Annotated in this window: 55 protein-coding genes, 2 tRNA genes and 1 pseudogene (2 of these 58 cut by a window edge); 38 read left to right on the forward strand and 20 right to left on the reverse strand. The window is 68.4% G+C overall.

Going from position 1 to position 54,825, the window contains the following annotated elements; genetic code table 11:
- From FHS55_RS17710 to hemB, 3 genes are all read right to left on the reverse strand, one after another.
- Positions 1-462 carry the 5' end (the start) of a threonine ammonia-lyase gene (locus tag FHS55_RS17710; RefSeq protein ID WP_183191112.1) on the reverse strand. Its footprint begins 765 nt before the window's first position, so only the first 462 of its 1,227 coding nucleotides appear in the window; the start codon lies at positions 460-462; the stop codon falls past the left edge of the window.
- A gap of 8 nt (positions 463-470) precedes the next feature.
- Entirely contained in the window at positions 471-1,766 is a 1,296-nt protein-coding gene (locus FHS55_RS17715) for a branched-chain amino acid ABC transporter permease (RefSeq protein WP_246340237.1), read from the reverse strand.
- Between the two features lie 68 nt (positions 1,767-1,834).
- A complete protein-coding gene (gene hemB, locus FHS55_RS17720; RefSeq protein ID WP_183191113.1) occupies positions 1,835-2,896 on the reverse strand; it encodes a porphobilinogen synthase in 1,062 nt (353 codons plus the stop codon).
- 222 nt (positions 2,897-3,118) lie between these two features.
- Here hemB and FHS55_RS17725 point away from each other — a divergent pair, with 222 nt between their 5' ends.
- The 3 genes from FHS55_RS17725 (at position 3,119) to ldtR (ending at position 5,363) form a co-directional block, all read left to right on the forward strand.
- A complete protein-coding gene (locus FHS55_RS17725; RefSeq protein ID WP_183191114.1) occupies positions 3,119-4,180 on the forward strand; it encodes a 3-hydroxyisobutyryl-CoA hydrolase in 1,062 nt (353 codons plus the stop codon).
- Positions 4,181-4,205: 25 nt separating this feature from the next.
- Positions 4,206-4,637, forward strand: coding sequence for a DUF6163 family protein (locus tag FHS55_RS17730; protein WP_183191115.1), 432 nt, complete (start codon positions 4,206-4,208; stop codon positions 4,635-4,637).
- A 132-nt stretch (positions 4,638-4,769) separates the two neighbouring features.
- Entirely contained in the window at positions 4,770-5,363 is a 594-nt protein-coding gene (gene ldtR / locus FHS55_RS17735; RefSeq protein WP_183191116.1) for a transcriptional regulator LdtR, read from the forward strand.
- Between the two features lie 50 nt (positions 5,364-5,413).
- On the opposite strand, the gene FHS55_RS17740 is transcribed toward ldtR, so the two are convergent.
- Positions 5,414-6,442, reverse strand: coding sequence for a histone deacetylase family protein (locus FHS55_RS17740; protein ID WP_183191117.1), 1,029 nt, complete (start codon positions 6,440-6,442; stop codon positions 5,414-5,416).
- 245 nt (positions 6,443-6,687) lie between these two features.
- On the opposite strand from FHS55_RS17740, the gene glyA reads away from it, so the two are divergent.
- The 9 genes from glyA (at position 6,688) to FHS55_RS17785 (ending at position 14,568) form a co-directional block, all read left to right on the forward strand.
- Positions 6,688-7,995: a serine hydroxymethyltransferase gene (glyA, locus tag FHS55_RS17745; RefSeq protein ID WP_183191118.1), complete on the forward strand. Its 1,308-nt coding sequence runs from the start codon at positions 6,688-6,690 to the stop codon at positions 7,993-7,995.
- Between the two features lie 24 nt (positions 7,996-8,019).
- The gene (gene nrdR, locus FHS55_RS17750; RefSeq protein WP_183191119.1) at positions 8,020-8,541 is read left to right on the forward strand and encodes a transcriptional regulator NrdR; all 522 of its coding nucleotides are present in this window, start codon (positions 8,020-8,022) and stop codon (positions 8,539-8,541) included.
- Positions 8,542-8,591: 50 nt separating this feature from the next.
- Complete coding sequence (ribD, locus tag FHS55_RS17755) at positions 8,592-9,692, forward strand: bifunctional diaminohydroxyphosphoribosylaminopyrimidine deaminase/5-amino-6-(5-phosphoribosylamino)uracil reductase RibD (protein ID WP_246340238.1); 1,101 nt, start codon at positions 8,592-8,594, stop codon at positions 9,690-9,692.
- Positions 9,693-10,283: a riboflavin synthase gene (locus tag FHS55_RS17760; protein ID WP_183191120.1), complete on the forward strand. Its 591-nt coding sequence runs from the start codon at positions 9,693-9,695 to the stop codon at positions 10,281-10,283.
- A gap of 44 nt (positions 10,284-10,327) precedes the next feature.
- On the forward strand, positions 10,328-10,825 hold the full coding sequence (gene ribH, locus FHS55_RS17765) for a 6,7-dimethyl-8-ribityllumazine synthase (protein WP_183191121.1): 498 nt from the start codon (positions 10,328-10,330) through the stop codon (positions 10,823-10,825).
- A gap of 7 nt (positions 10,826-10,832) precedes the next feature.
- The gene (nusB, locus tag FHS55_RS17770) at positions 10,833-11,345 is read left to right on the forward strand and encodes a transcription antitermination factor NusB (protein WP_183191122.1); all 513 of its coding nucleotides are present in this window, start codon (positions 10,833-10,835) and stop codon (positions 11,343-11,345) included.
- 10 nt (positions 11,346-11,355) lie between these two features.
- Entirely contained in the window at positions 11,356-12,387 is a 1,032-nt protein-coding gene (gene thiL, locus FHS55_RS17775; protein ID WP_246340240.1) for a thiamine-phosphate kinase, read from the forward strand.
- A 109-nt stretch (positions 12,388-12,496) separates the two neighbouring features.
- Entirely contained in the window at positions 12,497-13,261 is a 765-nt protein-coding gene (locus tag FHS55_RS17780; protein WP_183191123.1) for an ABC transporter substrate-binding protein, read from the forward strand.
- 68 nt (positions 13,262-13,329) lie between these two features.
- Positions 13,330-14,568, forward strand: coding sequence for an NAD(P)/FAD-dependent oxidoreductase (locus tag FHS55_RS17785; RefSeq protein ID WP_183191124.1), 1,239 nt, complete (start codon positions 13,330-13,332; stop codon positions 14,566-14,568).
- A 162-nt stretch (positions 14,569-14,730) separates the two neighbouring features.
- On the opposite strand, the gene FHS55_RS17790 is transcribed toward FHS55_RS17785, so the two are convergent.
- A complete protein-coding gene (locus FHS55_RS17790; RefSeq protein WP_425485831.1) occupies positions 14,731-15,228 on the reverse strand; it encodes an outer membrane protein assembly factor BamE in 498 nt (165 codons plus the stop codon).
- A gap of 228 nt (positions 15,229-15,456) precedes the next feature.
- Between FHS55_RS17790 and FHS55_RS17795 the strand changes: the two genes are divergently transcribed.
- From FHS55_RS17795 to FHS55_RS23555, 6 genes and pseudogenes are all read left to right on the forward strand, one after another.
- A complete protein-coding gene (locus FHS55_RS17795; protein ID WP_183191125.1) occupies positions 15,457-16,020 on the forward strand; it encodes a ubiquinol-cytochrome C chaperone family protein in 564 nt (187 codons plus the stop codon).
- Positions 16,017-16,544, forward strand: coding sequence for a YceD family protein (locus tag FHS55_RS17800; protein ID WP_183191126.1), 528 nt, complete (start codon positions 16,017-16,019; stop codon positions 16,542-16,544). The genes FHS55_RS17795 and FHS55_RS17800 overlap by 4 nt, the downstream gene beginning before the upstream one ends.
- Positions 16,545-16,676: 132 nt before the next feature.
- Positions 16,677-17,756, forward strand: a complete 1,080-nt coding sequence (gene plsX / locus FHS55_RS17805; RefSeq protein ID WP_183191127.1) for a phosphate acyltransferase PlsX — start codon at positions 16,677-16,679, stop codon at positions 17,754-17,756.
- Positions 17,753-18,727, forward strand: a complete 975-nt coding sequence (locus tag FHS55_RS17810) for a beta-ketoacyl-ACP synthase 3 (protein ID WP_183191128.1) — start codon at positions 17,753-17,755, stop codon at positions 18,725-18,727. Before plsX ends, FHS55_RS17810 begins: the two co-directional genes overlap by 4 nt.
- 97 nt (positions 18,728-18,824) lie before the next feature.
- Positions 18,825-19,136, forward strand: coding sequence for an integration host factor subunit alpha (locus FHS55_RS17815; RefSeq protein ID WP_183191129.1), 312 nt, complete (start codon positions 18,825-18,827; stop codon positions 19,134-19,136).
- Between the two features lie 23 nt (positions 19,137-19,159).
- Positions 19,160-19,400 (forward strand): annotated as a pseudogene (locus FHS55_RS23555) (MerR family transcriptional regulator); the annotation flags it as partial.
- A gap of 988 nt (positions 19,401-20,388) precedes the next feature.
- Here FHS55_RS23555 and FHS55_RS17825 read toward each other — a convergent pair.
- A complete protein-coding gene (locus FHS55_RS17825; RefSeq protein WP_183191131.1) occupies positions 20,389-20,727 on the reverse strand; it encodes a septal ring lytic transglycosylase RlpA family protein in 339 nt (112 codons plus the stop codon).
- Between the two features lie 433 nt (positions 20,728-21,160).
- Here FHS55_RS17825 and amaB point away from each other — a divergent pair, with 433 nt between their 5' ends.
- Entirely contained in the window at positions 21,161-22,711 is a 1,551-nt protein-coding gene (gene amaB, locus FHS55_RS17830) for an L-piperidine-6-carboxylate dehydrogenase (protein ID WP_183191132.1), read from the forward strand.
- On the opposite strand, the gene FHS55_RS17835 is transcribed toward amaB, so the two are convergent.
- Positions 22,681-23,397, reverse strand: coding sequence for a nitroreductase family protein (locus FHS55_RS17835; RefSeq protein ID WP_246340242.1), 717 nt, complete (start codon positions 23,395-23,397; stop codon positions 22,681-22,683). The two genes, amaB and FHS55_RS17835, sit on opposite strands and share 31 nt — an antisense overlap.
- Before the next feature lie 111 nt (positions 23,398-23,508).
- Here FHS55_RS17835 and FHS55_RS17840 point away from each other — a divergent pair, with 111 nt between their 5' ends.
- From FHS55_RS17840 to FHS55_RS17855, 4 genes are all read left to right on the forward strand, one after another.
- Positions 23,509-24,039: a GNAT family acetyltransferase gene (locus FHS55_RS17840; RefSeq protein WP_183191133.1), complete on the forward strand. Its 531-nt coding sequence runs from the start codon at positions 23,509-23,511 to the stop codon at positions 24,037-24,039.
- A gap of 21 nt (positions 24,040-24,060) precedes the next feature.
- A tRNA-Pro gene (locus FHS55_RS17845) sits at positions 24,061-24,138 on the forward strand.
- Between the two features lie 131 nt (positions 24,139-24,269).
- Entirely contained in the window at positions 24,270-24,521 is a 252-nt protein-coding gene (locus FHS55_RS17850) for a GlsB/YeaQ/YmgE family stress response membrane protein (protein ID WP_183191134.1), read from the forward strand.
- Positions 24,522-24,831: 310 nt separating this feature from the next.
- A complete protein-coding gene (locus tag FHS55_RS17855) occupies positions 24,832-26,301 on the forward strand; it encodes a tyrosine-protein kinase family protein (protein WP_183191135.1) in 1,470 nt (489 codons plus the stop codon).
- A 5-nt stretch (positions 26,302-26,306) separates the two neighbouring features.
- Here the strand turns inward: FHS55_RS17855 and FHS55_RS17860 are convergent, their stop codons facing one another.
- On the reverse strand, positions 26,307-26,549 hold the full coding sequence (locus FHS55_RS17860) for a DUF2842 domain-containing protein (protein WP_183191136.1): 243 nt from the start codon (positions 26,547-26,549) through the stop codon (positions 26,307-26,309).
- A 227-nt stretch (positions 26,550-26,776) separates the two neighbouring features.
- Here FHS55_RS17860 and FHS55_RS17865 point away from each other — a divergent pair, with 227 nt between their 5' ends.
- On the forward strand, positions 26,777-27,865 hold the full coding sequence (locus tag FHS55_RS17865; protein ID WP_183191137.1) for a COX15/CtaA family protein: 1,089 nt from the start codon (positions 26,777-26,779) through the stop codon (positions 27,863-27,865).
- Between the two features lie 804 nt (positions 27,866-28,669).
- Here FHS55_RS17865 and uvrA read toward each other — a convergent pair.
- Positions 28,670-31,573: an excinuclease ABC subunit UvrA gene (gene uvrA / locus FHS55_RS17870; protein ID WP_183191138.1), complete on the reverse strand. Its 2,904-nt coding sequence runs from the start codon at positions 31,571-31,573 to the stop codon at positions 28,670-28,672.
- A gap of 81 nt (positions 31,574-31,654) precedes the next feature.
- Positions 31,655-31,813 (reverse strand): hypothetical protein, encoded by a 159-nt coding sequence (locus tag FHS55_RS17875; protein WP_183191139.1) that lies wholly within the window; start codon positions 31,811-31,813, stop codon positions 31,655-31,657.
- Between the two features lie 306 nt (positions 31,814-32,119).
- Here FHS55_RS17875 and ssb point away from each other — a divergent pair, with 306 nt between their 5' ends.
- On the forward strand, positions 32,120-32,698 hold the full coding sequence (ssb, locus tag FHS55_RS17880) for a single-stranded DNA-binding protein (RefSeq protein ID WP_183191215.1): 579 nt from the start codon (positions 32,120-32,122) through the stop codon (positions 32,696-32,698).
- Between the two features lie 266 nt (positions 32,699-32,964).
- On the opposite strand, the gene FHS55_RS17885 is transcribed toward ssb, so the two are convergent.
- Positions 32,965-33,591 carry a MarC family protein gene (locus FHS55_RS17885; RefSeq protein ID WP_183191140.1) on the reverse strand — a complete coding sequence of 209 codons (627 nt, stop codon included), beginning with the start codon at positions 33,589-33,591 and terminating at the stop codon, positions 32,965-32,967.
- 292 nt (positions 33,592-33,883) lie between these two features.
- Between FHS55_RS17885 and gyrA the strand changes: the two genes are divergently transcribed.
- From gyrA to tgt, 7 genes are all read left to right on the forward strand, one after another.
- Positions 33,884-36,661, forward strand: a complete 2,778-nt coding sequence (gene gyrA, locus FHS55_RS17890) for a DNA gyrase subunit A (RefSeq protein WP_183191141.1) — start codon at positions 33,884-33,886, stop codon at positions 36,659-36,661.
- Positions 36,662-36,773: 112 nt separating this feature from the next.
- A complete protein-coding gene (locus FHS55_RS17895) occupies positions 36,774-37,355 on the forward strand; it encodes an LOG family protein (protein ID WP_183191142.1) in 582 nt (193 codons plus the stop codon).
- A gap of 101 nt (positions 37,356-37,456) precedes the next feature.
- Positions 37,457-37,966: a pantetheine-phosphate adenylyltransferase gene (coaD, locus tag FHS55_RS17900; RefSeq protein WP_183191143.1), complete on the forward strand. Its 510-nt coding sequence runs from the start codon at positions 37,457-37,459 to the stop codon at positions 37,964-37,966.
- A gap of 41 nt (positions 37,967-38,007) precedes the next feature.
- Positions 38,008-38,562 carry a peptidylprolyl isomerase gene (locus FHS55_RS17905; protein ID WP_183191144.1) on the forward strand — a complete coding sequence of 185 codons (555 nt, stop codon included), beginning with the start codon at positions 38,008-38,010 and terminating at the stop codon, positions 38,560-38,562.
- Positions 38,563-38,650: 88 nt separating this feature from the next.
- A complete protein-coding gene (locus tag FHS55_RS17910; protein WP_183191145.1) occupies positions 38,651-39,112 on the forward strand; it encodes a peptidylprolyl isomerase in 462 nt (153 codons plus the stop codon).
- Positions 39,113-39,190: 78 nt separating this feature from the next.
- Positions 39,191-40,276: a tRNA preQ1(34) S-adenosylmethionine ribosyltransferase-isomerase QueA gene (gene queA, locus FHS55_RS17915; RefSeq protein ID WP_183191146.1), complete on the forward strand. Its 1,086-nt coding sequence runs from the start codon at positions 39,191-39,193 to the stop codon at positions 40,274-40,276.
- On the forward strand, positions 40,273-41,418 hold the full coding sequence (gene tgt, locus FHS55_RS17920; protein ID WP_183191147.1) for a tRNA guanosine(34) transglycosylase Tgt: 1,146 nt from the start codon (positions 40,273-40,275) through the stop codon (positions 41,416-41,418). The genes queA and tgt overlap by 4 nt, the downstream gene beginning before the upstream one ends.
- Before the next feature lie 92 nt (positions 41,419-41,510).
- Here the strand turns inward: tgt and wrbA are convergent, their stop codons facing one another.
- Positions 41,511-42,110, reverse strand: a complete 600-nt coding sequence (gene wrbA, locus FHS55_RS17925; protein ID WP_183191148.1) for an NAD(P)H:quinone oxidoreductase — start codon at positions 42,108-42,110, stop codon at positions 41,511-41,513.
- 292 nt (positions 42,111-42,402) lie between these two features.
- On the opposite strand from wrbA, the gene FHS55_RS17930 reads away from it, so the two are divergent.
- Positions 42,403-42,478: transfer RNA gene (locus FHS55_RS17930), tRNA-Lys, on the forward strand.
- Between the two features lie 196 nt (positions 42,479-42,674).
- Here FHS55_RS17930 and FHS55_RS17935 read toward each other — a convergent pair.
- On the reverse strand, positions 42,675-43,061 hold the full coding sequence (locus FHS55_RS17935; protein ID WP_183191149.1) for an A1S_2505 family phage non-structural protein: 387 nt from the start codon (positions 43,059-43,061) through the stop codon (positions 42,675-42,677).
- 132 nt (positions 43,062-43,193) lie between these two features.
- Here FHS55_RS17935 and FHS55_RS17940 point away from each other — a divergent pair, with 132 nt between their 5' ends.
- Positions 43,194-43,487: a hypothetical protein gene (locus FHS55_RS17940; protein WP_183191150.1), complete on the forward strand. Its 294-nt coding sequence runs from the start codon at positions 43,194-43,196 to the stop codon at positions 43,485-43,487.
- A gap of 11 nt (positions 43,488-43,498) precedes the next feature.
- Here the strand turns inward: FHS55_RS17940 and FHS55_RS17945 are convergent, their stop codons facing one another.
- The gene (locus tag FHS55_RS17945) at positions 43,499-44,149 is read right to left on the reverse strand and encodes an alpha/beta fold hydrolase (RefSeq protein ID WP_183191151.1); all 651 of its coding nucleotides are present in this window, start codon (positions 44,147-44,149) and stop codon (positions 43,499-43,501) included.
- A 125-nt stretch (positions 44,150-44,274) separates the two neighbouring features.
- Between FHS55_RS17945 and FHS55_RS17950 the strand changes: the two genes are divergently transcribed.
- On the forward strand, positions 44,275-44,568 hold the full coding sequence (locus tag FHS55_RS17950) for a DUF2218 domain-containing protein (protein ID WP_183191152.1): 294 nt from the start codon (positions 44,275-44,277) through the stop codon (positions 44,566-44,568).
- Positions 44,569-44,577: 9 nt separating this feature from the next.
- Here the strand turns inward: FHS55_RS17950 and FHS55_RS17955 are convergent, their stop codons facing one another.
- Entirely contained in the window at positions 44,578-44,844 is a 267-nt protein-coding gene (locus FHS55_RS17955) for a sulfurtransferase TusA family protein (RefSeq protein ID WP_183191153.1), read from the reverse strand.
- 183 nt (positions 44,845-45,027) lie between these two features.
- On the opposite strand from FHS55_RS17955, the gene mobB reads away from it, so the two are divergent.
- Complete coding sequence (gene mobB, locus FHS55_RS17960; protein WP_183191154.1) at positions 45,028-45,564, forward strand: molybdopterin-guanine dinucleotide biosynthesis protein B; 537 nt, start codon at positions 45,028-45,030, stop codon at positions 45,562-45,564.
- Here mobB and mobA read toward each other — a convergent pair.
- The 3 genes from mobA to recG all read right to left on the reverse strand — a co-directional run bounded on the left by mobA (position 45,549) and on the right by recG (position 48,689).
- Positions 45,549-46,163, reverse strand: a complete 615-nt coding sequence (gene mobA, locus FHS55_RS17965) for a molybdenum cofactor guanylyltransferase MobA (RefSeq protein WP_183191155.1) — start codon at positions 46,161-46,163, stop codon at positions 45,549-45,551. The two genes, mobB and mobA, sit on opposite strands and share 16 nt — an antisense overlap.
- Positions 46,160-46,501 (reverse strand): YbaN family protein, encoded by a 342-nt coding sequence (locus tag FHS55_RS23560; RefSeq protein ID WP_246340244.1) that lies wholly within the window; start codon positions 46,499-46,501, stop codon positions 46,160-46,162. The genes mobA and FHS55_RS23560 overlap by 4 nt, the downstream gene beginning before the upstream one ends.
- 106 nt (positions 46,502-46,607) lie before the next feature.
- A complete protein-coding gene (recG, locus tag FHS55_RS17975) occupies positions 46,608-48,689 on the reverse strand; it encodes an ATP-dependent DNA helicase RecG (protein WP_183191157.1) in 2,082 nt (693 codons plus the stop codon).
- Between the two features lie 320 nt (positions 48,690-49,009).
- Here recG and FHS55_RS17980 point away from each other — a divergent pair, with 320 nt between their 5' ends.
- Both FHS55_RS17980 and mfd read left to right on the forward strand, forming a co-directional pair.
- A complete protein-coding gene (locus FHS55_RS17980; protein WP_183191158.1) occupies positions 49,010-49,306 on the forward strand; it encodes an FAD assembly factor SdhE in 297 nt (98 codons plus the stop codon).
- A gap of 13 nt (positions 49,307-49,319) precedes the next feature.
- Positions 49,320-52,835, forward strand: coding sequence for a transcription-repair coupling factor (mfd, locus tag FHS55_RS17985; RefSeq protein ID WP_183191159.1), 3,516 nt, complete (start codon positions 49,320-49,322; stop codon positions 52,833-52,835).
- A 75-nt stretch (positions 52,836-52,910) separates the two neighbouring features.
- Here mfd and FHS55_RS17990 read toward each other — a convergent pair whose 3' ends face one another.
- Positions 52,911-53,243 (reverse strand): hypothetical protein, encoded by a 333-nt coding sequence (locus FHS55_RS17990; RefSeq protein WP_183191160.1) that lies wholly within the window; start codon positions 53,241-53,243, stop codon positions 52,911-52,913.
- A 227-nt stretch (positions 53,244-53,470) separates the two neighbouring features.
- Positions 53,471-54,825: the 3' portion of an extracellular solute-binding protein gene (locus FHS55_RS17995; protein ID WP_183191216.1), read on the reverse strand. Its footprint extends 346 nt past the window's final position; only the last 1,355 of its 1,701 coding nucleotides appear in the window; its start codon lies off the right edge, out of view; it ends in the stop codon at positions 53,471-53,473.

Raw genomic sequence — 54,825 nt, forward strand, 5'->3', positions numbered from 1 at the left:
CACGAAGCGATCGTCATAAGGGTGCACCCAGACGAGGCTTTCCGCGTGGGCGATGCGGTCCGCCTCCTCGCTGGCGTCACCCACCGATTCGCCGTGCAGCACCACGCGGGCGCCATGCGCCTCGGTCGCCGCCACCTTCACGATGGGCGTGTGCATGGGCATGACGATGGTGGCGCGGATGCCCAGCCGGGCGGCGTGGTAGGCCACCGCCTGCGCATGGTTGCCGGCCGACATGGCGACCACGCCGGCGGCTCGCTCGGCCGGAGAAAGGCTGGCCAGCTTGGTCAGCGCGCCGCGCTCCTTGAAGGAGGCGGTGACCTGAAGATTCTCGTACTTGATGAACACCTGCGCCCCGGTAATCGCCGACAGGCGCGGCGCCGGCAGCGTGGGCGTGCGCAGCACCGCGCCGGCCAGCACTTCGCGGGCAGCGGCGACATCGGCGGGAGTGACGGGCAAGGTCATCGAGATACTCAGAATTCTCGCGGCGAAGGGGCCGCACGATTGAAGAGACCGCCTGGCCGCAGGATGAGAAAGGCGGCCAGGAGCGAATAGGTCACGACGTCGCGATAGGCGATATCAAAGGCCGAGGACCACACGGTTTCGACGCCGGCGACGAGGGCGGCGCCGAGAAAAGCGCCCGGCACCGAGCCAATGCCGCCAATAACCGCCGAAATCAAGGCTTTGAGCGTAATGGCCAGTCCATCGCCGGGTGAAATCGTTCCGTAGGCCAGTACGACGATGGTTCCCGCCAGCCCGGCGGCGGCGCCGGAGACGAGAAAAGTGGCCGAACGCAGCGCCGGCACCGGCACGCCGAGCATGGCCGCCATGAGCGGATCCTGCGCATGGGCGCGCCAGGCGCGGCCGAAGCGCGACAGCCCGATGAGGCCGAGCAGCATCGAGGCGCCGAACAGGCTCAGCGCCGCCGCCAGAAGCTGCGCCGGCGTGGCGGTGGCGATGAAGCCGCGCGTGCCGGCGATATAGATCGGCCGGTTCAGCAGCGCGGGCAGCCAGTTGACACGGTCCGGCGCGGTGATCCGCAGCAGTTCGGCGAGCACGATGGCGACAGCCGCGGTGGCGATGAGCACCGCCTGTGGCGAGGTCGTCCGCTGGCTCACCGGCAGCACGACGAGGCGGCCGATGACCCAGCTGGCCAGCGCGCCGGCCGCCGCCCCCGTGAGCAGGGAGAGGGTGAGCGCCATCGGCCCCAGCCGGCCGAACTGGCTTGCCACCCCCACCGCGACCAGCATGTTGGTGCCCGCCAGCACGGCGATTTCGCCAAAGGCGAGGTTGATCCGGCCGATCAGCCCGTAGACCAGGGAGAATCCGGTGGCGATGAGCCCGTAGACGCCGGCCATGACGATGCCGTTCAGCGTCTGCTGCAGCCAGTAGGCGGTACGCGCGTCGAGCCTGAGCAAGGGCTGCCGCGCCAGCGCGGGCGGGCGGTCGTCGAGGCCCCAGCGTTGCAGGATATAGAGCTTGATGTCGCTGAGCGCGCCGCGATCGGTGTCGATGGCGGTCAGTTCGAAGCGCCCGATTCCCGTCTGTGCCGCGAAGGTGCAGATCATCCAGTGCGCGCTGGCAAAGCCGTCGCGGCGTGCGCGGTAGGAGAGCTTGAGCGCGTTCGGCGCCCCCGGCACGGGGCTGAGCGCGGTCTCGACGATCTCCACGCTCGCCTCGTGTAGCGCCGGCGCGGCGGCACGGCAGATCCGCGCCTGGTCGGCGTCGATCATCGCGCCGCAGGCACCAAGCGCGAGGGCGATCAGCAACAGCAGAAGCGCGGCCGTTGAGCGGGCGATGCCGGTCTCCCGCGTCCTGTGCTCGCGGTCGCGCGCCGTCAGCCCTCGCGGGCCAGCTTCTCGGCGACGCGGGGGGCGAAATAGGTGAGGATGCCGTCGGCGCCGGCGCGCTTGAAGGCCATGAGGCTCTCCATCATCGCCTTCTCGCCATCCAGCCAGCCATTGCGGGCGGCCGCCTCGATCATCGCGTATTCGCCGGACACCTGATAGGCGAAGGTCGGCAGGCCGAAGGTCTCCTTCAGCCGGAAGACGATGTCGAGATAGGGCAGGCCGGGCTTCACCATCAGCATGTCCGCGCCTTCCTCGATATCGAGCGCGGCTTCGCGCAGCGCCTCGATGCCGTTGGCGGGATCCATCTGATAGGTGCGCTTGTCGCCCTTGAGGCAGCCATTGGAGCCGACCGCGTCGCGGAACGGGCCGTAGAAGGCCGAGGCGTATTTCGCGCTATAGGCGAGGATCTGCGCGTCGATATGGCCCGCCGCGTCGAGCGCGCGGCGGATCGCGCCGACCCGGCCGTCCATCATGTCGGACGGGGCGATGACGTCGGCGCCGGCATCGGCCTGCACCAGCGCCTGCTCCACCAGCACGGCGACCGTCTCGTCATTGACGATCCGCCCGTCCACGTCCAGCAGCCCGTCATGGCCGTGGCTGGTATAGGGATCGAGCGCGACATCGGTGATGAGGCCGATATGGGGCACCGCGTCCTTGATCGCCCGCAGCGTGCGGCAGACCAGATTGTCGCGGTTGAGAGCCTCGCGCCCGTCGGCGGAGCGCAGGGTCGGGTCGGTATAGGGAAACAGCGCGATGGCGGGGATGCCGAGGCCGGCGGCGCGTTCGGCCTCGCGCACCGCCTCGTCGACGGTCAGGCGCTCGACGCCCGGCATGGAGGAGACCGGCGTGCGCGCCTCGCTGCCATCCATCACGAAAATCGGCCAGATGAGATCGGCGGCGGTGAGCGTGTTTTCTCGCACCAGCCGGCGCGTCCACTCGGATTTCCGGTTGCGCCGGGGGCGCTGGGCCAGATCGAGCCGCGACGACACGTCCTGTCGGCCCGAGGGATCGAGAAAGGCGGGGCGGGGACGGGCGAAGGGGATCGTCATGGACACGCTCGCATCGACCAGTTTCGAATACTTATAACGTCATACAGCTGTCAGCGCGATATGTAGAGCGGGGCGATTGCGTACTTGCCCGCCAAAGCGTCGCAGGCGGGCCGAACGCCGGGTCGGCGCGGCCGCTCGTGCCGCGCGCCGTCTTTTCCCCGGCGCCGTGAGGCCCTATTGCCTGTGCGACGGTGAGCATGGGCATCCGGAAGGGCAGGCGGCGTGAGCGAGAACATCGGCATTCGATTCGAGGTCCGCGGCGCGGTCGGCATCATCACGCTCGACCGGCCACGAGCGCTCAACGCGCTCGACCACGCGATGGTGCGCGCCATGCACGCGCAGCTGGCGCGCTGGGTGGAGGAGCCCACCGTGGCGCATGTGCTGCTGCGCTCGGCGCATGAGCGCGCCTTCTGCGCCGGCGGCGACGTGCGGCACATGGTGGAGCTCGGCCGCTCCGGCCAGAAAGAGGCGGCGCGCGACTACTGGCGCGACGAATATGCGCTCGATCATTTCATCGCCCGCTACCCCAAGCCGTTCCTCGCGCTGGTCGACGGGCTGTGCTTCGGCGGCGGGTTCGGCGTGTCGGGCCATGCCCGCCACCGCGTGGCCGGCGAAAACCTGGGCTTTGCCATGCCAGAAGTGGCGATCGGCCTGTTTCCCGATGTGGGTGCCACCTTCGTTCTGCCGCGCCTGCCGGGCTGGGCCGGCACGTGGCTGGCCATGACGGGCGCGCGCATCGGCATGCCGGACGCCGTGGCGCTCGGCCTCTATACCCACTTTGTGCCCACCGCCCGCTGGCCGGCGCTGATCGACGCGCTCGCCGCCGGCGAGCCGGTGGAGCGCAGCCTCGCCACGCTGAAAGCCGATGCGCCCGCGCCGGCCCTGCTGCGGCTGTGCCCGGTCATCGACCGTATCTTCGCGGGCGGCAGCGTCGATGCGATTCTCGCCGCGCTCGACCATGCGGCGGCGGGCGCGGGCGAGGTGGCCGACTTCGCCCGTGCCCAGCGCGACACGCTGCGGCGCGCCTCGCCGACCAGCGTGCACATCGCCTTCCAGCAGATGCAGCGCGGCCTCGCCCACGACCTTGCCGGATGCCTCGCGCTGGAGTTCCGCCTCGTTACCCGCCTGCTGGACGGCCCGGACTTCTATGAGGGCGTGCGTGCCGTGCTGATCGACAAGGACCAGACGCCGCTCTGGCGGCCGTCGCGGCTGGACGAGGTCGATCCCCGCGCCATCGCCGCGCTGATGGATGAGCCGCTGCCCGACGAATTGCTGCTGACCTGAGCGCGAATTCGGGTATTCAGGCGGGATGAGTTCGCCCTATGACCCCATCGATACCACCATAGGCCTGGCTGGCGCCGAACTGCCGCCCTGGCAGCGGCGCGTGGTGCTGTATCTGCGTGTGCTGGCCGGCTTCCTGCTGCTGAAGACGATCTACAGCTGGACCCTGATCTGCGGCGTGTGGGACGGCACGACCAGCCGGTTCGAGATGCTCTCGCTGGCCGCGCAGGCGGCGGTGATCTGGGCGGCCATCATGAACCCGGTGGCGGCGGTCGGGCTGTGGCTCGGCGCCTCCTGGGGCGTCGTGCTGTGGCTGGTGACGGCGATGGTGCAGATCCTCATCAACGCCTCTGCGCCCGAGGGCGTAGGGCGGCTGTTCATCGTCGCGGCGGTGGAGACGGTGCTGGTCGCGATCTATGCATTCCTCACCTACAAGGCGGCCCGCGAAAGCGAGGACTGATCCGCTAACGCCCCGTAAAGGATAAGTTTTCACCAACGATTCAGGCTTTCGCTTAAGCCGTCCTTAGAGCGCGCGCCCCACACTCCGGCGGATGAGAGGGAGATAATCCCCAGGTCGGATCGGGGTGTGCAGATGAAGGCGACAGCTCAGGCAACGAGCGTGGTGGCATTCGGCAAGCGGGGCGAGGCGCGGGGCGAGGCGCGGGACAAGCCCGGGCGGCAGGATGCCGCGCCGGCGGCGCAGACCCGGCGCGAGCCGGCGGCGGACGAGATCGCCCCCCTCTATCAGGAGGCGCTGTCGCTGCTCGAGCGCCTGCACCGCCGGCTGATCGACGTGGTCAATGACGAATTCGCCCGCCGCGATCGCGAGGACGTGAACGCCATCCAGGCGCTGCTGCTGTTCAATATCGGCGATGCCGAACTCACCGCGGCCGAGCTGCGCACGCGCGGCTATTATCTCGGCGCCAATGTTTCCTACAATCTGAAGAAGCTGGTCGAGGCCGGCTATCTCGACCACCAGCGCTCGCGCATCGACCGCCGCGCCGTGCGCATCAAGCTGACGCCGAAAGGCGAGGAAGTGCGCGCCATCGTCGAGGGGCTGTACGGCAAGCACATCACCACGATCGAGCAGATCGGCGGCATCGGGCGCGAGGACTTCCAGGTGATCAACAAGGCGCTGCAGCGGCTGGAGCGCTTCTGGACCGACCAGATTCTCTACCGGCTGTGAAGCGGGCGAGGGCGCTCCACGCCCTCGCCCGCCCATTCGTCACGTCGGTCTCACGCAGTCTCAAAGCCTTCCAGCGTGTTGGCGACGTTGACGCCGATCGCCTCCACCGCATAGCCGCCCTCCATGACGAACAGCGTCGGCAGGCCGAGCGCGGCGATGCGCCGGCCGATCCTCAGATAATCCGGGCTGTCGAGCCGGAACTGCGAGATCGGGTCGTGCTTGTAGGTGTCGACGCCGAGCGACACGATGAGCGCGTCCGGCGCGAAGGCGTTCACGCGCCCACAGGCCGCCTCCAGCGCCGCGCTCCAACCCTCGTAATCCGTGCCCCAGGGCAGCGGGAAATTGGCGTTGAAGCCTTCACCCGCGCCTGCGCCCGTCTCGTCGGCATAGCCCAGGAAATAGGGGAATTCCTGCCTCGGGTCGGCGTGGATGTTGCACACCAGAACGTCGCCACGCTCGTAGAAAATGGCCTGCGTGCCGTTGCCGTGGTGATAGTCGACATCGAGAATTGCCACGCGCGCCGCGCCCCGGTCGCGCAGGCTCTGCGCCGCCACCGCCGCGTTGTTGATGAAACAGTAGCCGCCCATGGTTCCGGCATGGGCGTGGTGGCCGGGCGGGCGGCACAGCGCGAAGGCCGCCCGCTCGCCGCCGGACAGGAGATCGACCCCGGTCAGCGCGGCATCGGCGCCGGCCTGCACGGCATCCCAGGTACCCGCGACGATGCAGCAGCCGGCATCGAACGAGAAATGCCCGAGCTTGCCGTCAATGGCGTCCGGCTCGATGAAGCGCATGCCCGGCGCGCGCCAGAAGCTCGGCAGCGCCGGCGTTTCGCGTCCCTCCGCGGTCCACAATTCCCAGGCCTGCGCGAGGAAGCGGACATAGGCGGGATCGTGCACCGCAAGCAGCGGGTCGAGCCCGTGCACGGTGGGCTCGATGAGCGGACCGAGGCCGCGCGCGCCGATGGCGTCGAGAATCATCGCCACCCGTTCGGGCTTCTCGAAGGCGGGCACGATCTGCCCGTTATTGAGCTCGACATGGCCGGAATGGCCGAGATGGCGCGGCGTGTGGATGATCTTCATCGCGGGTCCCGGATTCGCGGGGGGAAGGGGCGCCGACGATAGGCGAGCGGCACTTCTCCTGTCATCCGCGCCGGCGGTGTCGCGCCGCTCGGCACCTGCCGCCGCGTCGATGCAAGGCCTGCTGCCGGGAGCGTGCTTTGAAACGCCGCAGGGGCTGTGCTAAGCGACCCGCCTTGATTTCCGAAGGGTCGACGCGAGGTCGGCCCGAAGGCGTCGCCACCGCCCCGTGCCAGGGAGGCCGGAATATGTCGTCCGAAGCCCACGCTTCATCCACCAGCTCCATCAGCCGCTTCTTTGAAGCGCCGCTCGCCGAGACCGATCCCGAGCTCGCCGGCGCCATCACCGCCGAGCTCGGTCGCCAGCGCGACGAGATCGAGCTGATCGCGTCCGAGAACATCGTCTCGCGCGCCGTGCTGGAAGCCCAGGGTTCGGTGCTGACCAACAAATACGCGGAAGGCTATCCCGGCCGGCGCTATTATGGCGGCTGCCAGTTCGTCGACGTGGCGGAGCAGCTTGCCATCGACCGTGCCAAGCAGCTGTTCGGCGCCGGCTTCGCCAACGTGCAGCCCCATTCGGGCGCGCAGGCCAACACCGCCGTGTTCTTCGCGCTCATGCAGCCGGGCGATGCCTTCCTCGGCCTCAACCTCGCCGCCGGTGGCCACCTCACGCATGGCGCGCCGGTGAGCCTGTCGGGCAAGTGGTTCAAGCCGGTGCCGTATAATGTGCGCCGCGACGACCAGCGCATCGATTACGAGGAAGTCGCCAAGCTCGCCGACGAGCACAAGCCGAAGGTGATCATCGCCGGCGGCTCGGCCTATCCGCGCCATATCGACTTCGCGAAGATGCGCGCCATCGCCGATTCGGTGGGCGCCTATCTCATGGTCGACATGGCCCATTTCGCCGGCCTGGTGGCGGGCGGCGTGCACCCCAATCCGGTGCCCCATGCCCATGTCGTCACCACCACGACGCACAAGACCCTGCGCGGCCCGCGCGGCGGCATGATCCTGACCAATGACGAGGACCTCGCCAAGAAGTTCAACTCGGCGATCTTCCCCGGCATCCAGGGTGGCCCGCTGATGCACGTCATTGCCGCCAAGGCGGTGGCGTTCGGCGAGGCGCTGCAGCCGGAGTTCAAGATCTACGCGAAGAACGTGGTCGAGAACGCGCAGGCGCTGGCGGAAAACCTCAAGGGCCACGGCTTCGAGATCGTCTCCGGCGGCACCGACACGCATCTGATGCTGGTCGACCTGCGGCCGAAGAAACTCACCGGCAAGGTGTCGGAGATCGCGCTCGGGCGTGCCCACATCACCACCAACAAGAACGGCATCCCGTTCGATCCCGAGAAGCCCTTCGTCACATCCGGCGTGCGCCTCGGCACTCCGGCGGGCACGACGCGCGGCTTCGGTGTCGGCGAGTTCCAGCAGATCGGCGACATGATCGCCGAGGTGCTGGACGTGCTGTCGCAGAAGGGAACCGACGAGGACAGCCTGGTCGAGGCGGCGGTTCGCGGCAAGGTGGCTGAACTGCTCGCGCGTTTCCCGATCTACGGCTGAGGCCCCCGGAACCCAGGTGAACCGATGCGCTGTCCTTATTGCGGAAGTCTCGAAACGCAGGTGAAGGACTCCCGTCCCACCGAGGACAGCGCCGCCATCCGCCGCCGCCGCATCTGCCCCGATTGCGGCGGCCGCTTCACCACGTTCGAGCGCGTGCAGCTGCGCGAGCTTACCGTGCTCAAGCGCTCGGGACGGCGCGTGCCGTTCGACCGCGACAAGCTGGCGCGCTCGGTCGAGGTGGCGCTGCGCAAGCGCCCCGTCGATCCCGAGCGGATCGAGCGGCTGGTATCCGGTTTGGTGCGCCGGCTGGAGAGCATGGGCGAGAGCGAAATCACCTCCGAGACCATTGGCGAGCTGGTGATGGAGAGCCTGAAACAGCTCGACGACGTCGCCTATGTCCGCTTCGCCTCGGTCTATCGCAATTTCCGCGAGGCCAAGGATTTCGAGGCCGTGCTCGGCGAGCTCGAGCCGCGCCCGGGCGAGGGCGGCGATAGCGACGACCTCGCCGCGCCGGCCCGCCGCCGCCCCACCCTTGCCGACGACTGATGCGGCCGGAAATCGCCGTTTGCCGCCGCCCCCTTATGATGAAGCCTGACATGCAAGACGAAGCCCTCATGGCCGCCGCGCTCAGCGTTGGCCGGCGCGAACTCGGCCAGACCTGGCCCAATCCCGCCGTCGGAGCGGTGGTGGTGCGCGAGACGCCCGCCGGCCCGGTCGTGCTCGGGCGCGGCTGGACGTCCAAGGGCGGCCGCCCTCATGCCGAGCCGCAGGCCATCGCGCAGGCGGGCAAGGCGGCGCACGGGGCGACGCTCTACGTGACGCTGGAGCCCTGCTCCCACCACGGCCAGACACCGCCCTGCGTGGATGCCATCCGCGCCGCCGGGCTCAAGCGCGTGGTGGCGGCGGTGGAGGATCCGGATTTTCGCGTCGCCGGACGTGGCTTCTCCATCCTGCGCGAGGCGGGCATCGAGGTTGTGGTCGGCCCCGGCGCGGCGGAGGCGCGCATCGCCCATGCCGGCCATATCCGCCGCGTCACGGAAGGCCGCCCGCATGTCATGCTCAAGCTGGCCATTTCGGCCGATGGCAAGGTCGGTCTCGCCGGGCGCCGCCCCGCCGCCATCACCGGCGAGGCGACCCGCGGGCGGGTGCACATGCTGCGTGCCACGTTCGACGCGGTGCTCACCGGCATCGGCACCGTGCTGGCGGACGACCCGCGGCTGACCTGCCGCCTGCCGGGCATGCTCCACCGCTCGCCGGTGCGTATCGTGCTCGACAGCGAGCTGCGGCTGCCGGCCACCAGCGCGCTCGCCCGCAGCATCGCGACCGCGCCTCTGTGGATTCTCGCGGCCGAGGATGCGCCGGCGGAGCGCGAGGGGCCGATCGTCGGCCTCGGGGCGGAGGTGATGCGCGTGCGCCGCCGCGCGGGTGGCGGGCTCGATCTCGACGAGGCGGTGAAGCTGCTGGCGCTGCGCGGTATCACCCGGCTGATGGTCGAGGCGGGCCCGCGCGTCGCCGGCGCCTTTGTGCAGAGCCGGCTGGTCGACGAGGCGGATATCTTCCAGGCGCCGCGCGAACTGGGTCCCGAGGCGCTCGATGCGCTGGAGGGACTGCCGCTTTCGCAACTGGATACCTATCTGTCGGTGACAGAGACCGAACGGCACGGCGCGGATCGGCTCACCATCATGAGGCGTCGCTAGATGTTCACGGGAATCGTCACCGATATCGGCACTGTTCGCACGATCGAGCCGCGCAACGATGTGCGCCGGCTGACCATCGGCACCGTCTACGACACCTCCACCATCGCGCTCGGCGCCTCCATCGCCTGCTCGGGCGTGTGCCTCACCGTGGTGGCGGTGCAGCCCGACGCCTTCGAGGTCGAGGCCGCGCCGGAGACGCTGTCGGTGACGACCGCGCGGGACTGGCAGGTGGGCGGGCGGCTCAATCTTGAACGCGCGCTGAAGATCGGCGACGAGCTTGGCGGCCATATCGTGCAGGGCCATGTCGATGGCGTCGCCACCGTGGTGGAGCGCGAGGATCTGGGTGAGACGACGCGCTTCGTGTTCGAGGTGCCGGCCGCGCTCGGCCCGTTCATCGCGGCGAAAGGCTCGGTCACGCTCGACGGCACCTCGCTCACGGTGAACGAGGTAGACGGTCTGCGCTTTTCCTGCCTGCTCATACCGCATACGCTGGCGCATACGACGTGGGGCGATGTCCAGCCGGGCGGCGCTGTCAATATCGAAGTCGACATGATGGCCCGCTACGCGGCGCGGCTTGCGGAGTTCCGCTGACGGGTCTACCTCGTCGGCCCATTCAGTTTCATGAGGTTCCAATCATGGCGAGCCCACGCCCGCCGCGTGCTTCCGATGCCGATGTCACGCCGCTCCACGGCGCGCGCGTGCTCATCGTCGAGGCCCGGTTCTATGACGACATCGCCGACGAGTTGCTCGCCGGTGCGCTGGGAGCCGTCACTGCCGCCGGCGCCAGCGCGGAGGTCCTCTCGATGCCCGGCGCGCTGGAGATCCCCACCGCCATCGCCATCGCACTCGATGCCGCCGCCGCTGCCGGCACGCCCTATGACGCGGCCGTCGCGCTCGGCTGCGTGGTGCGCGGGGAGACCTATCATTTCGAGATCGTCGCCGGGGAATCCTCCCGCGCGCTGATGGACCTCGCCGTTTCGCGCCAGCTGCCGCTCGGCAACGGCATTCTCACGGTCGAGAATGACGCGCAGGCGTGGGTCCGTGCGCGCGTGAGCGAGGGCAACAAGGGTGCCGGCGCGGTCGAGGCGGCGCTCGCCCTGCTGCGCCTCAAGCGCCGCGTAGGGCAGGCGTGAGGCGATCATGACCGCGACTCCCAAACCCGTAACCGCCAAGCCTGCGACCTCCAAGCCGGTCAACCACAAGCCGCTGCGCAAGAGCGCCGCCCGGCTCAATGCGGTGCAGGCGCTCTACCAGATGGATGTGGCGGCGACGCCGCTGCCCGAGATCCTCGCCCAGTTCGAAAGCCACTGGATCGGCCAGGAGATCGAGGGCGACGAGATCGCCAGCGCCGACCTCAACCTGTTCCGCGACATTGTCGGCGGCGTGGTGCGCGAGCAGCGGGTGGTCGATCCCGTGCTCGATGCCGCGCTGGTCAATGGCTGGCCGCTCAAGCGCATCGAGGTGGTGCTGCGCGCCGTGCTGCGCGCCGGCGCCTATGAGCTGGCCGCCCGGCCGGACATTCCCGCCCGTGTCGTGATTGCCGAATATGTGAACGTCGCCGCCGCCTTCCTCGACCGCGACGAGACCGGCATGGTCAATGCCGTTCTGGACGGCATTGCCCGCGAGCGGCGGCCCGCCGAGTTCACGGGCTGAGGGCGCGGCCATGAGCGCGGCGAGCGCGGGCGAGGCCGGCAATTCCGGCAAGGATCCGGGCTCCGGCGAGGATCGCATGATCGCCCGGCTGTTCGAGCCGCTTGCCCGGCACCCCGGCGCGCTCGGGCTGAAGGACGACGCCGCTTTCCTCGACCTGCCTCCCGGCCACCAGCTGGTGCTGACCAAGGACGCGCTGGTTGCCGGCGTCCACTTCTTTTCCGATGACCCGCCAGCCTCCATCGCCCGCAAGGCGATGCGGGTGAACCTCTCCGACCTCGCGGCCAAGGGGGCCGCGCCGCTCGGCGTGCTGCTCGCCATCGCCATCCCGCCCGACATGTCGGCCACCGCGCTGGAAGATTTCGCGCGCGGCCTCGGCGAGGATGCGGAACGCTACGGGGCGCCGCTGCTGGGCGGCGACACGGTGCGCACGCCGGGGCCCTTCACCGTCTCCATCACCGCGCTCGGCTCGGTGCCGACCGGCGAGATGGTCCGGCGCACCAGCGCCCCGCCGGGCGCGGCGATCGTGGTGACCGGCACGATCGGCGACGCGGCGCTCGGCCTGCAATTGCGCCTCGATCCCGGCCGCCCCGGCTTCGCGGCGCTGGATGGCGCGCAGCGCGCCTTTCTCACGGAGCGCTATCTGCATCCGCGCCCGCGCCTCGTGCTCGCTGCCAGCCTTCGGGCGCATGCCCTTGCCGCAATGGATGTTTCCGACGGGCTGATCGGCGATCTCGCCAAGCTGCTCGCGGCCTCTCATATTGCCGGCGAACTCGACGCCGCGCGGGTGCCGCTGAGCGATGCCGCCCGCGCCGCCATCGCCGCCGAGCCGGCGCTGCTGGAGACGGCGCTCACAGGCGGCGACGACTACGAGCTTCTCGCCGTGATGGCGGAGGCCCATCTCGACGCCTTCCATGCGCGCGCCACCGCGGCGGGCATCGGCGCGACGGTGATCGGCCGCACCTCGGCCGGCGAGGGGCTGGTGGTGCGGGATGAGCGGGGCGCGCCGTTGGCCTTCGCGCGGAGCAGCTTCAGCCATTTCTGAGGGCGGGATGGCCTAAAGGTTAGGCGAACCGCGCATTGCCTCGCGGTGGGGCAGGGCCTAGCCTTCGGGCAAGCTGCCCGTGTACGGCAGCGAGATCGGGAACCACGATATGAAATTCGTCAGGATACTGGCCGCGGCTGCGGCCATGTCGCTCGCCGCCGGGGCCGCGCATGCGGAGATCAAGAAGGTGCGCATCGGCACGGAAGGTGCCTATCCTCCCTTCAACTCGGTGGATTCGGCCGGCAAGCTGGTTGGCTTCGACATCGATATCGCCAATGCGCTCTGCGAGAAGATGAAGGTTGAATGCACCTTCGTGGCGCAGGATTGGGATGGCATCATCCCCGCGCTGCTCGCCAAGAAGTACGACGCCATCGTCGCCTCGATGTCGATCACCGACGAGCGCAAGGAGAAGGTGGCCTTTACGGTTCCCTACTACCTGACGCCGGGCAATTTCATCGCCCCCAAGGATACGAAGCTCACCGCGATCACCCCCGAGGCGCTGAAGGGCAAGGTGCTCGGCGCGCAGTCCTCCACGACCGGGGCGACCTATCTCGAGGACAAGTACAAGGGTTCGGAGGTCAAGCTCTACCCGACACAGGACGAGGCCAATGCCGACCTCGCCGCCGGCCGCCTCGATGCGGTCGCTGCGGACAAGTTCGTACTCTACGAATGGCTGGAGAAGACCGATTCCGGCAAGTGCTGCAAGTTCATCGGCCCGGACCTCGCCGACATGAACCCCGATGGCACCGGCATCGCGGTGCGCAAGGAAGACAACGAACTGCGCGAGATGCTGAACAAGGCCATCAAGGACATCCAGGCCGACGGCACCTACCAGAAGATCAACGCAAAGTACTTCCCCTTCCCGATCAACTGACCCGGGCCGGTGCGGCGGGGCGTGCCTTTCGGGCCCGCTCCGCCGTCTCCGCCGCAGGACGACCTCCCATGAAAACCGATACGATCGTGCTCGGCGCCGGCATTGTCGGCACCTCGATTGCGCTCAATCTCGCCGAGCGCGGCCGCTCTGTCGTCCTCGTCGACCGACGTGGCCCGGGCGAGGAAACCTCCTATGGCAATGCCGGCCTGGTGGAGCGCGCCTCCATCTACCCGACCGCGTTTCCGCGCAGCGTGAAGGCGCTGCTGGACGTGGCGCTGCGCCGCAATCCCGGCGCGAACTATCACTGGAACGCGCTTCCCGGCCTCATTCCCTGGATGTTCGCCTATTGGCGCGCCTCCGCGCCGGCCCGCATCCTCGACTATGCCCGCGTCATGGATTCGCTGCTGGTGCACACCGTCACCGAGCACCAGCGCCTCAGCGCGGCCAGCGGCGCCGGGCATTTCTTCCGCGAGGGCGGCTGGCTCAAGCTCTACCGCACCGAGGGCGGGCTCGCGAGCGAGCGCGCCGAGTTCCCCCTCGCGCGCCATTACGGGCTGACCGCCCGCGAGGTGTCGATCCACGAGGCGCTGGAACTGGAGCCCTCGCTGCGTCCGGTCTTCACCGGCGCCGTGCTGTGGTCGGACCCGCACTCCGTCTCCAGCCCCGGCGGCGTGACGCAGACCTATGCCGCCCACCTGCCGCAGCTAGGTGGCCAGGTGCTGCGCGGAGACGCGCGCACGCTGGCGAGGTTCGGCGAGGGCTGGTCGGTCAAGACCGAGGAGGGTGCCGTCGAGGCGCCGAACGTGGTGGTGGCATTGGGGCCATGGGCGATGGATGTGCTGCGGCCGTTCGGCGTCAACCTGCCGCTGCAGGTTAAGCGCGGCTATCACATGCACTATCGGCCCGAGGGCAATGCCAGCCTCGCGCGGCCGATTCTGGACGAGGAGGGCGGCTATGTCATCACGCCCATGCAGGGTGGCATCCGCCTGACCACGGGTGTGGAATTCGCCGGCCGCGATGCGCCCCGCAGTCCTGTCCAGCTCGACCAGACGGAAATTCTGGCGCGCGGCCTGTTTCCGCTCGGCCCGCGGGCGGAAGCGGAGCCATGGATGGGCTCGCGCCCCGCATTCCCTGACATGTTGCCGGTGATCGGTGCCGCACCGGGACAGAAGGGAATGTGGCTGGCGATCGGCCACCAGCATCTGGGCTTCACGCTCGGCCCGATAACCGGGCGCCTGCTCGCCGACATGATGGACGGGGTGACGCCGGTGGTCGATCCCGCCCCCTTCGCCGCGACGCGGTTCTAGAGCGTTTTCGAGCGAAATGGATACCGGCTTGCGTGAGGAAAACGCCTCGAGCCTCTTCGGCGAACCGGGGTTCCCTCGAAGAGGCTCCAGGCGAATCGATCAGACGAAGTCGCGAAAGCGCAGTTGACGACAGCCGGCGCCCCGCGTCGGCCGTCGGCGGCCTCAGAGCGTCGGGTTGAACTGGGTCGCGTTGAGGAACTGGCCGAGAATTGACAGTTCCTGTCCGCCGGTCGGCGTGGTCCGCGACACGAAGTCGAACACCTTGCCGTCCTTCAGGCCATAGTCGGCGATGCGGGTCACGCGCTTGTCCTTGGGGTCGAAATAGACCGCCAGAACGCGCTGGTCGATGATTTCGGGCCGCAGGAACATCACTTTCTTGGCCTTCTGCGAGATGTAGTAGAACACCTCGCCATCCACGGTGGCGACAGTGGAGGGCGTGCCCAGCACGAGCAGCACCTGCTCCTGGCTCGATCCCACCGGAATCTGCTCCAGCGCGCCGGGCGTCGCCACATAGCCGCGCTGCTGCTCGGAGACGAAGCCCGTCGGCGTGCGCGGCAAGCCCATGCTCGAGGCCGGCATGCTGAGATCGCCGGGGGCGCATCCGGCCATCCCGAGAGCCGCCATCGCGGTCGCAAGGAGCGTTACGCGCGTCACTGCCATCACCACATCTCCATCCGCCGCCACATCGCGCCGTCGCAAAGCGCGCAGCCGCCGATCACGGCACGCGCGCTGCGCAGAAAGCACAGGCGGCGCCATCGACGCAACCTTGCCCCGCGCCGGCCGGCCTAGTCGAACCCGTCCGGGGTTGCCACTGGCACCGACCCGCGCTACCCCCCACATCGAACGTCCGCCTGCCAGAGGCGGGCGGCGCGAGGCAGGGAGCCGGTCATGATTCTGCGCTTCTTCCGCCGGAACGACGGACGTGAGACCATTCAGCGGCTCTATGGCGCGATCGTGGCACACTCGCGCGATCCGGCATTCTATACCGCTTATGGTGTGCCCGACACGATCGAAGGCCGGTTCGAGATGATCCTCGTGCACGCCTTCCTGCTGTTTCACCGGCTGAAGGACGAAAGCACGGAGCGTCGTGAATTCGCCCAGAGAGTGTTCGACGCTTTCTGTGTCGACATGGATGCCAATCTGCGGGAAATGGGCGTGGGCGATCTCACCGTGCCGAAGAAGATGAAGCGCGTCGCCGAGGCCTTCTACGGCCGCGTGAGCGTCTATGACGCGGCGCTGGCCGAGCCGGACGACGCATCCCTCGCGCACGCCGTCCACCGCAATGTTTATGCGGACGATGGCGCCCGCATCGCCGAGGCCCAAGCCCTGGCGCTGTATATGCGCCGCGCCGTCACCGCGCTCGCGGCGGTACCCTTCGAAACCTTCGCGGCGGGCGAACTGCCCCTGCCGCCCGCCACCGATATCAACTTCAAGGAGGTCACGCCGTCATGACCGATGCGTTGCCGATGAGCCATCCGGTAGTGGTGGCAAGCCTTCCCGACACGGGCACCACCGTCAAGCTCGCGCCGGATGCCGCCACGCGCGCGGCGCTTGCCGCCGATTTCGGCATTCCGGGCATTTCCGCCCTGACCGCCACCGTAACCCTCGTTCCCGGAAGCGGAGGCAGCGTGCGGGTCACGGGGCACCTCGACGCCGTGGTGACGCAGACCTGCGTCGTCACGCTGGAGAATTTCGAGGGGCCGGTGTCGGAAGACATCGACATGCATTTCGCGCCGGCCGAGAAGCTGCCGGAGGTGAAGCCGGGGGCGGAAATCGACGTCACCGAACTGAATCTGCCCGATCCACTGGTCAACGGCACGGTGGATGTCGGCGGCGTGGTCGCGGAATTTCTCGCCCTCGGGCTCGATCCCTATCCGCGCAAGCCGGGTGTGGCGTTCTCCGGCGTGGAGGAACTGAGCGATGCGGAAGCCTCCCCCTTCGCCGCGCTGGCGCGCCTGCGCGACGAGGACAAGTAGGGCCAAGGCGCGGCATTTTGGGTCTAAATGGCCTGACGCTATTGTCATGTCGGCCCAACTGAGGCATGCCCTCATCGCCTCCGCGGTTCCCTCCGGGCCGCGTGTACCCGATCTGAGAGACCTCACCGCTAGATGTCTTCGACCGTCCGCATAGCGCTCGACGTGATGGGCGGCGACCATGGTCCGGACGTCGTGCTGCCGGGTGCGGAGATCGCGCTCGTCCGCCACCCGGACATTCGCTACCTCCTGTTCGGAGACGAGGCGCGTATCCGCCCCTTGCTCGCCGCGCATCCGCGCCTCGCGCAGGCGAGCCAGATCATCCACACCGATGTCGTGGTCCGCATGGACGACAAGCCGAGCCAGGCCCTGCGCCACGGCCGGCGCGTCTCTTCCATGTGGAAGGCGATCGACGCCGTGCGCCTGCATGAGGCCGATTGTGCCGTCTCCGCCGGCAATACCGGCGCGCTGATGGCGATGGCGAAGGTCAACCTGAAGACGATGGCCGGGATCGATCGCCCCGCCATCGCCTGCCTGTGGCCGACCATGTGCGGCGAGAGCGTCGTGCTGGATGTCGGCGCCTCGATCGGCGCCAGCGGGCAGCATCTGGTCGACATGGCGGTGATGGGCGCGGCCATGGCGCGCATCGTGTTCGACATCGAGCGCCCGACCGTGGGGCTGCTCAATGTCGGCGTCGAGGAGATCAAGGGCGTCGAGGAAGTGAAGGAAGCCGGCACGGCGCTGCGCGAGAGCGGCCATCCCGGCCTTGCCTATCACGGCTTCGTCGAGGGCGACGATATCGGGCGCGGCACGGTGGACGTGGTCGTCACCGAGGGCTTCTCGGGCAATATCGCGCTCAAGACCGCCGAGGGAACCGCCAAGCAGGTGGCCGACTATCTGCGCGCCGCCATCAATCGCAGCCTGCTGGCGAAGATCGGCTATCTCCTCGCCCGCGGCGCCTTCAACGCGCTGCGCGAGAAGCTCGACCCGCGCAAGTCCAATGGCGGCGTGTTCCTCGGGCTCAACGGCGTGGTGATCAAGAGCCATGGCGGCACCGATGCGGAAGGCTTCGCCTCGGCGGTCGACATCGGCTACGACATGGTGCGCTACCAGCTGCTTTCCCGTATTGCCGCGGGAATGAACGATCGTCCCCGGGTTGGAGCGCGCGCCGGTGCGGCGGCTTCCGCTTCGGCCGAATTACAGGTTTCATCGTGACTGACATTCGTTCCGTCGTGCGCGGCGTTGGCGCGTATCTGCCCGCCCGCACGCTCACCAATGCCGATCTCGCCCAGATCGTGGATACGTCGGACGAATGGATCGTCCAGCGCACCGGTATACGCGAGCGCCACATCGCCGCCGACCATGAGCTGACTTCCGATCTCGCGCTGCATGCCGCCCGCGCGGCGCTGGCCGATGCGGGGATGGAGCCGGGCGACATCGACCTCATCGTGCTCGCCACCTCCACGCCCGACAACACGTTCCCGGCGACGGCGGTGAGCGTGCAGGCCGGACTCGGCGTCACCCAGGGCGCCGCCTTCGACCTGCAGGCGGTGTGCTCGGGCTTCGTCTTCGCGGTGGCGACCGCCGACAGCTTCCTGAGGTCTGGCGCCTTCAAGCGCGCGCTGGTGATCGGCGCGGAAACCTTCTCGCGCATCCTCGACTGGTCGGACCGTACCACCTGCGTGCTGTTCGGCGATGGCGCCGGTGCGCTGGTGCTGGAAGGCGTCGCTACCCAGGACGCCGGCGGGCGAGGCGTGCTCACCACGCATCTGCGCTCGGACGGGCGGCACAAGAACAAGCTCTATGTCGATGGCGGCGTCTCCTCGACAAAGACCGTCGGCTTCCTGCGCATGGAAGGGCGGGAAGTGTTCCGCCATGCCGTGGGCATGATCACCGATGTGATCGTCGATGCCTTCGAGGCGACCGGCGAGAGCGCGCAGACGATCGACTGGTTCGTGCCGCACCAGGCCAACCGCCGCATCATCGACGCGAGCGCCGTCAAGCTCGGCATCGCGCCGGAGAAAGTGGTCGTCACGGTCGACAGGCACGGCAACACTTCCGCCGCCTCTATCCCGCTGGCGCTGGCCGCGGCCCACGCGGATGGGCGGATCAAGACCGGCGACCTCGTGCTGCTGGAAGCGATGGGCGGGGGCTTTACCTGGGGATCGGCGCTAATCCGCTGGTAGGGCTACCCTTACCGCATCTCGCCGTTGACCGCGCACCTGTCCGGCGCCTAAGCTGCGGCCTCCGTTTAGAAAAGTCTAACAATAAAGGAGGCGTAGCATGGCCGGTCGAACCATCACGCGTGCAGATCTGGGCGAAGCCGTCTACCAGCGCGTGGGCCTGTCGCGGACCGAATCGGCCGCGCTCGTGGAGACCGTGCTGTCGGAGATTGCCGACTGCGTGGCGCGCGGCGAGACGGTGAAACTCTCGTCCTTCGGCTCCTTCGTGGTGCGCCAGAAGGGCGAGCGCGTGGGGCGCAATCCCAAGACCGGCGAGGAAGTGCCGATCGCCCCGCGCCGGGTCATGGTGTTCAAGCCGTCCAACATCCTCAAGCAGCAGATCAACGGCAACGACGCCGAGACCGGCTCGTGAGCCACCGCGAGGAGTAGCCGAGCGTGGAGAAGGGCCCCGACGCCTTCCGCACGATCAGCGAAGTGGCCGAGGATCTCGACCTGCCGCAGCATGTACTGCGGTTCTGGGAGACACGCTTCCCGCAGATTCGCCCGCTGAAGCGGGGAGGGGGGCGGCGCTATTACCGCCCGGACGACGTGGAACTGCTGCGCGGCATCCGACACCTGCTCTATGCCGAGGGCTACACCATTCGTGGTGTCCAACGCATCCTCAAGGAAGATGGGCCACGCCACGTGCAGGCCATCTGGCAGGCCATTGAGGGGGGCGACGCGGCGGGTGGAGGCACGGCGGGCGGTCGCGCGGCGCGGACCGATGACGACGACAGCACCGACGACATCGCCGATGACGACAGCACCGGTGACGACATGGCCGGTGACGACCTCGGCGAGGCGGGAGGGCGCGCGCGTGGACGCGAGGGGGCGGCCCCCGCGCGGGGCGGTGCGCTGAGCGGGCTGCTGAACCTTCTGCCCTCGCGCCAGCACGGCGGCGCGGCTGAGGAGGGCGTCACCGTGAGACGGGTCGGCCGTCACCCGCTGGATGACGAACCGGAATTCCCCGAACTGCCGCTGCTGCCGGAGATCGCGCCGCGCGAGGAACGGCATCTGCGCGAGCCCGGCCGGCGCGAGCCAAGCCTGTATGAGCCGCATCTGCAAGAACCGCATCTGCATCCGCCTGGCCTGCCCGAGGGGCGGCGTGCGGAGCCGCAGGTCGGCCCCCCGCCGTTCGGTGAGGCCCGGCCGAGCTTCGCGTTTCGGCCGCTGGCACCCGAGCGCGAGCCCGGGGTGGACGATGAGAGCGACGACGATCGGCCCGCGCGTCCCGGAATCGACCAACAGGCCGACGAGGATGACGGCTATGGGCGCCCTCCGGCGCGGGGCGAGCGGCCGCCATCGCGGGACGAACCGGCGCTGCACGCGGCGGAGCCACTTCTGGCGGTGTCGCGCACGCAGCTGACGGCGGATGATATCCGGCGCCTGCTCCTGACCTTCCAGGAGTTGCGGGAATGCCGCCGCATCCTGGAGGCTGCGCGCGACGAGGGCGGCTTTCCCATGGACGAGGGCAACTGACCCTCAGCGGAGACTCCTTGCCGTCTGGTGGGCTCCGAGGGGCGCTGTAGGCGCCAGCGGGGAGGCGCGGGCCCTCTCGACCCGCGCGCTCGTTTTCCCGATCTCCGGTTTTCCCGTCTCCGGTCTTGCAGAGTCCGGACGCGGCGTCACTCCACCACGGCGATCTGCACCTTGGCGACGCCCCGCGAGCGGAAGCCGAGGCTTTCCGCCGCGGCGGTCGAGACATCGACGATACGACCGCGCACGAAGGGGCCGCGGTCATTGATGCGCACCACCACCGAGCGGCCATTGGCCTGATTGGTGACGCGCAGTTTGGTGCCGAAGGGCAATGAGCGATGCGCGGCCGTCAGGCCCCGCGCATTGTGCTGCTCGCCGTTGGCGGTGCGGCCGCCATAACCGTAGTACGACGCCATTCCGGACGTCGCAAAAGTCTTCTTCTGATCAGCGTGCGCAGGTTTGCCGCCGGCGGCGAAGATGATCCCCATCGCGAAAGCCGCGGTGGCAATCCGTCCCGATCCCCAAGCCGTCAATACCTCGTTCCTTCTCCAGTTTCACAATGCGAATCTGGATGGAAAGGAAATGTGGCAAGGTCATCACGATGAAGTGGCGGGATCTGGGCAATATCGATGGATAGCTGGCATAATTCATAAGCAACACGTGATGCACAGAGTGCCCGATGCCAGCCTTATCTGCAAGCATTGGCGATAGATATTCACACCCGCAAGTTACTTATACGTGATCGAATCAATACTGTACGAAGCGCGCCTTCACTTTCGTTCGCAAATGATGCCGCCGTCTCCGCGAGAGGAAGCGCGCGCGCCGATCGGACGAAAGCCCCGATGGATTTTCGCCGCCGCGCGGTGCTATGGAGCCGCGCTGGAAGATCTGCCGACGAGGTCGGCCAAGGAGTGAAGTTCGATGGCGACGAAGAGCGAAGCGGGGATTGTCCACAAGCCGGTCGCGCAGGAGGTGGCCGACCTCCTGCAGTCCCTCGGCGTTCCCGAGGCGTCCTGGCACGGCGGCACGCGCGCGGCGCGCTCGCCCATCACCGGCGAGATCACGGCGCATGTCGTGGAAGCCGAAGCGAGCGCCGTGTCCGGCGCGGTGGCCCGATCGGTGGCTGCCTTCGAGGCCTGGCGGACCGTGCCCGCGCCGCGCCGCGGCGAGTTGGTGCGCCTTCTCGGCGAGGAACTGCGCGCCCACAAGACCGCGCTCGGCCGGCTGGTGACGCTGGAAGCGGGCAAGATCGTCTCGGAGGGCCTCGGCGAGGTTCAGGAGATGATCGACATCTGCGATTTCGCCGTCGGCCTGTCGCGCCAGCTCTACGGCCTCACCATCGCCTCCGAGCGACCGGGCCATCGCATGATGGAAACCTGGCACCCGGTCGGGCCGGTCGGCATCATCACCGCGTTCAACTTCCCCGTGGCCGTGTGGTCTTGGAATGCCGCGCTCGCGCTGGTGTGCGGCAACAGCGTGCTGTGGAAGCCCTCCGAGAAGACCCCGCTTACCGCGCTCGCCGTGCAGGCGCTGTTCGAGCGCGCCGTGACCGCGTTCGGCGGGGCGCCCGAAGGGCTCTCCCAGCTGCTGATCGGCGGCGCTGAAGTGGGCGCCGCGCTCACCGACGATGTCCGCGTGCCGGTCATCTCCGCCACCGGCTCCACCCGCATGGGCCGCATCGTCGGCGAGCGCGTGGCGCGTCGCTTCGGCCGCTCGATTCTCGAGCTCGGCGGCAACAACGCCGCCATCGTCTGCCCCTCGGCCGATCTCGACCTCACGCTGCGCGGCATCGCCTTCGCGGCGATGGGCACCGCCGGCCAGCGCTGCACCAGCCTGCGCCGCCTCATCGTGAACGAGAGCGTCTACGACACGCTGGTGCCGCGCCTCGCCAAGGCCTACGCCTCGGTCAGCATCGGCGACCCGCGCGAGGCCGGCACGCTGATCGGCCCGCTGATCGACGCCGAGGCCTATGAGGGCATGCAGAAGGCGCTGGAGACCGCCCGCGCGGCCGGCGGCCGTATCCATGGCGGCGAGCGGGTGAGGGCGGACGCGGCTGCGGACGCCTATTACGTGCGCCCGGCCATCGTGGAACTCGACGAGCAGATCGACGTGGTCAAGCACGAGACCTTCGCGCCGATTCTCTACGTGCTGCGGGTCGGCGGCCTGCCGGAAGCGATCAAGCTGCACAATGACGTGCCGCAGGGCCTGTCCTCGTCGATCTTCACCAGCGACCTGCGCGAGGCCGAGACCTTCGTCTCCGCGGAAGGATCGGATTGCGGCATCGCCAATGTGAATATCGGCCCGTCCGGCGCCGAGATCGGCGGGGCGTTCGGCGGCGAGAAGGAAACCGGCGGCGGGCGCGAGTCCGGCTCGGATGCGTGGAAGGCCTATATGCGGCGCGCCACCAACACCATCAACTACTCGCGCCAGCTGCCGCTGGCTCAGGGCGTGTCGTTCGACGTCGAAGGCTGATCGTTCACGCCCGACGCGGGGGCGAAGGTGGCGGGCGTCCAGAAGCTCGCCACCGCGTCCGGCGCCGGGCGCGGCCGGTCCTCGGTGAGGCGGACCGGCCGGCCGACATGGATGAAGCCGGCGATTCGCTCGCCCGGCCGGATACCGACCAGCGCCGCGGCCTCCGGGTCGCGGCCCGGCCATTTCAGCAGCCATTGCGTGGCGAAGCCCAGCGCGGTCGCCGCCACGGTGAGCGCCATGCCGGCCGCGCCGGCGGACAGGACCTGATTCCATTCCGGCACCCTGGCGCCGGGGTCCGGGCGGCTCACCAGCACCACGGTCAGCGGCGCACGCGACAGATACAGCGTCCACATATCGGCCTTGGCGGGCGGCAGCTCCGGGTTCTGCCGGGCATAGAGCGCGTCCAGCTGTGCACCCAGCGCCTGCCGCGCGTCCCCCTCGATGAGGATGAAGCGCCACGGCACCAGCCTGCCATGATCGGGCACTCGGGCGGCGAGAGCGATGAGCTGCGCCAGTTCTTCGCGCGTCGGCCCCGGCTCGGCGAGCCCGCGCAGCGGCGCCGAGCGGCGCTGCTCCAGCCGCGCGAGCATCTCCTGTGCCGGGGGCAGCATCCGCGGTGTAGCGCCCGATTCCGCGTCGACCTCCGGGCCTTGTGCCGCGTGGTGGGTGTGAGCAGGCGAGGGCATCCGGCGTCTCCTTGGCGTGCCGCCATTATATCGGCATGCGCCAGAGGTGCGCACCCTTGCCGGCGGCGCGGCGGGGCCTAGTTACCGGCGCACCGCCACAGAGTACCCGCCATGAGCCTTTTCATCCGCGCCGTCTTCGCCATAGCCGCCTGCGCCCTCATGGCGGTCGCGGCGGTGCTCATGACCTATGCGCCCTATAGCGTCATCACCCATGCCCTGGCCGAGGGCACGCCGCTGCACACTCCGCTGCTGGAGGTGGTGGGCTATCTCATCGTCGCCATCGCGCTGTTCGATGTCGCCAAATATTTCTTCGAGGAGGAGGTGCCTGCCGGGCGCGAGAAGCGCACTCCCTCCGACACCCGGCGCGGCCTGACCAAGTTCCTCTCCACCATCGTCATCGCCCTGTTCCTCGAGGCGCTGGTTCTGGTGTTCGAGACGGCGCGCGAGGATCCCGCGCATATCGTCTATCCCGCCCTGCTGGTCGCTGCCGCCTGCGCCACACTGCTGGCGCTCGGCCTGTTCCAGCGCCTGAGCGCCGCGACCGAGAAAGAGGTCGGTCCCGAGCCGGAAGACGAGGTCGCGGAGGGTTCCCCACAGGCTTCCACCAAGCGCCCGCTTGCGTCGCGCGACACAAATGGCTAGACAGGCGACGCCTTCGGGCATCGGAGCGTAGCGCAGTCCGGTTAGCGCACTAGTCTGGGGGACTAGGGGTCGGAGGTTCAAATCCTCTCGCTCCGACCATTTTTTCCAAACCGAGCATGGCCTTGGCGGAAAGCGGCAAAGAGCGCCGCCCGCCCTGGCCCGGTGGTATCGGCAGGAACCAAATCCCGGCAATCTCGTTAAGATGGCGGCTCGATAGCTGGGAGTTAGCCATGGAAGACGCACAGATTGGTTGGATCGCCGCCATCATCATCGGTGGCTTGGCGGGGTGGATCGCCTCCTCGATCATGAAGACCGGTACCGGCATTTTACTCAACATCGTTCTCGGCATCATCGGTGCTTCCGTCGCAAGCTTTCTGTTCGGCTTTCTCGGCGTGGGATTTGGCGGCTGGGTCGGGTATCTCATCGCCGGCGTGATTGGCGCCTGCATCCTCATCTGGCTGGTGCGGGCCATACGCGGCTAGACGTGCGCCGATCTGGCCGTCGTGCAATCAGGTCCGCCACGCGTTTTCGATCAATAATTTAGAGCCGGATCCGATCCGTTTGGTTCAGCCGGATCGGATCCGGCTTTATGCGTGTGCGATGAACCGCCGCTTGGAACCGCCATTTGGAAGCGCCGCTTGCCGCAAAGGCGGGAGGCGCTTTCTCGCTCGTTCGTATTGCCACGACCGAGGCGGCTTCCCGCAAGGCGTTCCGGCGGGCGTGCCTGTCGGGATGGGGATGCGGAGGCGTCTCTTAACACGGTGGAAACCACAATGACCGCCTAATGCCCCCATGATGCATGAGGGCAACAAGGCGGACGAGGCGGCGGCCGAGGGGGCGCCGGAGCAGGCGCTCGCCGCCGCGCCGGCGGCTGTCCGCGACCCTCTCCCGTCCGGGAGCGGCGATGGGGCGGCGCTCGCAAGCCCGCGCCCCGGACTCGCCGGCTGGCGCCGCCATCTCGCGCTGCCGGCGCTCATTGGTCTGCTGGCCGGCGGCGCCTGCCTCGTCATGGTGACGCCGCGCTATCTCGCGCAGACCCTGCTCTCGGCGGATATCCGCCCGGCCGATGGTCTCGGCAGCCGCGCACAGATCATTTCCTCGCGTGAATTCGCCCGGCAGATCCTGATCGACAACGCGCTGACCGTGCGCCTCGCCAATATGGGCGGCATGGCGGATGGTGCGACGGGCTCCTCCGATGCCGCGGCCCTGCGAGCTGTGGAGCAGGGCCTCACCGTCACCGATCGCCGTGATGGGACGACAGCGGTGTCCTTCGTGGCCAGCGATGCCGCGCTCGCCACCGATGTGGCCAATGCGTTCGCGGAAGGCTATGTGCGGCTGCGTCAGGCCAAGGCCGCCTTCAACATGGAGCCGGGGGGGCCGATATCGACCGGTCCCCGGCTGGCGGCGCGGGCCGAACTCGCCTCGGCCCTGCCGCCCACGCGCGGCGCGGCCACGCTTCTCGCGGCCCTCGCGGGGTTCGGCATGACGCTGGCCGGCCAGACACTGCTACGCCGCCGCCGCGCGGTCATTGCCCGGCCCACCCCGCAGGTAAGCGCACCCGAGCTTCCCGCGTCGGGCCTCGTGCAGCACCTGCCGTGGATCGGTGGCGAAACGCTCGATTTCGATGATGGCGAGGAGCCGGTGCCGCGTCGTCGCCTTTCGCGCGATGGCGAACTGGCGGATCTCGCCCGCCTGGTCGAACTGCGCGGGGAAGCCGCGCGCCTCGTGGTGGTGACGGGCGCCGCGCCCGATGACGGAATCGCCCGCTGCGCGCTGGCGCTCGGCCGCGCCCTCGCCTCGACCGAGCGGCGGGTGGTGATCGTGTGCCTGGATGTCGCCGCGTCGCCGCTCGACGAACTGACCGACGATCCGCGCGCGCCGGGGCTCACCGATCTGCTATTCGGCGTCGCCAGCTTCTCGGACGCCATCCATCGCGAACCGACCTCGCGCTGTCATGTGATTCCGCCCGGCCGTGGCGCCCGCGAGGCCGATGGCCTGGTGGCCGCCGACCGGCTGGTGCTCATCCTGCGCGCGCTGGAACAGACCTATGACCATGTGGTGGTCGCCGCACCACCGCTGGGTCCGTGCGAGGGCGCGCAGCGCATCGCCGCGCTGAAGCCGACCGTCATCCTCGTGACCCGGCCGGGCGGGGCCGCCACCGACGCGGTACAGGCCTTCGATGAACTTGCCGAGCAGGGTTTCGGCGAGATCGCCATGGTGACGTTCGCCGTGCCCGCGCCGCACCTGCAGCGGGCGGCGTGAGCCGTCTACAGGCTCTCCGGCCGCCGGTCATATTTCAGCATCCAGCCGATCAGCCATCCGGCCGGCAGCACCCATCCGGTCCCGAGAAGGACATAGGCGACGAACTGCCAGAAGCCGGGCAGTGTGGTGACGCGTCCCTGGGCCAGCGCCATGGCGCCCAGTGCCCATGTCACAACGAGAACCACCAACGCCACCGTGCCGATGAACTTGCGCAGGCGGGGCGGCAGGCGGGAACCGTGATCGGCCATGGGCGGGTCTCCGGCGGACGGATGGGCTCGAACGGGACGCGGCGGGACGGGACGGGACAAAGAGTCCCGTTGCGCGCGCGATGCGGCCTCTATATCGCTGGCCGCGCCGGGGGGGAAGCGGCCCGGCGGATAACGCGTCAGCGCGGCGCGCGGGAAGCGAAGGACCGGCGCGAACGCGGCAGGCGATTGCCGCCGCACCGGTGTGCGCCGTCGCAAGGAGTGCAGGCATGGCCTCGGATCCCACCACACTCGATCAACGCTCCACACAGCCGATCGCCTCGGCCGGTGCCGGCACGCGGGCGGACAGGCTGCGACCGGTGCGGGGCTGGCTCTACCTCGTGGCGGCGATGATCGTGCTCATGGTCGTGGTCGGCGGTGCGACGCGGCTGACCGAATCGGGCCTCTCCATCACCGAGTGGAAGCCGGTGACAGGCATCTTGCCGCCGCTCGGCACGGCTGCCTGGCAGGCCGAGTTCGAGAAATACCAGCAGATTCCGCAATATCGCGAACTCAACCAGGGGATGAGCCTCGCGGCGTTCCAGTACATTTTCTGGTGGGAATGGGGGCACCGGCTGCTCGGCCGGCTGATCGGCTTCGTCTTCCTGCTGCCGTTCCTCTTCTTCCTGTGGCGCGGGCGGATCGACCGGGCGCTCGGCTGGAAACTGGCCGGGCTGTTCGCGCTTGGCGGGCTGCAGGGCGCGGTCGGCTGGTGGATGGTGGCGTCCGGCCTCGTCAACCGGGTCGATGTCAGCCAGTACCGGCTGGCGACGCATCTTACGCTCGCCTGCATCATCCTGTCCGCCACCGTGGCGGTCGCCATCTCTCTCAAGCCTCCGCGCGACACTCGCGCCGCGCCGGACTGGCTGCGCAGCTATGGGCGGCTGTTCTTCGCGGTGGTGCTGCTGCAGATTTTTCTCGGCGGGCTGGTCGCCGGGCTCGATGCCGGCCTGACCTACACGACCTGGCCGTTGATGGACGGGCATATCGTTCCGCCGATCGGCAATCTGTTCATCCAGCATCCGGCCTGGCGGAATCTGTTCGAGAACGTGCTCACCGTGCAGTTCAACCACCGCATGGTGGCCTACCTCCTGTTCGCGCTGGCCATCGGGCAGTGGCTCAGCGCGCGGCGTGTCGGCGGCGCGGTGGGCCGTCGGGCGCTTCTGCTCCTCGCCCTGGTGGCGGCGCAGGGGTGCCTGGGCATCCTGACGCTGCTCCATCAGGTGCCGCTCGACCTCGCGCTCGCCCACCAGTTCGGCGCGACCCTCGTGCTGATCGTGGCGACGGTGAACATCGTGCGGCTCGGCGAGGCGCGCTGACGGCCTGACCGAAGCGAAGGGGGCGCGACACGTCGAGTTCGATCCAGCGCGACCTAGCGGAAGCGAGACCGTGGGGTTGAACTGGTCCGCTCCCCCGAGCCGGGCGGCGCTTGATCCGGCATTGCGGAATCGGCACTCCGCGAGATCGGCGCTTATTCCAGCTTGGCAAGCTTGGCATCAAGGGTGTCGGCCGTTCCGCGCAGCGGGGCCGCCTCCTGGCGTCTCCTTGGCTATCGCGAGTTCCAAACCTGTCTGAAGAACCTTCAGACAACGTCACCCCGGCCGCAACCGGAGGCGGAGATCCGGGATCCCCGCCCGAATCGCGCATCACGATTCTGGACATGGCTTGGCTGGAGACGGCCTGGCTGGAGACGGTCTGGCTGGAGACGGTCTGGCTGGAGACGGTCTGGCTGGAGACGGTCTGGCTGGAGATGGCCTGCGCTGATTCCGGCATGACGCGAGTAGGAGGCGGTAAAACGAGGCTATCGAGGTGTTTGTCTCGACGCGTGGTTGCACGCCAAGCGACAGCCGCCTCGCTCGAAACGCTCCCGTTGCCGCGCCATCGGCTCGCCGCTCAATGGGACCGCCGGGAAACGGCGGATCGGCAAGCCCGATCCGGTTGCCACCACGGCGACCATCCCCAATTCCCGGGAAATGCGGTTTCCGCCGCCGCGCTCGGACGGTTCGACCGCCCGACTTTCCATTTCGGCAGACATCGTGTCCGCCGCCGTCCCGCGAACCACGAACGCGCTCGCCCCGGCGTAGGGGAGCGCTGAAACTGTGCCTCCCCCGTCCCTGGCCCGGCTATTCCGCCGCGGTGCGCGGCTTCATCGGCCGGCGTGCCAGCACATCGGCGAGGAAGCGGCCGGTATGGCTGCGCTCGGTCGTGGCGATGACCTCCGGTGGTCCGACCGCGACGATCTCGCCGCCGCCGTCGCCGCCCTCGGGGCCGAGGTCGATCACCCAGTCGGCGGTCTTGATGACCTCGAGATTATGCTCGATCACCACCACCGTATTACCCTGCTCGACCAGTTCGTGCAGCACTTCCAGCAGTTTGGCAACATCGGCGAAATGCAGGCCGGTGGTCGGCTCGTCGAGGATGTAGAGCGTGCGCCCGGTGGCACGGCGCGACAGCTCCTTGGAGAGCTTCACGCGCTGCGCCTCGCCGCCCGAGAGCGTGTTGGCCTGCTGGCCGACCTTGATATAGTCGAGCCCGACGCGCGACAGCGTTTCCAGCTTCTCGCGCACCGCCGGCACCGCCTTGAAGAACTCCGCCCCTTCCTCGACCGTCATGTCGAGCACGTCGGCGATGGACTTGTTCTTGAAGGCGACTTCCAGCGTCTCTCGATTATAGCGCTTGCCCTTGCACACGTCGCAGGTGACGTAGACATCCGGCAGGAAGTGCATCTCGATCTTGATGACGCCGTCGCCCTGGCACGCCTCGCAGCGCCCGCCCTTCACGTTGAACGAGAAGCGCCCCGGCCCATAGCCGCGCGCCTTGGCCTCGGGCAGGCCGGCGAACCACTCGCGGATCGGCGTGAAGGCACCGGTATAGGTCGCCGGATTCGAGCGCGGCGTGCGGCCGATCGGCGACTGGTCGATATCGATCACCTTGTCGAGATGTTCCAGCCCCTCCAGCCCGTCATGCGGCGCCGGCGGCTCGGACGCGCCGTTCAGCCGCCGCGCCACCGCCTTGTAGAGCGTGTCGATGAGCAGGGTCGACTTGCCGCCGCCCGAGACGCCGGTGACGGCGGTGAACAGGCCGAGCGGAATCGAGGCCGTGACATTCTTCAGATTGTTGCCGCGCGCATTCACCACCCGCAGCATCCGCTTGGGGTTGGGCTTGCGGCGCTTGGGTACCGGCACGGTGAGTTCACCGGTCAGGTATTTGCCCGTGAGCGAATTCGGGTTGGCGAGGATTTCCTGCGGCGTGCCCTGGGCGACGATACGCCCGCCATGCACGCCCGCGCCGGGGCCTACATCCACGACATAATCGGCGGCGAGAATCGCGTCTTCGTCATGCTCGACCACCACAACCGTGTTGCCGAGGTCGCGCAGCCGCTTGAGCGTGCCGAGCAGGCGCTCATTGTCGCGTTGGTGCAGGCCGATGGAGGGCTCGTCCAGCACGTAGAGAACGCCGGTCAGGCCCGATCCGATCTGCGAGGCGAGGCGGATGCGCTGGCTCTCGCCGCCAGACAGCGTGCCGGAGGCGCGGGCGAGCGTCAGATAATCCAGCCCCACATCGAGCAGGAAGGCGAGGCGCTCGCGAATCTCCTTGAGGATGCGGACGGCGATCTCGTTCTGCTTGTCGGTGAGCCGGGCGGGCAGATCGGTGAACCATGCCAGCGCGTGGCGCACGGAAAGCTGCGCCGACTGGCCGATGTGATGGCCGGCGATCTTCACCGCCAGCGCCTCGGGCTTCAGCCGATAGCCATGGCAGGCGGCGCAGGGCACGGCGGAGAAATACTTGCCGATCTCCTCGCGCGCCCAGTCGCTCTCGGTCTCGCGCCAGCGCCGCTCCAGATTGGTGACGATGCCTTCAAAGGTCTTGGATGTCTCGTAGGCGCGCATGCCGTCGTCATAGACGAAGCGGATCGCCTCCGAACCGGAACCGTGCAGGATCACGTCCTGCGCCTTGGCCGGCAGGTCCGCCCACGGCACGCTCAGCTTGAAGCCGTAATGACGGGCCAGCGCATCGAGCGTCTGGCCGTAATAGGGCGACGAGGACTTGGCCCACGGGGCCAGAGCGCCCTGCTTCAGCGAGCGCGCCTTGTCCGGCACCACGAGGTCCGGGTCAATCTTGCTCTCATGGCCGAGCCCGTCGCAGACCGGGCAGGCGCCGAACGGGTTGTTGAAGGAGAACAGCCGCGGCTCGATCTCGGAAATCGTGAAGCCGGAGACCGGGCAGGCGAACTTCTCCGAGAACAGGATGCGGCGCGCCTCGCCATTCTCTTCCCGCTCGTCGGCGAATTCCAGCACGGCGATGCCGTCGGCGAGCCCGAGCGCGGTCTCCAGCGAATCCGCGAGGCGCCCGGCGATATCGCCCCGCACCACCAGCCGGTCGACCACCACGTCGATGTCGTGCTTGAACTTCTTGTCCAGCGCGGGCGCGTCGGCGATCTCGTGGAACTCGCCGTCGATCTTGACGCGCTGGAAGCCCTTTTTCTGAAACTCGGCAAGTTCCTTGCGATATTCGCCTTTACGACCGCGCACCACGGGCGCCAGCAGGAACAGCCGGGTCTTCTCGGGCAGGGCGAGTGTGCGATCGACCATCTGGCTGACGGTCTGACTCTCGATCGGCAGACCGGTGGCGGGGGAATAGGGCACGCCCACCCGCGCCCAGAGAAGGCGCATGTAATCGTAGATCTCGGTGACGGTGCCGACCGTCGATCGCGGGTTCTTCGAGGTGGTCTTCTGCTCGATGGAAATGGCCGGCGACAGGCCGTCGATCTGGTCGACGTCCGGCTTCTGCATCATCTCCAGGAACTGGCGCGCATAGGCCGAGAGGCTCTCGACATAACGCCGCTGGCCCTCGGCATAGATGGTGTCGAAGGCAAGGGACGACTTGCCGGAACCCGACAGGCCCGTGAACACGACAAGGCTGTCGCGCGGGATCTCGAGGTCGACATTCTTGAGATTATGCTCGCGCGCGCCGCGAATGGTGATCGATCGCGCATCGCGGCGCGGTGAAATCGCGCGTTCCTTCATTCCGAGCTCTTCTTGCCGGTCACTTAAAACGGGCGGCTGGACGCAAACCTATCGCGGGGCGGCCGCCCGTCCCGGCGAAACTCAGAAACCGTGCCACACCACGGCAAGGCCGGCGGCCACGGCAAGCCCTGCGGATACGGCCATGAACGCCCGGCGGATCATCGCCTGGCGCATATCTTCCATACGGATCGCCAAAACACGCGACTGGGCACGGCGACGGTGGCGCGGATTGTTCATCATGGCACGACGCTCTGGTTGCTTCACGAGGTAAACATAGTGCGCGTCCCGCTCTGCGCAATCCGGTGACGGTGTATGTTGCATGGAGTTAATCATAATGTTAGGAACATAACAAGAACGATATGCCTCGTTCGTCGCTAAAGACCCACGGTTCGGGGGAGGCGGCGGTGGGGCGAGGATGCCAAGGTGTGGACAAGGCACGGTCAGGGTGCGCGGGCGTGGCGTGCTGGGCTATAGAATGCGTCCTTTGGTGAAGGTTTGTTTGGGCAGGGCGCGCGCCGCGGCGGGCGCCGGACGTCGGAGGAGATGATGGCGGGCAGCGTCAACAAGGTGATCCTGATCGGCAATCTCGGCCGCGATCCGGAAGTGCGCACGTTCCAGAATGGCGGGCGGGTGTGCAACCTGCGCATCGCCACCTCCGAGACCTGGCGCGACAAGGCCACAAGCGAGCGCAAGGAGCGCACCGAGTGGCACAGCGTGGTGATCTTCAACGAGAACCTGCTACGGGTTGCCGAGCAATATCTGCGCAAGGGCAGCAAGGTCTATATCGAAGGCCAGCTGGAAACCCGCAAGGCGACCGACCAGTCCGGTGGCGAGCGCTATTTCACGGAAGTGGTGCTGCGGCCTTTCCGGGGTGAGCTCACCATTCTCGACAGCCGCGGCAGCGGCGGTGGCGGCGAGGGCGGGGAAGATTTCAGCTCCGGCAGCGGCGATTTCGGTTCCGGCGGCGGCTATTCCGGTGGCGGCGGCGGGGCTGGCGGTGGCGGCTCGGGCGGGCGCTCCTTCGGCGGCGAGCGTCGGCCTGCGCCGGCGAGCGGCGGCGGAAAATTCGGCGGCGGTGGCAGCGGCGGCGGGGGCGGCGACCTCGACGACGAGATCCCGTTCTGACGCGGCTTGGTGTCGATGGGCGTCCCCCGAGATTGGGGGGGGCGCCCAGAACGGCCGCCCGTGGCGGCTGGCGGTGGGCGGCCGATCGCCGCTTGTCGGGCGTTGCCGATGGGGTGAGGGCTGCCGCGCAGGGCACGGGCTGTCCCGCCCGTCGAGTTCTCTCTGCGGCGACGGGCGGTGAGGATCTTCGGCCGGCTCGTTGGTGCCGGCGTCGGCACCGGGTGCAGATCGGTCACTATCTGCCGACCGTGCCCTTCCGCGACCGGTCAGCCGGGGAACGAGGCGCGGATGCCGTCGATGACGAACTGCACGGCAAGCGCCGTCAGCAGCACGCCGAGCAGGCGTGAGAGAATGGCGTTGCCGGTCACGCCCAGCCAGCGGTTCACCCGCTCGGCGGCGAGATAGACGACGAGGCAACTGGCGATCACCAGCACGGTGATGGCAAACAGCGCGGCAAGCCTGGAGGGGTCGTGCCGGGCCTCGCCGGCGAGCAGCAGCATGGCGGTGATCGCGCCCGGCCCCGCCATCAGCGGGATGGCGAGCGGAAACACGGACAGCGTGCGCAGCACCTGCGCGCGCATCTCGCCGTCCGTCGCGTCGAATTTGCGCTCGGTGCGCCGCCCGAAAACCATCTCGAACGAGATGGCGAAGAGCAGCAGGCCGCCCGCGATGCGGAAGGCCGGCAGGGTAATGCCCAGCGCGCCGAGCAGCGGCGCCCCCACCACGCCGAACAGAACCAGGATGGCGAGCGCGATGGCGCAGGAGCGCCAGGCAACCAGCCGCCGCTCCTCGGCCGACAGATCGACCGTCACTCCCAGGAAGAGCGGCGCGAGGCCGATCGGGTCGATCACGACGAGCATGGTCACGGCAGCCGAGAACACGTAGTCGAGCATCGCGCAATCCCCACCCCTCCGCCCATCTGCACATGCCCCGGATCGCGGCGCAAGCGCCCGCTCGGCCTCGCGGCGAGGCGTATCCTGACACCTCATTCGACGCCGCGCGGGCAGCGCCCGGCGGCATCTTGCGCCACGCTTCCGCCACGATCGACCGCGACGGCAGGAAAAAACTTGTAACATATTGAGTTATCGAGTGATTTCGTGACCGCAAAATGTCGTCTATGCTGGCGCGCGGGCGCGGAATCGGCTAGACAGTTGAACCTGTTCGGCAACTGCGGAAAGTGGTTCCTTGTCCGATTCCGATACCATCAAGCCGGAGGGCGGCGGTCCTTCGGACATCCGGCCTGTTTCGATCACCGAGGAGCTCTCGCGCAGCTATCTCGACTATGCGATGAGCGTAATCGTGTCGCGCGCTCTGCCCGATGTGCGCGACGGGCTGAAGCCGGTGCATCGGCGCATCCTCTTCTCGATGCGCGAGAATAATTACACACCGGACCGGCCCTACAACAAATCCGCCCGCGTCACCGGCGACACGATGGGCAAGTACCATCCGCACGGCAACCAGGCCATCTATGACGCGTTGGTGAGGCTTGCGCAGGATTTTTCCATGCGCGTGACGCTGATCGACGGGCAGGGCAATTTCGGCTCGGTCGACGGCGATCCCCCGGCAGCCGAGCGCTATACCGAAGTGCGCCTCGCCAAGCCGGCCATGAACCTGCTCGACGACCTCGACAAGGACACGGTCGACTTTCAGGAGAATTATGACGGTCGCGAGCAGGAGCCGACCGTGCTCCCCGCGCGCTTCCCCAACCTGCTGGTCAATGGCGCCGGCGGTATTGCGGTCGGCATGGCGACCAACATTCCGCCGCACAATCTGGGCGAGGTGGTGGATGCCTGCGTCGCGCTGATCGACGATCCCGAGATCGATATCGAGCGCCTGCTGGACTTCATCCAGGGGCCGGATTTTCCCACCGGCGCACTGATCCTCGGCCGCAGCGGCATCCGGCAGGCCTATCTCACGGGCCGCGGCTCCATCGTCATGCGCTCGCGCGCCACGATCGAGGAACTGCGCAAGGACCGCGACGCCATCATCGTCACCGAGATTCCCTATCAGGTGAACAAGGCGACGATGATCGAGCGCATCGCCGAACTGGTGCGCGAGAAGCGGCTGGAAGGCATCGCCGAGATCCGCGACGAGAGTTCGCGCGAGGGCATGCGGGTGGTGTTCGAGATCAAGCGCGACGCCCAGGCGGACGTCGTGCTGAACAACCTGTACCGCATGAGCGCGCTGCAGACCTCGTTCGGCGCCAACATGGTGGCGCTGAACGGCGGCCGGCCGGCGCTGATGACGCTGCTGGACCTGCTCACCGCCTTCGTCGCCTTCCGCGAGGAGGTTGTTAGTCGGCGCACGAAATTCCTGCTGCGCAAGGCGCGCGACCGGGCGCATGTGTTGGTCGGCCTCGCCATCGCGGTCGCCAATATCGACGAGATCATCCACACCATCCGCACCTCGCCCGATCCGGCCACCGCGCGCGAGGCGCTGATGACGCGGCACTGGCCGGCGATGGACGTCGCCCCGCTCATCGAGTTGATCGACGACCCGCGCCACAAGCTGGCCGAGGACGGCACCTACCGGCTCTCCGCCGAGCAGGCCCGCGCCATTCTCGAACTGCGCCTGCAGCGCCTCACCGCGCTGGGTCGCGACGAGGTGGCGGACGAGCTCGACAAGATCGCGGTGGAGATCCGCGAATATCTCGACATCCTCGCCAGCCGCGAGCGCATCCGCACCATCGTCAAGGACGAACTCCTTGCGGTGAAAGCGGAATTCGGCACGCCCCGTAAGACCGAGATCGTCGAGGCCGAAGGCGATTTCGAGGATGAGGACCTCATCGCCCGCGAGGACATGGTCGTCACCGTGTCGCATGCGGGCTATGTGAAGCGCGTGCCGCTCTCGACCTACCGGGCGCAGCGGCGCGGCGGCAAGGGCCGCTCGGCCATGCAGACGCGCGACGAGGATTTCGTCACCCGTCTGTTCGTCGCCTCCACCCATGCGCCGGTGCTGTTCTTCTCCTCCAAGGGCCAGGTCTACAAGCTCAAGGTGTGGCGCCTGCCCGTCTCGGCGCCGCAGGCGCGCGGCAAGGCGCTCGTGAACATCCTGCCGCTCACCGAAGGCGAGCGCATCACCTCGATCATGGCCCTGCCGGACGAGGAAGCGTGGAGCCGGCTACAGATCCTGTTCGCCACCACGGGCGGCACGGTGCGGCGCAACGAGCTGTCCGACTTCACCAATGTGAATCGCAACGGCAAGATCGCGATGAAGCTGGAGGAAGGCGAGGCGATCGCCGACGTCCAGCTCTGCACCGAGCAGGACGACGTGCTGCTGACCAGCGCGAAGGGCCAGTGCATCCGCTTCCCGGTGACGGAGGTGCGCGTGTTCAAGGGCCGCGATTCCATGGGCGTGCGCGGCATCCAGCTGGAGGAGGGCGACAAGCTCATCTCCATGGCCATCATCCATCACATCGAGGCCAGTTCCGAAGAGCGCGCCGCCTATATCAAGCTGGCCAACGCCCTTCGCCGCGCGCAGAACGGCGTTGACGGCGCGGGCGAGGAAGGCGAGGCGATCATCGAGGCCGATGCCGAGGAGGCGCCGGGCGAGGGAGCTTCGGGCGAGGAGCCGGCGGCGGCTGCCGAGATCGACCAGGCGCGCTACGTGGCCATGGGCGCGGCCGAGCAGTTCATCCTCACCCTGTCCGAGAATGGCTACGGCAAGCGCACCTCGTCCTTCGAGTACCGGACCACGCGCCGCGGCGGCAAGGGCATCGTCGCCATGGCGGTGAACGATCGCAATGGCCCGCTCATCGCGTCCTTCCCGGTGGAGGAGGCGGACCAGATCATGCTGGTCACGGATGGCGGCCAATTGATCCGCTGCCCGGTCAACGGAATCCGCATCGTCGGGCGCGGCAGCCAGGGCGTCATCGTGTTCGACACCGCCGAGGACGAGAAGGTCGTGTCGGTCGAACACGTGACCGAGGAAGAGGGCGAGGAAGGCGAGGCGGCGGAGGGCTGATCCGCCCCTCCCGCCATGCCGTCTCCCCGCCCTGATGGGCATCACGCAGCGGCGCCCCACGGCGCCGTTGCCGTTTCAAAGCCATCCCTGGCACAATTTCGGGAAGCCTGACATGCGTCGCATCTGCGTCTTTCTCGGCTCCAATGCGGGCCGCCGCCCGGCCTATTTCGACGCCGCGACGGCGCTCGGCGGGTTGCTGGCGCGCGAGGGAATCGGCCTCGTCTATGGCGGGGCCTCGGTGGGGTTGATGGGGGCGCTGGCCAACGCGGCGGTGGAAGCCGGCGGCGAGGTCATCGGCATCATTCCCCAGCGGCTGGTCGAGAAGGAGATCGCCCACAAGGGCCTCTCGGACCTGCGCGTGGTCGGCTCCATGCATGAGCGAAAGGCGCTGATGGCCGAGCTGGCGGACGGCTTCGTCGCGCTGCCGGGCGGCATCGGCACGCTGGAGGAACTGTTCGAGGTGTGGACCTGGGCCCAGCTCGGCAGCCACGGCAAGCCCTGCGCCTTGCTCAACATCGACGGCTATTACGACCGCCTGCTGTCCTTCGTCGATCATGTCGTGGACGAGGGTTTCATGCGCGGAGCGCATCGCGACATGCTGCTGGTGGCGCAGACGCCCGAGCAGCTGATCGCCCGCATGCGCGACTATCAGGCACCGAATGTGGTCAAATGGATCGCGCGCGGCGAGCGCTGAGGGCGGCCTCTCCATGTGCGCGAGATTGTCGGGTCTACCGCCCGTCACTTGCGTCCGGCGCCGGAGGCGGCTAACGCTGGCCGCGCAATGAGAGATCGCTCATGAGCGCGACGCGCATCGCCTTCTATCCCGGCTCCTTCGACCCGCCGACCAATGGCCATCTGGACGTCGCCCGCGCTGCCGCGCGCCTGGCGGACCGGCTGGTCATCGGCGTGGGCATCCATCCCGGCAAGACGCCGCTGTTCAGCCCGGACGAGCGGCTGGACATGCTGCGCGAGGTGTTTGCGCCGATCGCCGCGGAAGAGGGCGCCGATCTAGCCTGCGTGGCCTTCGACAATCTGGTGGTGGACGCGGCGCAGGCCCAGGGTGCGCATCTGCTGATCCGCGGCCTGCGCGACGGCACCGATCTCGACTACGAGATGCAGATGGCCGGTATGAACGCGACGCTGAAGCCGAGCGTGCAGACCGTCTTCCTGCCTGCGTCGCCCATGGCCCGCCCCATCACCGCCACTCTGGTCAGGCAGATCGCTGCCATGGGTGGCGACGTTTCCGCCTTCGTGCCGCCCGCCGTCCTCGCCCGGCTCAAGGTGCGCTTCGCGCGCGCCGATTAGCGGCGGGCGCCGCCCGCGACCCGCTCAACGGAGTTTCCCGCATGATCCGCAGCCTTTTCGCCGCTCTGGCCCTGACCTTCGCGCTCGCCCTGCCGGCGGCCGCGCAGGCGCCGAAGCTGCCGCCGAATGTCGATCCGCAGAATGCGATCCTCATGGAGACCACCAAGGGTCCCGTGATCTTCGTGCTGCGTCCCGACATCGCCCCCCAGCACGCCGAGCGTATCAAGACGCTGGCGCGCGAGGGCTTCTATAACAACGTGCCGTTCCATCGCGTGATCGAGGGCTTCATGGCCCAGACCGGCGACGGCCAGTTCGGCAACGGCACCGGTGGCTCGCGCTACCCGAACCTGCCGGCCGAGTTCTCCAAGGTGCCGTTCACGCGCGGCACGGTCGGCATGGCCCGCGCCTCCTCCCCGAACAGCGCCAATTCGCAGTTCTTCATCACCTTCGGCGACGCCTCCTTCCTCAACGGCCAGTACACCGTGATCGGGCAGGTGGTCTCCGGCATGGAGAATGTCGACAAGCTCAAGCGCGGCGAGCCGGTCTCCAACCCGGACAAGATCATCTCGATGAAGGTCGCCGCCGACGTCAAGTGATGGGCGCTCCAAAGCGCCCGGCTTTTCCCTTTACCGACCGGACGGCGCCGCTTCCGCCCTCCGGTTCCGCATTTCCAAGGAGAGACACATGTCCGATACCGCCAATTTCCTGCTGCTTGAGACGACGCAGGGCCCGGTCAAGATCCGCTTCCGTCCGGATTTCGCCCCCAACCACGTGGCCCGCATCGCCGAGCTCGCCACCGAGGGCTTCTACAACAACGTGCCGTTCCACCGCGTGATCGAGGGCTTCATGGCCCAGACCGGCGACGGCCAGTTCGGCAACGGCACCGGCGGCTCGGGCAAGAAGCTCAAGGCCGAGTTCAACAAGGGCCGGCACGTGCGCGGCACCGCCTCGATGGCCCGCGCGCAGAACCCCGATTCCGGCGACAGCCAGTTCTTCATCTGCTTCGGCGATGCCTCGTTCCTCGACGGCCAGTACACCGTGTGGGGCGAAGTGGTCGAAGGCATGGAGAACGTCGACAAGATCAAGCGCGGCGAGCCGGTGTCGAACCCGGACAAGATCGTCACGGCGAGCGTCTCGGCCGCCTGATCGCGCCCATCCGCTGATGCGTCATCCCGGACACGCGCGAGCGTGCTCCGGGATCGCTGTTTCTGGAACTGCCTGATCATGCGCGTCGACCTGTTCGATTTCGAGCTGCCGCCCGAGTGCATCGCGCTGCGCCCCGCCGCGCCGCGCGATGCCGCCCGGCTGCTGGTGGTGCGCCCCGGCGCCGAGCCCGAGCTGACGGACGCGCAGGTGCGCGACCTGCCGGACCTGCTGGCTCCCGGCGACGCGCTTGTGGTGAACGACACCCGCGTCGTCCCCGCGCGGCTCGACGGCATTCGCCGGCGCGCCACTTCGCAGGGCGAGGGCGTGCAGGTGGAGGCGATGCTGCACAAGCGCCTCGGCACCGATCTGTGGCTGGCGCTCGCCCGCCCGGGCAAGCGGCTGGCGGTCGGCGACGTCATCGAGTTTGCACCGCCGCAAGGGGTGCAGCGGCTGGTGGCGAGCGTGGAGGCCAAGGGCGAGGGCGGAGAGGTCCGCCTGCGCTTCGCGCTGGCCGGCGTGGCGCTCGATGCCGCCATCGCCGCTATCGGACATATCCCGCTGCCCCCCTATATCGCGGCCAAACGCCCCGACGATGCGCGCGACCGCGCCGACTACCAGACCATGTTCGCGAGCCAGGAGGGCTCGGTCGCCGCGCCCACCGCCGGCCTGCACTTCACCCCGGAGCTGGTCCGCCGGCTCGAGGAGCGCGGCATTGCCACCCATCGCGTCACCCTGCATGTGGGCGCCGGCACCTTCCTGCCCGTGAAGGCGGACGACACCGGCAACCACCGCATGCATGCCGAATGGGGCGAGGTCTCGCTTGAGACCGCCGACGCGCTGAACGCCGTGAAGGCGCGGGGCGGGCGGGTCGTCACCGTCGGCACCACCGCGACGCGGCTTCTCGAAAGCGCCGCGGCGGAGGATGGCACGCTGGCACCGTGGCGCGGGGAGACCGACATTTTCATCACGCCGGGCTATCGCTTCCGCTTCATCGACGGGATGCTGACCAATTTCCACCTGCCGCGCTCGACGCTGGTGATGCTGGTCGCCGCCTTCATCGGCCATGGGCCGCAGAAGCGCGCCTATGCCCACGCCATCCGCACCGGGTACCGCTTCTATTCCTATGGCGATGCCTGCCTTTTGCTGCCACAAGCCCGCTCATGACCGACCTTGTCCCGACTGAATTCCACTACCGACTGAACGCCACCGATGGCGCGGCCCGCCTCGGTGAGGTCGTGACGCCGCGCGGTATCGTCAACACGCCGGCCTTCATGCCGGTGGGCACCGCCGCCACCGTGAAGGGCATGTATCCCGCGCAGGTGCGCGAGCTCGGCGCCGACATCGTGCTGGGCAACACCTATCACCTGATGCTGCGCCCCAGCGCCGAGCGCATCGCGGAACTGGGCGGGCTGCATGAATTCATGCGCTGGCCGCACCCGATTCTCACCGATTCCGGCGGCTTCCAGATCATGTCGCTGGCGAGCCTGCGCAAGATGAACGAGAAGGGCGTCACCTTCCGCTCGCATATTGACGGCAGCTATCACGAACTCTCCCCCGAGCGTTCGGTCGAGATCCAGGGCCTGCTCGGCTCCGATATCCAGATGCAGCTCGACGAGTGCGTGCGGCTGCCGGCCAGCCGGGAGGAGATCGCCCGCGCGCTGCAGCTGTCGCTGCGCTGGGCCGAGCGCTCGAAGCGCGCTTTCGAGAGCCAGCCGAAGGGCCGCGCGCTGTTCGGCATCGTGCAGGGCGGAGACCTGCCGGCGCTGCGCGAGGAATCCGCTCGCGGGCTCATCGATATAGGCTTTCCCGGCTATTCGATCGGCGGCCTCGCGGTCGGCGAGCCGCAGGAGGTCATGCTGGCCATGATCGAGGCGGTGGCCCCGATCCTGCCGGCCGACAAGCCGCGCTATCTCATGGGCGTGGGCACGCCCGACGACATCATCGAGAGCGTGGCGCGCGGTGTCGACATGTTCGACTGCGTGATGCCGACCCGTGCCGGCCGCCACGCGCAGGCCTTCACCCGCTTCGGCAAGATCAACCTGAAGAATGCGCGCCACGCCAAGGATCCGCGCCCGCTGGACGAGGAAAGCGACTGCCCGGCCGCGCGCGACTATTCCCGCGCCTATCTGCATCACCTCATCCGCTGCGACGAGATGCTGGGCTCGATGCTGCTGACCTGGGTCAACCTCGCCTATTACCAGAGCCTGATGAAGGGCATCCGCGCGTCGATTGCCGAAGGCCGGTTCGAGGCCTTCAAGGCGCAGGTGAAGGAAGGCTGGGCGAGCGGCGACATTCCCGCTCGCTGAGCCGCCCCCCAACGAAAATGGCCGGGCGCGAGGCCCGGCCATCCGTGATGTCATTCAGCCCGAAGGGTTCAGGCCAAAAGGCTTGAGGCCGATCAGCCGTGCAGCTTGCCGGCAATGGTCGCGACATGCTTGCCCTGGAAATGGGCCCCGTCGAGTTCGACCTGCGAGGGCTGGCGCGAGCCGTCGCCATCGGTGATGGTAGAGGCGCCGTAGGGCGAGCCGCCCTTGATGGCATCAAGGCCCATCTGGCCCTGGAAGGCGTAGGGCAGGCCGACCACGACCATGCCGTGATGCAGCAGGGTGGGGATGAAGCCGAGGATGGTGGATTCCTGGCCGCCATGCTGGGTGGCCGAGGAGGTGAACACCGAGCCGACCTTGCCGACCAGCGCGCCGGTGAACCACAGCCCGCCCGTCTGGTCGATGAAGCTGCGCAGCTGCGAGGTCACGGTGCCGAAACGGGTGCCCGAGCCGAAGATGATGGCGTCATAGTTCTTGAGGTCGTCGACCGTGGCGATCGGGGCGGCCTGGTCGAGCTTGAAATGGCTCGCCTTGGCGACCTCCTCCGGCACGGTCTCGGGCACGCGCTTCACGTCGACCGTGGCACCCGCCTCGCGCGCGCCTTCGGCTACTGCGTGGGCCAGCGTTTCGATGTGACCATAGGACGAGTAATAAAGGACGAGAACTTTAGCCATTTTGCAGCTCCTGGATCGGGTCGCGGGGATCGGGTTAGGGGATCTTGACCGTGGCCCCGCCGAATTCGATGGGCGGAAGCTAGTCCCGCCGCGGGCACACCGGAAGCGGTATGTCCGACAGGACATCCTTGCGATAATGCAATTGCGAAAAGTTCGGGCAGACGCGCCGTGCCCCCGGCCCGCCGCCGCCCGTCGGCCGGCGTGGCCTCGTGTTCGCCTGTGCGTTGCGACAAAGCCGCGCCTCGCCCGGCTTGCCATCCGCCGGGGAAACCCTTAAGCCCCCTGTGCGTGGGAGCCCGTAGCTCAGCCGGTAGAGCACGTGACTTTTAATCATGGGGTCTCGGGTTCGAATCCCGACGGGCTCACCACGACTTGAAGCCTTGATGCTAAAGCGCTTTAAGCCTGCCGGCGAACCAGCGGAAATCAGAACAAGCTAGGAACATGCGACCCTTGCGAGGCGCGCGCACGGCCGCACGTGCGACTTTTGTTCTCAAACCGCATGATTCTTCGGAATCCAGATGTCCCGCGCCGCGTCCAGAAGCTCCGCCAGCAGGCGCGGGCCACCTATGTCTGTGCCGGATCGGCAGCGGGGGACGGGGCGAGGATGGTGCGGAATTCCTCGGGCAGGACAATGTTGGCCGGCGCGTCGCGGAACAGCGGCGCGATCTCGGCCGGTGTATAGCCGCCGGGTGCGCAGCCGATCGGCGTCAGTTCGAAGGTGAGGTCGGGCCGCGCCGCGACGAAGGTGAGGAAGCGGCGCACATACTTGCGGATCTCCTTCAGCGGCAGGCGCTGAATGTCCCAATCCATGACCGGAATGGCGAAGCTGGTGCCGGTGAGGCCGAAGGCCGCGCCCCATTCGGCATCGCGATTCTCATAGGCCCAGCGCGCCGCGCCGCTGGCATGAATGCCCGAGAGATTCGACCCGAATACAAAAACCGGCCGCGCCATCGTCTGCCTCCGTTCGTCTCGTTGGGCCTCGTGGCGGGCCCCGGGTTCAAGGGCTGGTCATTGGCGGGGCAAGGCCAGCGGGAAACTTTTCAGGCCGCCGCGACGTTAGAGTAACCATCGGTGGAGGGGGCCATGAATGCCAGGATTGTGGCTGGGCTGTGGGCGGGCGCGATGGTGATGGCGCTGGCATCCGGCACGGGGCTCGCCCAGAATGCGGGCGGCTCCACCGGGGGAAGTGGCTCCACCCCCTATCTCTCGGCCGGCACGTCCACCGCAACCTCCCGTCCCGCGCCCCGCACCGGCGTTCGAAAGCCGCCCCCCGGCCCGGCGCCGCAAGGTTCGGCGGCGCAGGTCACGTTACCCGACTGCTTCCCGCCCAGTTGCGGCACGCCGCTGATCATGGGGCCCGCACGCGCCAGGCGCTGATCCGTGTCCGCTCAGTGCCGCGTCATCGAATCCAGCGTCGTGATGACGAACTGGTGGAACCTGTCCATCGTGTCGATGCTGGTGTGGCTGATGTCCGGCACCTCGGAGAGATCGAAATTCTCCAGCTGGCCGCCATAGCCCGGCACCGCCTGAACGGGGCGGCCGAAGCCGTCCTTCGCCCAGAAGTTGATGAACACCGCGACATTGTCCGGCACCGGCCCCGGTTCTGTGGCATCGAAGGTCACGCCGAGCACGATGGGCACGCCGCGCGCCGACACGGCGGTCGCCACCTCGATGACCGCATTTGCGCCGAGCGAGTGGCCGATGAGGACCACCGGGCCGGTGTGCCCGCCCGACGCCCGCGCGGTGACCTGCTGGATCACCGTCTCGGCGTCGTCCCAGTTTTGGATTTCCGCGGTATAGCCGCGCGCGACGAGTTCCTGCGCGAGCTTGTCCAGGCCGAGCGAGAACACGCCGAACAGACCGCGCAGGAGATAGACATGGGTATCGGCGCGGGTCGGCAGCGGCGCGTTGCCCTTCGCGGTGGGCGGGGCACTGGCCCAGGGCGGGCGCGTCAGGCTCTGCTGGGCCTCGACCGGAGAGGCGAGGCCGGCGGCGGCGATCAGCAGGGCGAGGGCAAAGGCACGGCGTGAGAGTTTCATTCCGCTCCCCGAGGCGCGATACAAGGTGGCCACCATGAGCCCTGCGCACGGGATTTTGTCCACCATCCCCCGCGCGCCGGGCTACCTTCCCGCACGCCCCCCGGGGGTTGTTTCGAGGAATTGCTATGCCCGTCACACAGGCCGAAGTGCCCACTCTTCATGGCAGCCGCTACCTGCAGCAATTGTGCAAGCACTGGGCGCACAAGCTGGAGGTCGCGTTCACGCCCGAGCAGGGGCAGGTGACGCTGCCGGAGGGCGCGCGGGTGCATATGCGGGCCCTGCCCGGTGCGCTGGACCTGCGCATCGAGGCGCCGGATGCGCCGGTGCTGGAGCGGATGAAGGATGTCGTCGCCCGCCATCTCGACCGCTTCGCCTTCCGCGAAGCGCCGCTGCCGTTCGACTGGCGCGACGGCGCGTGAACCGCCCGCCTACGGGCCGGCCTTGCGGATATGGAACACCAGCGGCAGCGTCGCGGTTTCCTGCGCTTCGAGCACATGGCCGGTCTGGTGCACCAGATGGGGAATGTCGATCACCGCCATCGGGTCGGTGCATTCGACACGAAGACGCGTTCCGGGCGTGGCGCGTTCCAGCGCCCGGCCTGTGTGCAGCGCGGGCAGGGGGCATTTGAGCCCCCGCAGGTCCAGCCGGACGATGTCGCCGGGCAGGGTCGGCCGTTCCCCGCTGCTCTCGTTCATTTCGCTCCCCGTTTCTCGCTGCGGGCCGACACCGATGTCGGGCATGTCCGCGCGTTCGGCAACTGCAAAGAAGGCGCGCGGTGTTGAGGCTTCATCGACCGTGCCGATGGCGTCATGGCGATGCCCGCCTTGACTTGCCGCCCCCGCCGCACGAACTGGCGGGGAAGACACGGGGAGAATGACATGCGGCTGATCGGCTTTGCGGGCTGGAGTGGCGCCGGCAAGACCACGCTGCTGGCGCGGCTGATTCCGGTGCTGGTGGCGCGGGGGCTCACCGTCTCCACCATCAAGCACGCGCATCACAATTTCGATGTCGATACGCCGGGCAAGGATTCCCACACCCACCGCGTCGTCGGCGCCCGCGAGGTGCTGGTCGCGTCCGCCAATCGCTGGGCGCTGATGCACGAACTGCGCGGCGCGCCGGAGCCGGAACTGCCGGAACTGCTCGGCCATCTCGCCCCGGTCGATCTCGTGCTGGTGGAAGGCTTCAAGCGCGACCATCATCCCAAGATCGAGATCCATCGCGCCGAGGTCGGCAAGCCGTTCATCCACCCCGACGACCCTCATATCGTGGCGATCGCCTCGGACAGCCCGCTGCCGCAGGTGACGCTGCCCGTGATCGACCTGAACGATGCGCAGGCGGTGGCCGATGCGGTCGAGCGTCAGGCGGTGAGGCTCGACCGCATCGAATGGCGCGTCGCCGATCACGCGGCGGGATAAGCCTGCAGGATCTGCTCGGCTGCCGCGAAATCCTCCGGCGTGTTGAGGTTGATAAACGGATCATAGGGCACGACCGGCCAGTCGACGGCCACGGCCTCGGCGCGCGCCAGCCACGCATCCACCCGGCGCAGGCCCTCCGCGACCAGAAGCTGCCGCAAGGCCCCACGCGCCGCGATATTCCATAGCCCGATCACGCCGTGCGCCCGCCCTCCGGACGCCGCGCAGGCCATGCCGTTCTCGCCTGCCGCCGCCGCCAACTGCGCCACGAGGTCGACGGGGAGAAACGGGCAGTCGGCCGGCACGGTGAGCAGGTGCCGGGCCTGCGGCATGTGTGCGGCCACATGGTCGAGCCCGGCGAGGATTCCGGCCAGCGGGCCGGGCGTGTCCGGCAGGCCGTCCGGCACGAGCGGCAGGTCGAGGCCGAAGCGCGCCGCCGGGCCGTTGGCGTTGAGCAGCAGCGCATCCACCTGCGGGCCGATGCGGTGCTGGATGCGGGCGAGCACCGTGGCGCCGCCGAGCGGGCGCAGCGTCTTGTCGCCGCCGCCCATGCGCCGCGACAGGCCCCCGGCGAGGATGAGGCCGACCGGCTTCGCCGTCACCGGGTCGGCCGCGTGAGCAGATAGGCGGACACCGCAAGGAAAGTGGCGCCGATCATGCCGAGCACCGGCGTCGACAGGCCGATGAGCACCAGCACGCCGAAGCTCGCCGCCATGCTGCCCGTGGCCACGAACTGCGCCCAGCGCGGCACCGCGCCGTTTTGCCGCCAGGCGACGACGGAGGGGCCGAGGCGCGGATGGGTGAGCAGCCAGTTCTCGAAACGCGGGGAAGAGCGCGAGAACAGCCAGGCGGCGACGATCAGGAACACGGTGCCCGGCAGGCCCGGCAGGATGATGCCGAGAATGCCGAGGCCGACGCACACCCAGCCGAGCGCAAACATCGCCCAACGCACAGGTGACCTAACGGAATATTCGGCCGACCGCCGGTCGTCTTGTGGGTCCATCTGAGCCGTGGGGGAAAGTCCTTCCATCGTTGTCACGCCATCATCATCCGGCACTCAGGAGCTTCACGGCAACATCACGCTCGAAGATGTGTAGCAAAACCCGAAGCGCGGCTCCACGCTCCCCGACAAGATCGGAATCGTTCCGAACGACGTCTGCTGCTTCCTCGCGGGCGCGGGTGAGAAGATCGCCATGGACATCGAGCCGGGCGAGGCGGAAGCCGGGGAAGCCGCTCTGCCGGGTGCCCAGCACGTCGCCCTCGCCGCGCAGCCTCAGATCCTCCTCGGCGAGGAAGAAGCCGTCCTCGGACTGGCGCAGAGCCTCCAGCCGCTGGCGGGCGATCTCGCCGAGCGGGCGGCGGTAGAGCAGCAGGCACGTCGAGGCGGCATCGCCCCGGCCGACACGCCCCCGCAGCTGGTGCAGCTGCGCGAGGCCGAAGCGCTCGGCATGCTCGATGACGATGATGCTGGCCTCCGGCACGTCGACGCCGACCTCGACCACCGTGGTCGCCACCAATAGCTGCGTCTGGCCGGCCGCGAAGGCGGCCATGGCGGCATCCTTCCCGGCGCCCTTCATCTTGCCGTGCACGAGGCCGACCTTGTCGCCGAAATGCATCGCCAGCTCGGCAAAGCGCGCCTCGGCGGCGGCGAGGTCGGAGGTCTCGGATTCTTCCACGAGCGGGCAGATCCAGTAGGCGCGGCGTCCCTCGGCCAGCGCCACGCCGAGCCGGGCCACCACGTCGTCGATCCGGTCGGAAGGAATGGCGCGGGTGTCGATCGGCTTGCGCCCCGCTGGCTTCTCGCGCAGCTCGCTGGAATCCATGTCACCGAAATAGGTGAGTACCAGCGTGCGCGGGATCGGCGTCGCCGTCATCACCAGCACGTCGACCGCCTCGCCCTTGGAGGCCAGCGCCAGCCGCTGGTGCACACCGAAACGGTGCTGTTCGTCGACGATGGCGAGCGCGAGATCGTCAAAGCGCACCCCCTCCTGGAACAGCGCATGCGTGCCGATGACGAGATCGACCTCGCCCGCAGCCAGCGCGGCGAGAAGGGCGTCACGGGCGCGCCCCTTCTCCCGCCCGGTGAGCAGCGCGACCGTGAGCCCGGCGGCCTGCGCGAGGGGGGCGATGGTCTTCATGTGCTGGCGGGCGAGGATTTCCGTCGGCGCCATCAGGGCCGCCTGCCGGCCGGCCTCGATCACCGTGCCCGCGGCAAGCAGCGCCACCACGGTCTTGCCGGAGCCGACATCGCCCTGCAGCAGGCGGAGCATGCGGTCATTCGAGGCGAGATCGGCGCGGATCGCCGCCAGCGCCTCGTTCTGCGAGCCGGTGAGCGAGAAGGGCAGGGCGGCGAGGATCGCGCGCGTCAGCCGGCCATCGCCGAGGCTGGGGCGGCCGACCTGCCGTGTGGTGCGCGCCCGCACCAGCGCCAGCGCCAATTGCCCGGCCAGCAGTTCGTCATAGGCGAGGCGGCGCCAGGCCGGGCCCTCGGGCGCGGCGTCCTGCGAATCGTGCGGCTGGTGCACCTTGGCGAGGGCGGCATGGAAGCCATAAGTCGGCTCGCCGCCCTGCCATTCCGGCAGGTCGCCGGTGTGGGCCAGCGCCGCCTCGACCGCGCGGCGCACATGGCCGTGGCCGAGCCCCTCCACCAGCGGGTAGACCGGCTCGATCGGCGGCAGCTTGGCCAGCCCGGCGGCATCCACCACCCGGTCGGGATGGGTCATCTGCAGCATGCCGTCATAAAGCGTGACGGTGCCCGATATCCAGCGCGTCTCGCCGACGGGGAGCAGGCGCTCCATCCAGCTGCGATCGGCCTTGAAGAAGGCCAGCACGATGTCGCCGGTCGCGTCATGGGCATAGACGCGATAGGGCGCGCGCGAGCCGGGCGGGGTCGGCGCGTGGCGGTCGACATGGATTTCCAGCGTCACCACCGTATCGGGCACCACCTCGGCAAGCGTGGGGCGGGCCCGCCGGTCGATGGTGGAGGCCGGCAGATGCAGGAGCAGGTCGAGCACCCGCGCGCCGTCCTCCCGCCCGAGCAGGCGGTTGAACGACTTGGCGAGCTTCGGGCCGATGCCCGGCAGGCCCGTGATCGGGGCGAAATAGGAATTGAGAATGTCCGGCCGCATGATCGGGGAAGGTGGACGAAGGCGGCGCCCTCTGCAATGCGGCGATGACGCTCGGCAGGGGATGTCGTCGGCTGAAGACTCGTGCGCGGGATGGCGGATCGGCGCTGCACCACGGGCAGCATGTCCGGGAAGCGGAGGACCTCGTTTCCCGGACCCTCGACGCGAGAGGCAAAGCGCTCCTCCGGGATCCGGGGGAAGCTCTTTTGCATTGCCACGATCAGATGAACGCACGCCATCGCCCAATGCCTACCTGACAGAGCGGGCGGGGCGCGCTAAACACTCGCTCTTTCCCGGCCTTGAGGCACGAGCAGCGAGCACAGATGACCGGAACCACCCTTTCCAGCGCGGGGCTGGATCCCCGCCGCCGCCGCATCCTGTTTCGCGCCTGGCATCGCGGCACGCGCGAGATGGATCTGCTGATGGGGCGTTTCGCCGACGCGCACCTGCCCACGCTCAGCGAGCCGGACGTCGCCGACTTCGAATTGCTGATCGAGGTGGAGGACCCGGACCTGTTCGGCTGGCTCGGCAGCGGCACGCCGGAGCCCGGTTTCGACACACCCGTTTTCCACCGCTTCCGGCAGTTCCACCTGTCGGGTGAGGGCGTTCCCGAGATATGAAGACCCCGCACGCATGAAGACGCCGCTCTCCACCCTCTCCACCCGCCTCGCGCCGGGCCGCACCCTCACGCTCGCCAATGTGCCGGGCGGCATGGAAGGGCTGGTCGTGGCCGACCTCGCGCGCGCGTTGGCCGCCCGCGAGGATGCCCCCTGGCCGACGCTCATCGTCATCTGCCGCGATGGCGAGCGCATGGGCGAACTGGAGCGCGCGCTGTCCTTCTTCGCGCCCGGCGTCGAGGTGCTGCCATTCCCGGCCTGGGACTGCCAGCCCTATGATCGCGCCTCGCCGCATGGCGACATCGTCGCCCGCCGCATGACGACGCTGGCCCGCCTTGCCCGCGTGAAGGGCCGTGCGGCCGGCTCCATCGTGCTGACCACGGTCAACGCGGTACTGCAGCGCGTGCCGCGGCGCCAGATGGTGGCGACGCAGTCTTTCTCGGCGGCGCCGGGCAATGCGCTCTCGCTCGACGAGGTGGTGGCCTGGGCCGAGGTGAACGGCTTCATGCGCAATTCGACCGTGCGCGACACCGGCGAATATGCCGTGCGCGGCGGCATTGTCGACCTGTTCCCGCCGGGACTGGCGGCGCCGGTGCGGCTGGACTTCTTCGGTGACACGCTGGAATCGATCCGCTCCTTCGACCCCGAGACCCAGCGCACAGCCATGCAGCTGCGCGCGCTCGACCTGGTGCCGATGAGCGAGTTGCAGCTCACCACCGAGACCATGCGCCGCTTCCGCATGGCCTATATCGCCCAGTTCGGCGCGGCCCAGCGCGGCGACCTGCTCTATGAAGCCGTGAGCGAGGGCCGGCGCTATCCCGGCATGGAACACTGGCTGCCGCTGTTCCATGAGGGGCTCGACACGCTGTTCGACTACGCGCCCGATGCGCCCATCGTCATGGAAGCGCAGGGCGGGGAGGCGGCCACCTCCCGGCTCGACCAGATCGCCGACTATTACGACGCCCGCCGCCACGGGCTGGAGCATGGCGGCGGCGCCTCGCCCTACAAGCCGCTGCCGCCCAACGCGCTCTACCTCACCGCCGAGGAATGGGAGCGCCGGCGCGGCACGGCGGCCAACATCGCGCTGAGCGCCTTCGCGCTGCCCGAATCGAAGGACGTGCTCGACCTCGACGGCCGCCCCGCGCGCTCCTTCGCGCCCGAGCGGGCGGATCCCGACGCCGCGCTGTTCCAGATCGCCGCCGACTATCTGCGCGATACGGCCCGGAAGAAGCGCACCATTCTCGCCGCGTGGTCGGACGGTTCGCGCGATCGCCTCGCCACGGTGCTGGCCGACCACGGGCTGAAGGGCACGCAGACGGTGGGCACGCGCGACGCCGCGGAGGCGCTGCCCAAGGGCGTCATCGCCCTCGGCGTGCTGGGCATCGAGAGCGGCTTCGAGACCGACCAGCTCGCGGTGATCGGCGAGCAGGACATTCTCGGCGACCGCCTCGTGCGCCCCAAGCGCAAGGCGCGCCGGCCGCAGGATGTCATCGCCGAACTCACCTCGCTCACCGCCGGCGATCTCGTCGTGCATGTCGACCACGGTATCGGCCGCTTCGTCGGGCTGAAGACCATCGAGGCGATGGGCGCGCCGCACGACTGCCTCGAAATCCACTATGCGGAGGGCTCCAAGCTCTTCCTGCCGGTGGAGAACCTCGAACTGCTGTCGCGCTACGGCTCGGAAGACACCGAGGCGCAGTTGGACCGGCTGGGCGGCGGCGGCTGGCAGGCGCGCAAGGCGCGGATGAAGAGCCGCATCCGCGAGATGGCGGCCGAGCTGATCAAGATCGCCGCGCAGCGTCAGCTGCACGAGGCGCCGCGCCTTGTGCCCGCGACCGGCATCTATGACGAATTCCGCGCCCGCTTCCCCTATGAGGAGACCGAAGACCAGGAAGCCGCCATCGAGGCGGTGTTCGAGGATCTCGGCTCCGGCCACCCGATGGACCGGCTGGTGTGCGGCGATGTCGGCTTCGGCAAGACCGAGGTGGCCCTGCGCGCCGCCTTCGCGGTGGCGCTGAACGGCAAGCAGGTGGCCGTGGTGGTGCCCACCACGCTGCTCGCGCGCCAGCACTTCCGCACCTTCTCCGCGCGCTTCAAGGAACTGCCGGTCGTGGTGCGGCAGGCCTCGCGGCTGGTGACGGGCAAGGAGCTTTCCGACACCAAGAAGGGGCTGGCGGACGGCACGGTCGACATCGTGGTCGGCACCCACGCGCTGCTCGGCAAGTCGATCGCGTTCAAGGATCTGGGCCTCGTCATCGTCGACGAGGAGCAGCATTTCGGCGTCGCCCACAAGGAGAAGCTGAAGCAGCTGCGCGCCGATGTGCACGTGCTCACCCTGACCGCCACCCCGATTCCGCGCACGCTGCAACTGGCCATGACGGGCGTGCGCGAGCTGTCCATCATCGCTTCGCCCCCGGTCGACCGGCTGTTGGTGCGCAGCTTCGTTACCCCGTTCGATCCCTTGATCGTGCGCGAGGCGCTGCTGCGCGAGCGCTATCGTGGCGGGCAGAGCTTCTACGTGTGCCCGCGCATCGAGGACCTTGGCGAGGTGAAGGACTTCCTCGACAAGCAGGTGCCCGAGGTGAAGGTGGCGGTGGCGCACGGCCAGATGGCGGCGTCGCAGCTGGAAGAGATCATGTCCGCCTTCTATGACGGGCAGTTCGACGTGCTGCTCTCCACCACCATCGTGGAATCGGGCCTCGATATCCCGACCGCCAACACGCTGATCATCCATCGCGCCGACATGTTCGGCCTCGCCCAGCTCTACCAGCTGCGCGGGCGCGTCGGCCGCTCGAAGACGCGCGCCTACGCCATCTTCACCCTGCCCACCGAGAAGGCGCTGACCACGCAGGCCGAGCGCCGCCTCAAGGTGCTGCAGTCGCTCGATACGCTGGGCGCCGGCTTCCAGCTGGCCAGCCACGATCTCGACATTCGCGGCGCCGGCAACCTGCTCGGCGACGAGCAGTCGGGCCACATCAAGGAAGTCGGCTACGAGCTTTACCAGGAGATGCTGGAGGAGGCGATCGCCAACCTCAAGGCGGGCATCACCGCGCCGGTGGCCGACAAGTGGTCGCCGCAGATTTCCATCGGCACGCCGGTGCTGATCCCGGAAGACTATGTCGCCGACCTGCATGTGCGGCTCAGCCTCTACCGCCGGCTGGCGGATCTGGAGACCGAGGCGGAGATCGAGTCGATCGGCGCCGAGCTGGTGGACCGCTTCGGGCCCTCGCCCGAGGAGGTCGACCAATTGCTCAAGCTGGTGCGGATCAAGGCGTTCTGCCGCCGCGCCAATGTGGAGAAGGTCGATGCCGGCCCGCGCGGGGCGGTGCTCACCTTCCGCGACGGGCGCTTCCCCAACCCGGCGGGCTTCATCGCCTATGTCGGCAAGCCGCATGTGGTGGCGAAGATGCGGCCGGACGGCAAGGTTGTGTTCTCGGAAGACTGGCCGGACGCCAATGCGCGCCTCAAGGGCACGACGCAGATCCTGCGGGAGCTGGCGAAAATCGCCGAGCAGGGCGCCCGGGCGGCCTGATATCCCGGCGGAACGTCATCCCGGACGGCCGGCGGGCCGTTCCGGGATCGTTCACGCAAGGGAGCGCGGGAGGCCTCAGAACGGCGTGCCGGAGATCGGCCCGTCATAGGCGCCGTCGCTGTCGGGGAGGACGTCGGCATCATTGTCCGAGCCGGGGCCGGAGAAGTCGGGCAGGTCGCCGCCGGCCTGATTCATGTAGTCCTGGCTCTTGTCGGCGCCCGGATTATCCGGCAACGGGCCGTAATCGAGATAGTTCGGGTTGTTGATCGTCGGGATCTTGATCTCCACCCCGCCCTCACCGCCGGGCTGCGGCTGGGCATTGGGATGGACGGTGATCGACTGCTGGGCGCTCGCGGGAACCGCGCCGGCGGCGCAGAGCCCGATCACGAAAAGCGCAGCGTAACGCATGGGCGAACTCCACATCATCGCGAGGCTGGCCGCACGCCGCCCTGCCTTGAGGCGGGGGCGCTCCAGCCGCCCTTAAGGAACCTTTTCCGGCGAGGCTGTCCAGTCCTTCATGCCAAGAGGGTCAACGAGGGTCAACGAAACCGGCGCGCCGTGGCCCGCTTTCCTCATTCCTCCCATCCCCCAGGTCATGCCGCGCCCCAGGTCATGCCGCGCGCGCAAGGCGGGGCTCAGCTGCCCGGCACGCGCCACCAGCTTTCGGCCAGCGTGCCGTTGAGCGAAACGTCCTTCGGCCGCTCGATCCGCCGCCACCGGGCGATCCAGTCGCCCGGTGTGTAGAACAGCGGCAGCGAGAAGCGGGCGGAGATCAGCACCCGGTCCAGCGCGCGCACCGCCGCGACGAAGCCGGCGCGCTCGCGCTCCGCCAGCAGCGCCGCGATCATCGCATCCGCCGCCGGGCTCTTCAGCCCCATGAAATTTCGCGTGCCAGGCGTGTCGGCGGCCTCCGAGCCGAAATAGAAGGCCTGTTCGTTGCCGGGCGAGAGGGACTGGCTCCAGATATAGGGCACCATGTCGTAATCGTAGCTGCGCTTGCGGCTCTCGAACTGCACATTGTCCACGAGGCGTATGTTCAGCCCGACGCCGGCCCGGCGCAGCATGCTCTGATAGGCGAGGGCGAGGCGCTCCTGGTCCTTGGTGCCGACCAGAACCTCCGGCGCGAAGGGCCGGCCGCGCGGGTCCATCAGCGTGCCCCGGCGCAACTGCCAGCCGGCCTCGGTGAACAGGTCCAGCGCCCGCTTGAGTTGCCCCCGGTCGCGCCCCGAACCGTCGGAGGCCGGCGGGCGCCACGTGCCGTCCATCACAGCGGGCAGCACGGCATCCGTGAACGGGGCGAGCAGTTCACGCTCGCGCGGTTCCGCCGGACGGCCCAGCGCGGAAAGCTCGGAAGCGTCATAGAAGCTGCCATTGCGCCGGAAAAGGCCGAAATAGAGGTTCTGGTTGGCCCATTCGGCATCGAACAGTTCCACCATCGCCGCACGCACCCGCACATCGGCGAAGATCTCGCGCCGCATGTTGAACAGCAGGGCCGAATAGGCCTTCGGCCGCCCGTTGCCGACCTCCTCGGTGAGGATCCGTCCGTCGCGCACGGCGGGAATGTCATAGCCGGTCTTCCAGCGGCCGGGATCGGTCTCGAAGCGGATGTCGTAGAGCCCGCGCTTGAACGCCTCGAACTGGCCGTTCACGTCGCGGTAGAAATCATAGCGCAGCGTGTCGACATTGAAATTGCCGTGATTGACCGGCAGGTCGCGGCCCCAATAGGCGGGGTTGCGCGCCAGCGTCACGCTCTCGCCCGGCTTCACCTCCACGGCCGTGTAGGGCCCGCTGCCGAGCGGTGGTGTGAAGCTGGTCTGGTCGAACCTCACCTCGTCGGTCGCGTGGCGGGCCAGCACGGGCATCAGCGCGAGGATGAGGGGCAGTTCGCGGTCCTCCCCCGCGAAATCGAAGCGGATCGACAGCGGCCCCGTCACCTCGGCCCGCGCCACCTTGCCGTAATAGGTGCGATGGTTGGGCCGGCCCTTGGCGC

Origin of the sequence: Ancylobacter tetraedralis (assembly GCF_014195655.1) — a bacterium.
GTDB classification, from domain to species: Bacteria; Pseudomonadota; Alphaproteobacteria; order Rhizobiales; family Xanthobacteraceae; genus Ancylobacter; species Ancylobacter tetraedralis.

Excerpts from the sequence above, each read along its gene's own strand:
- wrbA (WP_183191148.1), bottom strand. The coding sequence starts at position 42,110 with ATGGCTAAAGTTCTCGTCCTTTATTACTCGTCCTATGGTCACATCGAA.
- FHS55_RS17910 (WP_183191145.1), top strand. The coding sequence starts at position 38,651 with ATGTCCGATACCGCCAATTTCCTGCTGCTTGAGACGACGCAGGGCCCG.
- tgt (WP_183191147.1), top strand. The coding sequence starts at position 40,273 with ATGACCGACCTTGTCCCGACTGAATTCCACTACCGACTGAACGCCACC.
- thiL (WP_246340240.1), top strand. The coding sequence starts at position 11,356 with ATGAGCGCGGCGAGCGCGGGCGAGGCCGGCAATTCCGGCAAGGATCCG.
- plsX (WP_183191127.1), top strand. The coding sequence starts at position 16,677 with ATGTCTTCGACCGTCCGCATAGCGCTCGACGTGATGGGCGGCGACCAT.
- FHS55_RS17885 (WP_183191140.1), bottom strand. The coding sequence starts at position 33,591 with ATGCTCGACTACGTGTTCTCGGCTGCCGTGACCATGCTCGTCGTGATC.
- FHS55_RS17785 (WP_183191124.1), top strand. The coding sequence starts at position 13,330 with ATGAAAACCGATACGATCGTGCTCGGCGCCGGCATTGTCGGCACCTCG.
- ribD (WP_246340238.1), top strand. The coding sequence starts at position 8,592 with ATGCAAGACGAAGCCCTCATGGCCGCCGCGCTCAGCGTTGGCCGGCGC.
- FHS55_RS17895 (WP_183191142.1), top strand. The coding sequence starts at position 36,774 with ATGCGTCGCATCTGCGTCTTTCTCGGCTCCAATGCGGGCCGCCGCCCG.
- FHS55_RS17730 (WP_183191115.1), top strand. The coding sequence starts at position 4,206 with ATGAGTTCGCCCTATGACCCCATCGATACCACCATAGGCCTGGCTGGC.
- FHS55_RS17950 (WP_183191152.1), top strand. The coding sequence starts at position 44,275 with ATGCCCGTCACACAGGCCGAAGTGCCCACTCTTCATGGCAGCCGCTAC.
- FHS55_RS17840 (WP_183191133.1), top strand. The coding sequence starts at position 23,509 with ATGAGCCTTTTCATCCGCGCCGTCTTCGCCATAGCCGCCTGCGCCCTC.
- FHS55_RS17740 (WP_183191117.1), bottom strand. The coding sequence starts at position 6,442 with ATGAAGATCATCCACACGCCGCGCCATCTCGGCCATTCCGGCCATGTC.
- FHS55_RS17940 (WP_183191150.1), top strand. The coding sequence starts at position 43,194 with ATGAATGCCAGGATTGTGGCTGGGCTGTGGGCGGGCGCGATGGTGATG.
- FHS55_RS17955 (WP_183191153.1), bottom strand. The coding sequence starts at position 44,844 with ATGAACGAGAGCAGCGGGGAACGGCCGACCCTGCCCGGCGACATCGTC.
- hemB (WP_183191113.1), bottom strand. The coding sequence starts at position 2,896 with ATGACGATCCCCTTCGCCCGTCCCCGCCCCGCCTTTCTCGATCCCTCG.
- nusB (WP_183191122.1), top strand. The coding sequence starts at position 10,833 with ATGACCGCGACTCCCAAACCCGTAACCGCCAAGCCTGCGACCTCCAAG.
- FHS55_RS17780 (WP_183191123.1), top strand. The coding sequence starts at position 12,497 with ATGAAATTCGTCAGGATACTGGCCGCGGCTGCGGCCATGTCGCTCGCC.
- FHS55_RS17855 (WP_183191135.1), top strand. The coding sequence starts at position 24,832 with ATGATGCATGAGGGCAACAAGGCGGACGAGGCGGCGGCCGAGGGGGCG.
- queA (WP_183191146.1), top strand. The coding sequence starts at position 39,191 with ATGCGCGTCGACCTGTTCGATTTCGAGCTGCCGCCCGAGTGCATCGCG.
- FHS55_RS17860 (WP_183191136.1), bottom strand. The coding sequence starts at position 26,549 with ATGGCCGATCACGGTTCCCGCCTGCCGCCCCGCCTGCGCAAGTTCATC.
- recG (WP_183191157.1), bottom strand. The coding sequence starts at position 48,689 with ATGCGGCCGGACATTCTCAATTCCTATTTCGCCCCGATCACGGGCCTG.
- coaD (WP_183191143.1), top strand. The coding sequence starts at position 37,457 with ATGAGCGCGACGCGCATCGCCTTCTATCCCGGCTCCTTCGACCCGCCG.
- mfd (WP_183191159.1), top strand. The coding sequence starts at position 49,320 with ATGAAGACGCCGCTCTCCACCCTCTCCACCCGCCTCGCGCCGGGCCGC.
- ribH (WP_183191121.1), top strand. The coding sequence starts at position 10,328 with ATGGCGAGCCCACGCCCGCCGCGTGCTTCCGATGCCGATGTCACGCCG.
- FHS55_RS17790 (WP_425485831.1), bottom strand. The coding sequence starts at position 15,228 with ATGGCAGTGACGCGCGTAACGCTCCTTGCGACCGCGATGGCGGCTCTC.
- nrdR (WP_183191119.1), top strand. The coding sequence starts at position 8,020 with ATGCGCTGTCCTTATTGCGGAAGTCTCGAAACGCAGGTGAAGGACTCC.
- uvrA (WP_183191138.1), bottom strand. The coding sequence starts at position 31,573 with ATGAAGGAACGCGCGATTTCACCGCGCCGCGATGCGCGATCGATCACC.
- FHS55_RS17815 (WP_183191129.1), top strand. The coding sequence starts at position 18,825 with ATGGCCGGTCGAACCATCACGCGTGCAGATCTGGGCGAAGCCGTCTAC.
- FHS55_RS17850 (WP_183191134.1), top strand. The coding sequence starts at position 24,270 with ATGGAAGACGCACAGATTGGTTGGATCGCCGCCATCATCATCGGTGGC.
- glyA (WP_183191118.1), top strand. The coding sequence starts at position 6,688 with ATGTCGTCCGAAGCCCACGCTTCATCCACCAGCTCCATCAGCCGCTTC.
- mobB (WP_183191154.1), top strand. The coding sequence starts at position 45,028 with ATGCGGCTGATCGGCTTTGCGGGCTGGAGTGGCGCCGGCAAGACCACG.
- FHS55_RS17905 (WP_183191144.1), top strand. The coding sequence starts at position 38,008 with ATGATCCGCAGCCTTTTCGCCGCTCTGGCCCTGACCTTCGCGCTCGCC.
- FHS55_RS17990 (WP_183191160.1), bottom strand. The coding sequence starts at position 53,243 with ATGCGTTACGCTGCGCTTTTCGTGATCGGGCTCTGCGCCGCCGGCGCG.
- FHS55_RS17875 (WP_183191139.1), bottom strand. The coding sequence starts at position 31,813 with ATGATGAACAATCCGCGCCACCGTCGCCGTGCCCAGTCGCGTGTTTTG.
- FHS55_RS17760 (WP_183191120.1), top strand. The coding sequence starts at position 9,693 with ATGTTCACGGGAATCGTCACCGATATCGGCACTGTTCGCACGATCGAG.
- FHS55_RS17825 (WP_183191131.1), bottom strand. The coding sequence starts at position 20,727 with ATGGGGATCATCTTCGCCGCCGGCGGCAAACCTGCGCACGCTGATCAG.
- amaB (WP_183191132.1), top strand. The coding sequence starts at position 21,161 with ATGGCGACGAAGAGCGAAGCGGGGATTGTCCACAAGCCGGTCGCGCAG.
- FHS55_RS23560 (WP_246340244.1), bottom strand. The coding sequence starts at position 46,501 with ATGTTTGCGCTCGGCTGGGTGTGCGTCGGCCTCGGCATTCTCGGCATC.
- FHS55_RS17795 (WP_183191125.1), top strand. The coding sequence starts at position 15,457 with ATGATTCTGCGCTTCTTCCGCCGGAACGACGGACGTGAGACCATTCAG.
- ldtR (WP_183191116.1), top strand. The coding sequence starts at position 4,770 with ATGAAGGCGACAGCTCAGGCAACGAGCGTGGTGGCATTCGGCAAGCGG.
- FHS55_RS17800 (WP_183191126.1), top strand. The coding sequence starts at position 16,017 with ATGACCGATGCGTTGCCGATGAGCCATCCGGTAGTGGTGGCAAGCCTT.
- FHS55_RS17945 (WP_183191151.1), bottom strand. The coding sequence starts at position 44,149 with ATGAAACTCTCACGCCGTGCCTTTGCCCTCGCCCTGCTGATCGCCGCC.
- FHS55_RS17835 (WP_246340242.1), bottom strand. The coding sequence starts at position 23,397 with ATGCCCTCGCCTGCTCACACCCACCACGCGGCACAAGGCCCGGAGGTC.
- FHS55_RS17980 (WP_183191158.1), top strand. The coding sequence starts at position 49,010 with ATGACCGGAACCACCCTTTCCAGCGCGGGGCTGGATCCCCGCCGCCGC.
- FHS55_RS17865 (WP_183191137.1), top strand. The coding sequence starts at position 26,777 with ATGGCCTCGGATCCCACCACACTCGATCAACGCTCCACACAGCCGATC.
- ssb (WP_183191215.1), top strand. The coding sequence starts at position 32,120 with ATGGCGGGCAGCGTCAACAAGGTGATCCTGATCGGCAATCTCGGCCGC.
- FHS55_RS17935 (WP_183191149.1), bottom strand. The coding sequence starts at position 43,061 with ATGGCGCGGCCGGTTTTTGTATTCGGGTCGAATCTCTCGGGCATTCAT.